The organism is Euzebya sp. (assembly GCF_964222135.1).
Lineage (GTDB): Bacteria > Actinomycetota > Nitriliruptoria > Euzebyales > Euzebyaceae > Euzebya.
The window spans coordinates 1-56665 of sequence record NZ_CAXQBR010000062.1 but is presented as its reverse complement, the minus strand read 5'-3'; the positions used below and the strand labels follow the sequence as shown (position 1 = coordinate 56665).

Here is a 56665-nt window from a genome sequence, read left to right as displayed (position 1 = left end):
CCGGCCCGAGCACCAGGTCGACCTTGTTGCGCTGCAGGCGCCCGACGAAGTGCCAGCGGACGCCGAGGGGCGGGTCGGCGGCGACCCGGGCGGCCAGGGCCTGCGCGCGGCTCTCGCCGAAGTCGGTGAGACCCTCGTCCCGGGCGGCCCGGACCGCGTCGTCGTCGACGGTCTTCGAGACCGCGACCAGGGTGATGCCGCTGGGGCTGCGGCCGCTCCGCTCGATGGCGGCGGCCATGCGACGCCGGACGTCGGCCACGCGGGCGGCGAGCTCGGGGTCAGGCACGGCGGCCCCCCGCGAGGTGGACGACGACGCCGGCGTGGCGTCCGGCCGGACGTCCCTCCGCCAGGGTCGCGCGGTGGGAGAACCAGCGGTCCCGCCCGCCGCAGCGGGTGCAGGCGCCCGCCCGGCGGATCCGGTGGACGCCGAGCACGTCGAGCTGGGCCACGACCGCGCCGGGCAGGTCCACCGACGTGGTCCCCCACGTCGTGGTGGTCCGCACCCGACGGCCGACGGCGCCGCCGATGGCCGCGACGACCTCGTCAGCCACGTCCTCGGAGACCTCGTAGCAGCACGGGCCGATGGCCGGGCCGAGCACGACGTCGCGGTCGGTGACGTCGTCGCCGGTCACCTCGCGCAGCCGCCGCGCCGTGGCGCCGACGACCCCGTTGACGACCCCGGCCCGACCGGCGTGGGCGGCGGCGACGCCGCCCGGGCTCGCCAGGAGCACCGGGACGCAGTCGGCGGCCAGCACCCCCAGCCCCAGACCGGGTTCGGTCGTGACCACGCCGTCGCACGCCGGCGGCGGATCGGCGGGGGCGGTCGCGGTGACGACCACGTCGCCGTGGACCTGGTCCATCCACGCGATCCGATCGGGTGCGACGCCGACCGCGGCGGCGAGCGCCGCGCGGTGGCGGGTGTGGTCGCCGTCCCCGACCGTCGGCGACATCGTGCCGGCCGAGGAGTCGGAGAACGCGTAGCGCGCAGCGGCCACCGACGGCGACAGCACCCCGGTGAGGGGTGCCGCCGGCGTCTCCACCCGCGGGGGTGCGGGAGGAACGGCCTCCGCGCTGATGGCGGGGGACGGTGAGGTGGTCATGGGGAAGCGGAGAGCTGTGGGGTCGGGGCGCCTACCTGCGGAGGAAGGAGGGGATGTCGAGGTCGTCGGCGTCCTCTGCGTCCCGGGACTCGGCGGCCGGACGGGGCTCGGACGGGGAGCGGAACACCTCGTCGTCCTCGTCGTCGTCCTCGAGGATCGACGGCAGCGGCGGCGGGGACTCGACCCGGACGGTCCGGCCGAAGTCGGGGCGCGCCGGCTGCTCACGGCCCGGGCGCAGCGCCGTGACGGTGGCTGCGGCCTGGGACGACATCTGCGTCGGTGCCTCGCGCTGCTTGGTGGTCGGGCTGTCGTTGAACCCGGCGGCGATGACGGTGACCTTGACCTCGTCGCCGAGGGAGTCGTCGATCACGGTGCCGAAGATGATGTTGCCGTCGGGGTCGGCGTGCTCCTGGACCGCGGCGGCGGCCTCGTTGACCTCGTGGAGGCCGAGGTCCGAGCCGCCGGCGATCGTCAGCAGGACGCCGCGGGCGCCGTCCATCGACGCCTCGAGCAGCGGGGAGGAGATCGCCATCTCCGCCGCGGAGCGCGCACGCCCCTCGCCGCGGGCCTTGCCGACGCCCATCGTGGCCGAGCCGGCGTCGCGCATCACGGTGGACACGTCGGCGAAGTCGGTGTTGATCAGACCGGGGGTGGTGATCAGGTCGGTGATGCCCTGCACGCCGTGGAGGAGCACGTCGTCGGCCAGGCGGAACGCCTCCAGCATCGAGGTCTCGGTGTCGGAGATCTCGAGCAGCCGGTCGTTCGGGATCACGATCAGGGTGTCGACGGCGGCGGCGAGCCGCTCGACGCCGTGCTCGGCCTGCATCGCGCGGCGCTTGCCCTCGAAGGAGAACGGCCGGGTGACGACGCCGATGGTCAGCGCGCCGAGGCCCTTGGCGATGTCCGCCACGATCGGCGCGCCGCCGGTGCCGGTGCCGCCGCCCTCGCCAGCGGTGACGAAGACCATGTCGGCGCCCTTCAGCACCTCCTCGATCTCGTCGCGGTGCTCCTCGGCGGCCTTCTCCCCCACCTCGGGGTCGGAGCCGGCGCCCAGGCCGCGGGTGAGCTCACGCCCGACGTCGAGCTTCACGTCAGCGTCGGACATCAGCAGCGCCTGCGCGTCGGTGTTCACCGCGATGAACTCCACGCCCTTCAGGCCTGCTTCGATCATCCGGTTGACGGCGTTCACGCCACCGCCGCCGATGCCCACCACCTTGATGACGGCCAGGTAGTTCTGGGGTGCGGCCACTCGCTTCTCCTTGTCACCCGTGCTCTGCCGGCACGGTCTTCGGACGGTCCATGGGGGAAGCCCGCCGGGGGACCACGGGGGTCTCTGGCGGGGCATGTTCGGGTCCGGGAGAACCCTCACCCTCAAGTAGAGGGTTATAGTTATGTAAACCTCTTGACTGGACAGACCTTACTCAGAGGGTCTGGAGGCGTCAACTCAACCCTGCCCTGCCCGGATGGCCGGGGAACCTGGACGCCCGTCGTCGGGGTTGTGGCGCCGGCACCTGCACGATGCCCCGGAGGGTGCCGGACGATGTGCAGGTCCGAGCTGGCCGAGACCCGACGACGTGCGGATGGAGAGGTGAGGGTCGTGCCCGGCCTCGGTGGGATCCGTGCCCGGGCTGGCCGGACCCGGCGTCGGCGTCGGCGGAACACCTCGACGATGTGCACGTCGACAGCCTGAGCGGCCGAACTGCACCTCAGCCGCGCGCTCCGGTACGGCAGCGCGGCCGTCCGGCGGTGGTCGCGGGTCGCCCGGAGGGCGCGCGACGACGGATCAGGTGCGGACGACGGGGCGGTCGGGGATGCGGACGTCGAAGGCCTGCGGGGTGGTGCCGTTCCCGATGGTCTCGGCGACCAGCGCGGCGATCGTCGCGGCCTTGGCGCTGACGTCCTCGGCGCGGCCCAGGTGGGCGACCAGCTCGACGGTGCCGTCTTCGGTGGGGATGTGGAGGATGGCGTCGACCTGCCCCTCCCCCACGCCGGTGTAGGCGACCACCCAGTCCGCGACGACGGTGGGCATGGCGGCGGCGACGGCGGCGACGGCCTGCAGATCCGGGTCGGCGACGCGTGACCCGACGCTCGGCGGCGTGACCACCTCGACGGTCGGCAGGGCGTCGACGGCGTCGTCCAGGGTCACCGCGCTGCCGGGCGCCGCACCGGCGGGGAGGGACTCGACGACCACGCCGTCGCCGTCCAGCAGGAAGGTGGTCTCGCCGACGGTGGCGCGGACGACCGGTTCGGCGACGGCCACGCGCACCTCGACCGTCGAGGGCAGGCGCCGGTGGGCGGTGGCGCGACGGACCCACGGCAGGTCCTCGACCCGTGAGGCGACCGCGCCCAGGTCCACGTCCAGGACGTTCGTGCCGGCGGCCAGCCCCGCCTGCGCGGCGACGACGTCCTGCTGGGAGCCGTCGAGGCCGACCAGGGCGACCTCGTCGACGGCGAGCAACGGCGAGCGCACCACGCCGATGGTTACCAGGACCAGTCCGAGGAGGATCGCGAGGCTCGCGGTGATCATGTCATCACGGCGACGGCGGGCGCGCAGGTGGGCGATGGCGCGCTCGCGGATCCGGGGGTGGCCCGCGATGGCGACCGGCGCCTGGGCGATCCCGAGCCACACCAGCGGCCGGGCGGGACCCTGCCGCGGCGGCCGGGGCGCGACGCCTCGGGCCGGCCGGGCTGGGCCACGGCGCCGGCCCCGACCCCGGCCGGAGGTGGCACGTCCAGCGGCGGCGCGGCCAGCCCCCGCGGGTGCGGCTGCCGGGCGGGCGGGGCCGACCAGGCCGAGGAAGCGGAGGGCGGTGGTGGCAGGTCCGGTCCTCACTGCGCTACGCCCCCTCTCCGAAGTCGCCGACGATGACCACCTCAGGATGCAGCACCACGCCGTGGATCCGTTCGACCTCCTGCTGCGCGTGGCGGATGACCGCGTGGACGTCGGCCGCGCGGGCACCTGGTTCGACGGTGATGAAGTTGGCGTGCACCGCGGAGATCCGGGCGCCCCCGACCCGGTGGCCCTTCAGGTCCGCGGTGTCGATCAGCCGGCCGGCGGAGTCCCCCGGCGGGTTGGTGAACACGCTCCCGCAGGACGGGGAGTTGATCGGCTGGTGGTCCCGTCGCCACTGGCGCATCTCGGCCATGTCAGCGGCGAGGACGTCGGCATCGGCCTCGGACAGCGAGACCTCGGCGGCGGTCACCACGGCGTCGGGCGGCAGGTCGGTGCGCCGGTAGGCCATGTGCAGGTCGGCCGCCGCGATCCGCTCGACCGCCCCGGTGGTCAGGCGGACGACGTCGACGGCGACAAGCACGTCGGCCATCTCGCCGCCGTGGGCACCGGCGTTCATCCGCACCGCGCCACCGACCGCGCCGGGGATGGCGACGGCGAAGGCCATGCCGCCCAACCCCTCCCGCTCGAGGGCGTTGGCGAGGACCGGCATCGGCTCTGCGCCGCCGAGGGTGACCCGGCGGTCCGCCGGGTCGTCGCCGGGCTGGACCTCGACGCCGCGCAGGCCCTTGCCGAGGGTGATGACGACGCCGTCCCAGCCGGCGTCGGCGATCAGCAGGTTGGAGCCGCGCCCGAGGACCAGCCAGGCCGCGTCGTGGTCGCGGCACACCCCGGCGATGGCCTGCAGGTCGGCGATCGATTCAGCGCGGACCAGGGCACGGGCGGGGCCGCCGACCTTGAGCGTCGTCCGCTCCGAGAGCGGCGCGCCGGCGCGGACCTCCCCCTCCACCGCATCGGTCAGGGCCGCGACGAGCGGGTCGGGCGCGCTCACGTGGCACCGCCGAGGCGCGCGAGCAGCTGCGGGCCGAGCTCGGTGATGTCGCCGGCGCCCATGGTGAGGACGAGGTCGCCGGGTGCGACGAGCTCGAGCACGGCGTCGGGCAGCCCGGACAGCTGGGGCAGGTAGCGCACCTCCGCGCCGGCGGTCGACGCGGCGTCGGCGACCATCGCGCCGGTGACGCCGTCGACGGGCTCCTCACCGGCGGCGTAGACGTCGGTGACGACGACCAGGTCGGCGCTGGCGAGCGCACGGCCCAGGTCGACCCCGATCGCCTGGGTGCGGCTGTAGCGGTGGGGCTGGAAGACCGCCACGACCCGGCCGTCGGGGTTCGCCTGGCGGGCGGCGTCCAGGGTCGCGGCCAGCTCGGTCGGGTGGTGGCCGTAGTCATCGACGACCTCGATCCCGCCGGCGCGGCCGAGCCGCTGGAAGCGCCGCAGCGCCCCGGTGAACTGCGCCATCCCGGCGGTGGCGGCGGCCACGTCCCCACCGACCTCGCGGGCGGCGATCACCGCGGCGGCGGCGTTGAGGACGTTGTGGCGTCCGGGGACCGCGACCACGACCGTGCCGAGCGGGGTGCCGTCCTGGGTGAGCTCGAACCGCGATCCGCCGTCGGCGGTGACCTCGACGCCAGTGATGCGGACGTCGGCGTCGGCGGCGGTGCCGTAGGTCAGGACCGGCGCGCGGACGTCGCCGACCAGCCCTGCGGTGCCCGGGTCGTCCGCGCACAACACCGCGAGACCGCCCGCGGGACGCCGGTCGAGGAACTGCACGAACGCGTCGCGGTAGGCGTCGAGGTCGGCGTAGACGTCGTGGTGGTCCATCTCCAGGTTGGTGATGACCGCCACGTCCGGGGTCAGGCGCAGGAACGAGCGGAACGCCTCGTCGGCCTCGGCGACGAACACCTCCCCGGTGCCGTGGTGGGCGCCCGTCGACCCGGAGATCGCCCCGCCGATCGCGAAGGAGGGATCGAGCCCGCAGGCCTGCAGGGCGACGGTGACCATCGACGTCGTGGTGGTCTTGCCGTGGGTGCCGCTGATGAGCACCCGCCGCCGGCCGGCCATCAGCAGCTCGAGCAGGTCCGCGCGGAGGATGACGGGGATGCCGAGCGCCTCGGCGCGGGCGCGCTCGACGTTGCCCGGGGGGACGGCGTTCGAGACCACCACGAGGTCGGCGCCCTCCACCTGGTCTGCGACGTGGCCGATGTGGATGCGGGCGCCCATGGCCTCGAGGGCCGCGGAGGCCTGCCCACCGCGCAGGTCGCTGCCGCTGACACCCAGGCCGCGCTCGACCAGCACCTGGGCCAGGGCCTGCATCCCCGATCCGCCCACCCCGATGAGGTGGACGTGGGTGTCGGGGGTCAGCTCGAGGTCGCGGGGGTCGGCGTACTGGCTCACGGTCCCTCCGTGGGGGGTCGGTCGTCGGCGACCTCGAGGACCAGCGCCGCCAGGGCGCGGGCGGCGTCGGGCCGCCCGAAGGACGCCGAGCCCTCGCGCATCGCGAGGTGGCGGTCGTCGTCCAGCAGCAGCGGCTCGGCGGCGCGGACCAGCGCCGCGGCGTCGAGGTCGGCGTCGGGCACCACGACCGCCCCGCCGGCACGGGCGACGGCGCGGGCGTTCGCGGTCTGGTGGTCCGCGGTCGCGTGGGGGTAGGGCACCATCACCGCGGGGATGGCGAGGGCGGTCAGCTCGGCGATCGAGGAGGCGCCGGCGCGGCACACCACCACGTCGGCGGCGGCGTAGGCCAGGTCCATCCGGTCGATGAACTCGCGGCACACGACCTTGAGGTCGCCGTCCGCCGTGGCGCCGTCGGGATCGACGCCCGCGGCCTGCCAGGCGGCGCGGGTGTCGGCGTGGGTCCGCGCCCCGGCGGCGTGCAGGACCTGCAGCCGGCCCGGCTCGGTCCACGCCGCGACGCTCTGGGTGATCGCGGTGTTGATGCGGAGGGCGCCCTGGCTGCCGCCGAACACCAGCAGGGTGCGGCGGGCGGGGTCGAGGCCGAAGGTGCGCAGGGCCTCGGGGCGGAGGGCGTCGCGGATGCCGGCGGCCGTCGCGATCGGGTCGTCGTCGTCCTGCCCGCCAGCGCCAGGATCGCGCCGAACCTCGCCGTCAGGCGAGGGAGGCCCCGATCGCGCCGAACCTCGCTCCTGCGCCGACCCGGCGACCGCCGCGAGCAGATCCGGGCGGACCGGGTTGCCGGTCAGGACCGTCCGGGTGCCCCCGAACCCGGTGGCGGCCTCGGGGAAGGACACGGCGACGACGGCGGCCAGTCGCCCCGCGAGCCGGTTCGCCACGCCGGGGACGGCGTTCTGCTCGTGGACGACGAGCGCCGTGCCGGTCACCCGGGCGGCCAGCGCGAGCGGCACCGAGGTGTAACCGCCGAAGCCGACCGCGGCGATCACGTGGCGCTCGCGGATCAGCCGGACGACCCGGCGGACCGCACCGAGGAGCACGCCGGGCAGGCGCACCGTCGCCGGGGACAGCCGGCGGCTCAGGGCCATCGCCGGCACGGTGTGCAACCTGAACCCGGCGTCGGGCACCAACCTGGCCTCGAGCCGGTCGGCTGTGCCGACGAACTCGATGTCGAGGTCGGGCCGCGCGGCGGCCAGGGCGTGCGCCGTCGCGAGGCCCGGGAAGACGTGGCCACCGGTGCCGCCCGCGGCCACCAGGACCACGTCACCCATCGTCGTCGGCCACCTCCACGTCGACCCCCTCGGCCCCGCCCTGGCCGGCCCGCGTCCCGACGGGTGGGCACTGGCGCGCGACCGCGATCAGGATGCCGACCCCCGCCATCGTGATCACCAGCGACGAGCCGCCGAAGGACACCAGCGGCAGGGTGACGCCGGTCACGGGCAGGACGCCGACGACCGAGGAGATGTTGATCGCGGCCTGCAGCGCCAGCCAGGCCGTGATCCCGGCGGCGAGCAGCCGGCCGAAGGTGTCGGGCGCCCGCATGGCGGTGCGGCAGCCGAAGAAGGCGAGCGCGGCGAATGCGGCCATGACGCAGAGCGCGCCGATCAGGCCCAGCTCCTCGCCGATGATGGCGTAGATGAAGTCGGTGTGGGCGTTGGGGACGTAGAGCCACTTGCCCCTCCCCTGCCCGAGCCCGACGCCGAGGACGCCGCCGTTCCCGAGGGCGATGAACCCCTGGGTCGTCTGGTAGCCATAGCCGTCCCGGAACGCCTCGTTGGTCGGGTCGAGCCAGGCGTCGATGCGACCGACGCGGTATGGCGTCGTCGAGATCGCCCAGGCCGCCAGCCCGGCGACGACGGCGCCGCCGATGGCGAGGATCCGCAGCGGGAGCCCCGCGACGAACAGCGGGGTCAGCCCGACCGCGGCGACCAGCACGGCGGACTCGAGGTCGGGGCTGACCGCGACCAGCGCGGCGGCCAGGACGATCGCCGGGCCGGCCGGCAGCCACATCGCGGTCACGTCACCGCGCCGCACCCGCGCCCAGCGCAGCGCCAGGATGTGGGCGGTGTAGGCCGGGAGGGTGAGCTTGACGATCTCGGCCGGCTGGACCGAGAGCGGACCGAGCTGGAACCAGCGGCGGGCGCCGTTGATCTCCTCGCCGACGATGAGCACGAGCACCATCGCGACGAGGGTCACCAGCAGGGCGAGGGCCGTGCCCCGCCGCCAGCGGCGGTAGTCGACGGCGGCGGCGACCAGCGCCACGGGCAGCCCGATCCCGGCCCAGAACGCCTGGCGGGCGAAGACGTCGAAGGCGTCGCCGGTCTGGGCGGCGGACTGGACGAAGGACGCGCTGAACGTCATGACCAGCCCGAGGACCAGCAGGCCGCCGCCGACGACGGCGAGGCCGATCGCGTCGGTCGTCGCCCGACCGGCGAGGACCAGGCGGCGCGAGGGCGCGGTGGTGCTCGTCGCTCGCGTGATCGCCATCAGAGCCCGACCCCCGCGCTGGCGCGCCGGGGTCGCCCCCCGGCCTGTCGCCTGATCGCTCGCGTGCTCGCCATCAGCCGCTCCCCGCCCGTGCGAGGTACTCGGCGTAGAACAGGCCGAGGCCGAAGGCGGTGCACAGCCCGCCGATGATCCAGAACCGGACGATGACCTGGTTCTCGTGCCAGCCGACCTGCTCGAAGTGGTGGTGGAACGGCGCCATCTTGAACAGCCGGCGCCCACCGCCCAGCCGGAAGAACGCGATCTGGAGGATCACGCTGACCGTCTCCGCCACGAACAGCCCGCCGATGATGATGAGGAGCAGCTCGGTCTCGGTCAGCACCGACAGGGCCGCGAGCATCCCGCCGATGGCGAGGGATCCGGTGTCCCCCATGAAGATCTTGGCGGGGTGGGCGTTCCACCACAGGAACCCGAGCGTCGCGCCCATCGCCGACGCCGCAGCGATCGCCAGGGTGTCGGCGTGGATCCACGCCTCGGTCGTGTAGTCGAGCTGGTGGCGGAAGATCCAGAACGCGATGATCGTGTACGCGCCGAACACCATCGCGCTGACACCGGCGGCCAGCCCGTCGAGCCCGTCGGTCAGGTTCACCGCGTTCGACGTCGCCGACAGGATCACGAAGCAGAACACCGGGAACAGCACCGGCCCGAAGTCGAGCGACAGGGGGCCGATGAACGACAGCTGGGTGGACGTCTCGGCGACGTACTGGGCCCCGAACGCGAACGCGATCGCGACCAGGGCCTGCCCGCCGAACTTGGCGGTCTTCGTCAGGCCCAGGTTCCGCTGGTTGCGGAGCTTGATGAGGTCGTCGAGGAACCCGACGGTCCCCATCCCCGCGAAGGTGCCCATCGCGAGCAGCCCGCCGGCGGAGTCGAGCCGACCGGCGACCAGCACCGCGACGGTGTAGGCGATGACCGCGGCGATGATGATCGCCGCGCCGCCCATCGTCGGGGTGCCGCGCTTGGTCTGGTGGCTCTGGGGTCCGTCGTCGCGGATCAGCTGCCCGAGCTCCCGCGCCCGGAAGAACCGGATCACGAGCGGGGTGCCGACCAGGGACAGCACCAGCGACACCGCGAGGGCGATGAGGATCAGCCTCATGCGCCGGGGTCCTCGTCGCGGTGGGCGGCGGTGAGGGCGTCGGCGACCCGCTCGAGCCCGACCGAGCGGCTGGCCTTCACCAGGACGACATCGCCGGCCGTGACCCGCCGCTCGATGGCGTCGCCGGCCTCGCCGACGTCGGGCACGGTCACGATCTCACCGGTGAACCCGGCCTCGCGCGCCCCGTCGGCGATCGCGCCCGCCCGCGCCTCGACCACGATGACGCCGTCGATCCCGGCGTGCGCCAGCTGGGCGCCGACCCGGCGGTGGCCCGGCCCGGTCTCCTCCCCCAGCTCGGCCATGTAGCCGAGCACGGCGAAGCGGCGCCCGTCGGTGCGGACGCGGGCGAGGGTCTCGATCGCGGCGACGGTCGAGTCCGGGTTCGCGTTGTACGCGTCGTTGATGATCGTGACGTCCGCGTCGGTCCGGCTGACGTCCATGCGCCACCGCGACACCCCGGCGGCCGCCAGCCCCGGTGCGGCGACCTCGAGCGGCACTCCGACCTCGATCGCCGCGGCCAGCGCCGCCAGGGCGTTGGTGACCTGGTGCACGCCGGGCCGGGGCAGGCGGACGGAGGTGCCGCGCACGGTCATCGTGGCGGTGGCGGTGTCGTCCCACTCCACCGCGTCGGGGTGCAGGTCGGCGTTCGCGTCGAGGCCGAAGGTGACGACCCGGCCCGGCGCGGCGGCGGCCATCCCGGCCACGGCGGGCACGTCGGCGTTCAGGATCGCGACGCCGTCGTCGACCAGGCCGGTGACCAGCTCGGTCTTCGCCTCGACGATCGCCTCGAGGCTGCCGAACTCGCCGATGTGCGCGCCGCTGACCGTGGTGACGATCGCGACGTCCGGCCGGAGGAGCGGCATGACCGAGGCGATGTGCCCGATCCCGCGGGCGCCGATCTCGCAGACCAGCACCTCGGTCTCGGCGGTCAGCAGGCAGAGGGTGAGGGGCAGGCCGATCTCGTTGTTGAACGAGCCGGGGTTCGCGACGGTGACCTTGTCCGTGCCGATCGCGGCCGCGGCCAGGTCCTTGGTCGTGGTCTTGCCGTTCGACCCGGTCACCGCCACCACGACGGGGTCGACGGTGTCCCGCACCCAGGCCCCCAGCCCGGTGAGCGCGTCGAGGGGGTCGTCCACGACGATGCCGCCGTCGACGTCGGGCACGGGGCGGTCCTCGGCGCAGAGGAACCCGGCCGCGCCCGCCTCGACGGCCGCGGCGATGTGGTCGTGGCCGTCGCTCTGCTCCCCCGCCAGCGGGACGAACAGGTCGCCGGGCCGGGTGGTCCGGCTGTCGATCGAGACGCCGGTCACCCGCCGTCCGCTGTCGGACACCAGCTGGCCGCCGACGACGTCGGCGACCTGGTCGAGGTCGAGGGGGATCATCGCCCGACCCTCCCCGCCAGGGCGGCGCGGGCCACCAGGCGGTCGTCGAAGTCGATGCGGCCGTCGGCGAGCTCCTGGTACGGCTCGTGCCCCTTGCCGGCGATGACGACCACGTCGCCGGGGCGGGCGTCGCCGACCGCCGCGGCGATGGCCTCGGCGCGGTCGGTGATCCGCCGCGCCGCGGAGGGGTCGGCGAGGCCCGCGACCATGTCGTCGAGGATCGCCTCGGGGTCCTCGCTGCGGGGGTTGTCCGAGGTCAGGATCGCCACGTCGGCGCCGGCGACCGCGGCGCGGGCCATCAGCGGCCGCTTGGCGGCGTCGCGGTCCCCGCCGCAGCCGATCACGACGATGACCCGCCCCTCGGCCACACCGCGGGCGGCCGCCAGGACGCCGGCGACGGAGTCGGGGCTGTGGGCGTAGTCCACCAGCACCCCGAAGGGTTGGCCGACGTCGACGCGCTCCATCCGGCCGGGGACGCCGGGCAGGGTCGCCAGGCCCTCCGCGGCCACGTCGAGGGGGACGCCGGCGGCGTGGGCCGTCGCCAGGGCGCCGAGGGCGTTGGTGACGTTGTAGTCGCCGGGGAGGGCGATCCGGACCGCCAGCCGCGACCCGCGCACGTCGGCGGTGAACGTCGCCCCCTCGGCGGTCGTGACCACGTCGGTGGCGGTCACGTCCGCACCGCCGCGACGGGACAGGGTCCACACCTCCACGTCGGCGCGCTCCGCGAGCCGGGCGCCCCACGGGTCGTCGACGGTGACGACGCCGATCGGGGTGAACCCGGGCGTGAACAGCCTGGCCTTCGCCCGGAAGTAGTCCTCCATGTCGGCGTGGAAGTCGAGGTGGTCCTGGCTGAGGTTGGTGAACAGCGCGGCGGCGAAGCGGACGCCGTTGAGGCGCCCGAGAGCGAGGCCGTGGCTCGACACCTCCATCGACGCCGCGGTCACGCCCTCGCGGCGCATCCGGGCGAGCAGGCGCTGGGTGTCCGACGCCTCGGGGGTCGTGCGGATGCCCGGCACGGCGGTGCCGGCGACGCGGGTCTCCACGGTGCCGATCAGACCGGTGACGTGCCCGGCGGCACGCCACACCGCGTCGAGCAGGTACGTGGTGGTGGTCTTGCCGTTCGTGCCGGTGACGCCGAGGACGGCGATGTCGTCGGTCGGGTCGCCGTGCACGACCGCCGCGGCGTGGCCGAGCGCCTCCGCGACGTCGTCGACCACGATCTGGGGCACCGCGACGTCGAGCACGCGCTCGACCAGCACCGCGGGCGACCCCGCCGCGACGGCCGCCGCCGCGAAGTCGTGGCCGTCGCTGACCGCACCGGGACGAGCCGCGAAGAGCACGCCGGGGCCGGCCTGCCGGCTGTCGTGGGTGACATCGGTGATCGCCGCCACCCCATGCCCCACGATGCGGGCGGCGCCGGCGGTCCGCCGGCTGATCGCCGTGGCGATGTCGGCAGGTGTGGAGGGTTCGGGCACGGGGGGGACCGCCAGTCCGTGGCGAGCGTGGACACGGGGTGGGAGGTGGGGGCGCAGGCGCGCCGAGGATACGGCCGGTGCCCTCGGGACCCGGGGAGGCCGACCGCCCGGTCGGACACGGACACCGCGGGCAGCGCCGAGGCTAGTGGGACGTCGGCGGTCAGCCACCCTCCCCACCCACCTCCGCGCCCGCGTCGGGCTCGGTCGCCTCAGGCTCGGTCGCCTCGGGCTCGGTCGCCTCGGGGGCGGTCGGCTCGGGGACGGGGATCCGGTCGACGGCCATCGAGTTGCCGAGGCGGTGGCCGGCGGGCAGCGGCACCCCTCCCCCCGCAGGTGGGATGCGCTGGTCGCGGAGCGCGAACTCCATGATCCGGCTGAACGTCGGGGCCGCCGACAGGCCGCCGTAGTACGGGGTCGGCTCGTCCAGCATGACCGCGACGACCACGCGGGGGTCCTCCACCGGCGCGAACCCGGCGAAGGTCGCGAGGTAGGCGCCCTCCTCGTAGCCGCGGCTGGTCTCGCTGGGCTTCTGCGCGGTGCCGGTCTTGCCGCCGACGCGGTAGCCGTCGACGGCGGCGAGGTTGCCGGTGCCCTCGGGCGCCTCGACGACCTGGACCAGCATGTCGGCGACGGTCCGGGCGGTGTCGGGCGAGACGACCTGTCGCCGCTCGGGCTCCTCGGCGGGCGTGAACACGCCGTCTCCGTCGACGGTGCCCTGCACGAGGCTGGGGGCGCGGTACTCCCCGTCGTTGGCGATCACGGCGAACACCTGCGCGGTCTGGACCAGGGTCGCCGCGACGCCCTGGCCGATGGCGATCGTCGGCAGGCTCGAGGACGTCCACTCCGACACGGGCGCGAGCAGGCCGCGGGACTCCCCGGGGAAGGACAGCCCGGTCGGCTGGCCCAGCCCGAAGTCGGTCACGTAGTCGTACAGCCGCTCCTCGCCCAGCTGCCGGGCGATCTGGATCGTACCGACGTTGGAGGAGCGGGTGATGATGTCGCGGGTCGACCACCAGGCCGTCGGGTGCGGCTCGGAGTCGCTGAACGTCTCGGGCCCGATCGAGATCTGTGCGGGCACGTCGAAGCCCTGGTCGGCGTCGACCACGCCGTCCTCGAGCGCCCCCGCGATGGCGATGACCTTGTTGACGCTGCCGGGCTCGAACACGTCGGTGAGCGCGCGGTTGCGGCGGTCGTAGGGCTCGGCGGCGGCGAACTCGTCCGGGGCGACGGAGGGGACGCTGGCCATCGCCAGGATCTCCCCGGTCTCGGTGTCCATCACCACCGCCGATCCCCCGATCGCCTCGTAGGACTCGACCGCGTCGGCCAGGATCTCCTCGGTGGCGAACTGGACCTCGCGGTCGATCGTCAGCCGGACGTCGACGCCCGGGGTGGCCGGCAGGACCTCGCGGGGCGCGGCGGAGATCTCGACGCCGCCGGGGGCCTCCTCGAGGCGGAGGGTGCCGTCCTCCCCGCCCAGGGCGTCCTCGTACTGCAGCTCGAGCCCCGCCAGCCCCTCCCCGTCCAGGCCCGCCCAGCCGATGACCTGGCTCGCGATGCGGTCGGCGGGGTAGACGCGCGTCGGCTCCTCGAGCACGCCGACGCCGGGCAGCTCGAGGGCCATGACGGCTTCACCGACGTCGCGTGGCAGCTGGCGGCCGAGGTAGACGAACGAGCGGTCGCTGGTCAGCGACTCGACCAGCCGCTCGGGGTCGGCGCCGGGCACGACGGCTGCCAGGCGGTCGGCGATGACGTACGGGTCGATCCCCGCCTCGGCGAGCACCGGCGGGTTGGCGAAGATCGTCGACGCCGCCAGGCTCATCGCCAGCGGGTCGCCCTCGCGGTCCGTCAGCGCCCCCCGGGTCGCGGGCAGGGCGACCTCGCGCTGGGTCTGGGCGTGGGCCCAGCCGGCGTAGACCTCGGCGTCGACGAGCTGCACGCTGACCAGCCGCCACCCCATCACCAGGGTCAGCACGAGGTAGCCGGCCAGCAGGGCCACCAGCCGGCGGCTGGTCCGGGCGCGCTGCTGGGCGCGGGCCAGGGAGTCCCACAGCGCCAGGACCAGCATGCGGCCGATCGACGGCTGCGGGCGGCGGCGCGCGGGTCTGCGCGCGGCCACCGGACCGGCGGCGGGGCGACCGGCGGATCCTCGGCCAGCAGACCCTGGGCCAGCAGACCCTTGGCCGGGTGGTGGCCGGCGGGGGCTGTGCGGGTTGGAGCCGCCGAGGCGGTCGTCCCCGCCCGACCGGCGCGACGAGCGCGGGGGGCGGGTGATCGGGGGCGACGCCACGGCTACCCCTGCGGCGCGGCCGACCCGAGCCCGACGGCGGGCTTCGGGTCCTCGGGCACCAGGTCGGCGGGGTCCAGGGTCAGGAAGCCGGGCTGCTCGGGCTCGATGAGACCGAGCTGGGTCCGGGCGACGTCGCGGACCCGCTCCGGGGCTTCGAGCACCGCGATCTCGGCGACGAGGTCGTCGTGGCGCAGGGTCGCGGCGGAGATGTCGGCCTCCAGCTCCCGCGCCTGGAACGACGCCTCGGCGGCGAGGGCGTTCAGCGCGACGATGCCGATGATCCCGGCCACCAGCACCACGCAGGCGGCCAGGCTGTAGGCCCAGGTCGGGACGACCTGCCGGGCCGGCGCCGGCGGGACGGCGCGGAGGCGCCGGGCGGTCCGCTCAGCCGGTGCGGCGGCCCCACCCGGACGGGCGGGGGCGCTGGCGGACCCGGCTGGTCCGCGGAGGTGGCGCGGGCCGGGTGGGACGCGGGACGGCGCGGTCGCGGTCCTGGCCCCGGCACGGCGCGGGGTCGAGGGGAGGGCGCTCACGGCCGGTCATCCGGGTCCACGTCATCCGGGTCCACGTCGTCCGGGGCCACGTCGCCCGGGGCCACGTCGTCCGGGTTCCGCTCGTCGAGGCGCTCGACCACGCGCAGGCGCGCCGACCGGGAGCGCGGGTTGCGCTCGACCTCGTCGGCGTCGGGGGACTCGGCGCGTCGGGTCACCCCGGTGAGGAGGGGGACGCGGCCGCAGCCGCACACCGGGAGACCCGGAGGGCAGATGCAGCCGTCGGCCGCGTCGGAGAAGAACCGCTTGGCGATGCGGTCCTCCAGGCTGTGGTAGCAGAGCGTGGCGATCCGCCCGCCGCGTGACTCGACGTCGCGCGCGGCGGAGGAGCGCCCGCCCCGGGCCCGTTCGTCTGCTGGGGAAGGCGCAGGCGAGCGGGGGGAAGATCCCGGGGCGGGCGCGACCCCGTCGGGGCGCGCACCCTGGCTCACGGTGCCAGGGCGGGCGAGCAGCTCCAGTGCCTGGGGAAGGGAGGCACCGAAGCGGTCGAGTTCTGCGTTGACGGCGATGCGCAGGCCCTGGAAGGTCCGCGTCGCCGGGTGGATGCCCTTGGCCCGGTCGGCCTTGCGCTGGCCGCGGGGCATCGCCTGGGCGACGAGGTCGGCCAGGGCCACGGTCGAGGTGAACGGCCGGTGCTCGACGATCGCCTTCGCGATGCGGGCGGCGTGGCGCTCCTCGCCGTAGTCGCGCAGGTAGCGCTCGAGCTCGGCCTCGCTGGCGTCGTTGACCAGCCGGGCGGCGGTCAGCGACGACGTCTGGTCCATCCGCATGTCGAGCGGGCCGAAGGAGCGGAAGCTGAACCCGCGTCCGGGGGTGTCGAGCTGCATGGACGACACGCCGAGGTCGTACAGGACGCCCATGAGGGGTCCGTGCTCGGCGACGACGGGCGCCACGTGGGCGGTGAACTCGTCGAAGGGCGCGTGGACCAGGGTCACCCGCGTGCCGTAGGCGGCCAGGCGCCGGCCGGCCAGCTCGAGGGCGTCGGGGTCGCGGTCGAAGCCGACCAGGTGGGTGCCCTCACCGCTCGCGGCGAGCAGCCGCGCGGCGTGGCCGCCCGCACCGAGGGTGCAGTCGACGATGACGGCGGGCCGGTCGTCGGGCACCGCGAGGAGCTCGACGATGCGGTCCACCATGACGGGGTCGTGTGGTGCGGTGGCCATGACTCGGGGGTGGATCCGGGCCCGGACGGGACGCCGCGGGGTGCGGAGGGGCGCCCAGGACGGGGCGGTCAGCTGAACAGCCACAGTGCCACCCCTCCCGACATGAGCACGGACCCGGCCAGCGGCAGCCAGAACGCGGCGCGGCTGGAGGGGATGAGGTGACCGGGTGCGCCGTCACCGTCGACGATGTCGACGAACCCGAGGCGGTGCATGAGCTGCATGGTCAGAAGCTCCCGATCCCAAGGCCGCCCTTGGTGTTGGTGTAGGCGTCGCGGCTGATCCCCGACTCGGCCTCCCACTCCTCGGCGGACCAGAGCTCGATGTGGGTGCCCATCCCGATGACCGCGACGGCGTTGGTCAACTGGACGGCGTCGCGCAGGTTCGGCGGGATCGAGACCCTCCCCTGCTTGTCGAGCTCCTGCTTGGAGGCGTTCGAGAAGATCGCCCGGGCGATGCGCCGCTGGTGCTGGTCACCGCGCTGCATCGAGCGGAGGGAGGAGCTGACCTCCTGCCAGTCCTGCATGGGGTGGATGACCAGGCAGTTGTCGAAGCCGAGCGTCATGACCAGTCGTCCCTCCTCCAGCAGTTGGCGGTGCGGGGCCGGCAACACCAAGCGGCCCTTGGCGTCCATGGCGTGCATGTAGGTGCCAAGGAACTCGTCTGCGGTGTCGAGGTCCTCCACGTTCTTCCCTTCCGCGCCACTTTGCCCCACTTCCCCCCACCACGTCAACCACAGGACCCCCTTCTTCTTGACTTGAGCAACATGAGTGCGCAAAACCGCAGGTCAAAGCGGTGGGACGCGGTGGGAGGAAACCGCGCCAATGTGCCCCCCTGGGTGCTGTTCACCCCCGTGGGACGGCGTCGAGGGCGGCGTCGAGGGCCGTGGTGGGACGTCGTGGGGGACGCGGTGGTGCCCGGGTGGGGCGTGGTGGGGGACGCCCTGGAGCTCAGATCTGAGCGGTGGTCCCGCGGGCGTACCGGATGCCCAGATCTGGGGGTCCGGGGCCCACCCGGGCTACCCGAGCAGGCCGAGGGCGGCCGCTTCCTCCCACAGCTCGTCGCGGACCCGCGGGTGGGCGGCCTGCTCGATCAGGTGGGCGGCCTGGGTGCGCTCGTCGTGGCCGAAGACGTCGGCGACGCCCTGCTCGGTCACGACCGCGGTCGGCTGGAACGACGTGACCGGCTCGTCGACGAGCGGCACGATCGTGGAGACGTCCGCCTTGGGGTGCCAGGACCGCAGCGCCATGATCGCCTGCCCGCCCGGCGAGTGGAGCGCGCCGACGATGAAGTCGGTCTGGCCCCCGAAGCCGGAGAAGATCCGGGAGCCGATGCGCGACGCGTTCGCCTGGGCGAACAGGTCCACCTGCAGGGCGGTGTTCACCGAGACCATCCGGGGGTTGCGCGCGATCCGGGCCGGTTCGTTGACCACCTCGGTCCGCAGCATCTGGACGCGGTCGTTGCCGTCGATCCAGCGGTACAGCTCGGCGGAGCCGAAGGCGAACGACGCGGTGATCGTCGCGTCGGTGTCGAGAGCGCCCTCGGCGTCGAGGGCGAGGACGCCGTCGGAGAACATCTCGCTCCACACCCGCAGCCCGCGGCGGGACCGGAGGCCGTGCAGCACCGCGTCGGGGACCGCCCCGATGCCGAGTTGCACCGTCGCGCCGTCCGGCACCCGCCCGGCCACCGCCGCCCCGATCGCGGCGGCGGTGTCGTCCAGCGGGATCGGGGGCGGGGAGGCGAGCGGCTCGTCCACCTCGACCGCGAGGTCGACGTCGTCCACGTCGAGCACCCCGTCGCCGCGGGTGAAGGGCATCCGCGGGTTCATCTGGGCGATCAGCACGCCGCCGCGCGCCCGCACCGCCTCGATGGCCGACGGCAGGACGTTGACCTCGATGCCGAGCGACACCTGCCCCCCGCGGGGGGTGGAGGTGTGGACCACGACGACGTCCGGTGGCAGGGTCGTCCGCCACAGGTCGGGGACCAGCGACAGCCGGGTCGGCACGTAGGCCAGGCGCGGGCTCCGCCGCATGGCCGCGCCGACGAAGGAGGTCTCCCAGATCACGCCGTCCCGGTCGGGCAGCGGCACCTGGGCGTTGAGCAGGTTCAGCCGGTAGGTCTCGATGCCGGCGTCGAGGGCCGCGAGGGCCGTGCGGGGCGTCGCGAAGTTCCCCGACGTGACGACCCGCGGGCTGGCCGGCAGCCCGGGGAGGGCTGCGGGCAACGCGTCGGGGTCGACGATGCGCACGGCGGGATCCGCGGAGGCGTCAGGTCAGCGCGGCGACGACGTGGTCGATGCTCGCGACCAGCGCCTCGACGTCGGCGTGGTCGACTGCCGGGAAGGTGCCGAGCCGCAGCTGGTTGCGACCGAGCTTGCGGTACGCCTCGGTGTCGACGATCCCGTTGGCCCGCAGGACCGCGGACACCTCACCCGCGTCGATGGCGTCGTCCAGGTCGACGGTGCAGACGACCGGCGAGCGCATGGCCGGGTCGGTGACGAACGGCGTGGCCCACTCGCGGGCTTCCGCCCAGTCGTAGATCACCTGGGACTTGGCGGCGGTCTCCTTCGCGACGGCGGCGAGCCCACCCCGGTCGATGAGCCACTCGACGTTGTCGGCCAGCAGGAACAGCGAGGACACCGCGGGGGTGTTGTAGGTCTGGTCCTTGGTGGAGTTGTCGAGTGCGATCGACAGGTCGAGGGATGGCGGCGTCGGCCGTCCCGACGCGCGGATGGCACCGATCCGGGCTTGGGCGGCGGGCGACAGGAGGGCCACGAAGATGCCGCCCTCGGCGCCGAAGGCCTTCTGGGGGCTGAAGTAGTAGGCGTCGACCTCGGCGGGGTCGAAGTCGATCGCGCCGGCGCCGGAGGTGGCGTCGACCAGCACCAGGCCGTTGCCCGCCGGGCGGGTCAGCGGCATGGCGACGCCGGTGGAGGTCTCGTTGTGGGTGAGAGCGTAGACGTCCACGCCCTCGACCCGGCCGACGGTGGGGTGGGTGCCGGGCTCGGACTCGACCAGGACGGGGTCCTCGAGGTGCGGCGCGATCCGGGCCGACGCGGCGAACTTGCCGCTGAACTCGCCGAACACCGCGTGGGCGGAGCGCCGCTCGATCAGGCCGAAGCAGGCGGCGTCCCAGAACGCCGTGGCCCCGCCGTTGCCGAGGATGACCTCGTAGTCCTCGGGGAGGCCGAAGTGGTCCCGCATGCCCGCGCGGATCCGACCGACCAGGCCCTTGACCGCCGGCTGGCGGTGGGAGGTGCCGAGGTACCTCGTCCCGGACGCGGCCAGCGCCTCGACGGAGGCCTGGCGGACCTTCGACGGACCGCACCCGAAGCGGCCGTCGGCCGGGAGCAGGTCGGGCGGGATCGTGATGTCGGCGGTCATGGGCTCAACTGTGGCACGTCGCCGGACGACCTGCGAACCGGGCGAACGTCAGGAACCCTGCGGGTGGTGCGACCCCGACGGCCCGACCACGGCGAGGGGCTTGGCCGGCGTGCGGCCGGTCCGGCGGTAGCGGGCGTGCAGCAGGTGCACCCCGCCCACCGACGACATGACCACCAGCCCGACGGCGACCCCGACCGGGACGTCGGTCAGGCGCTGCAGGCCGACCCCCACCCCCATGACGAGGACGAGCAGGGCGAGGAACGGCACCGGGTGACGGCGCATGACCGCCCAGTCGTCGGGCCAGGGCTCGCCGGTCCGCGCTGCGTGGGTGCGGACCCGCGCGTCCTGGTGGGCCAGCCACACGCTGATCGCGACACCCAGACCTGCGACGAGCCAGACGGTGACCAGACCGGGTCCGAGGCTCGACAGGACCGCGGAGAGGAACCCGAGCGCCACGCCGGCGGAGGTGGCGACGCGCCGGTGCCGCTCGACCGTCGGCCCGTAGACGGGCATCGGACGGTGACTGCCGTCGTCCGTTGTGATCATGAGAACCCCCGTTCCCCGACTGCGACGGCGTGACGCCGACCGGACGGACGACCCTAGCCACCCCCGCACGACCCCGACCAGCGTCCGTCCGGCCGAGGCGCGGACCCCCTCCCCTCCCCTACTCCCCGCGTTCGGGGATGGGGGCGAAGCCGTCTGCCAGCGGCTGGCCGCACAGCTCCGCGACCGCGTCGAACACCTGGCTGGTCGCCTGCCGGCGGCTGCGGGGGGAGGCGTCGGGCAGCACGACGGGCGCGCCGAAGCGGACCGACAGCACCCCCGGGGCGGGACGGCGGGCGCTCGGGAGGGTCTGCCCGCGCGGCCACACCGTGGCCATGCCCCGCAGCCCGGCCGGGACGATCGGCACCTCGGCGGCCGCAGCCACCCGGGCCATCCCCGAGCGGAAGCGGTGCAGCTCGCCGGGGGCCGACCGGGTGCCCTCGGGGAAGATCCCGACCACCGCGCCGGCGCGGAGCACCTCGGCGAGGACGTCCAGCACGTCGAGGTCGGCGGTGCCCCGCTCCACGGGGATCATCCCCATCGCCATGTTCCAGCGACCCGCCAGGCCCTCGGCCAGCGACGCCTTGCCGAGGAAGCGCATGGGTCGCGGGCTGGCCGAGCCGAGGGTGAAGTGGTCGAGGAACGAGCGGTGGTTGGCCGCGACGATCGCGCCGCCGCTCGACGGCACGTGCTCGCGGCCGGTCACCTCGCAGCGCAACCACCGCATCAGCGGCGGCCCGGCCGCCCGCTTGGTCAGCTGCATCAGCAGCGGCGCGGGCCCCGGACGCACCGGGGGTCGCGCCGCGGTCACGCGAACAGCCCGCCGTCGACCTGCAGGACCGTCCCGTTGACGTACGAGGCCGCGTCGCTGCAGAGGAACGCGATGGCGGCGGCGACCTCCTCGGGCTCGCCGAGCCGGCCGGCGGGGATGCGGTCGACCATCGCGTCGGCGCCGACCTCGGCGGTCATCGCGGTGGTGACGAAGCCGGGTGCGACGGCGTTGACGGTGATGCCGCGCTTGCCGACCTCGCGGGCCAGCGCCTTGGTCAGGCCGACCAGCCCGGCCTTGGACGCCGCGTAGTTGGCCTGGCCGGGGTTGCCGTGCAGCCCGACGACGCTCGAGACGTTGACGATGCGGCCGTGGCGGGCGCGCAGCATGCGGCGCAGGACCGCACGGCTCAGCCGGAACGAGGCGGTGAGGTTGACCGCGAGGGTGCGCTCGAACGCCTCGTCGTCCATGCCGAAGACCAGCCCGTCGGCGGTGACCCCGGCGTTGTTGACGAGGACGGCGACGCCACCCACGTCCTCGACCGCGGCCTCGAGCGGCCCGATGTCGCTGCCCAGGTCCGCGGCGACGGTGCGGGTCTCGACGCCGTGGGCCTCGCAGTCCGCGGCGACCGCCGCCGCGCCGTCGGCGTCCCCGCCGTAGCCGATGATGACTCCGCAGCCGTCGGCGGCCAGCGCCCGGGCCGTCGCGGCCCCGATGCCCTTCGACGCGCCGGTCACCAGCGCCCAGCGGCCCTCCGCCATCAGAGCTCCTCCGGGGTGGTCACGGCCGTGCGGCCGATCGAGCGGTCGATCCGCTTGATCATCGCGGTCAGGACCGGGGTGGCGCCGAGCTCGACGACCTCGTCGACGCCGGCGTCGCGCATGGCGAGGACGCTCTCGCGCCAGCGGACCGGCTTGACGACCTGCTCGCGCAGGAGGGTCGGCCAGTCCCCCGCCGCGGTGTGGGGGCGTGCGTCGACGTTCGCCACCACGGGGACGGCGGCGTCGGCGAACGGGGCGGCGTCCAGCGCCTCCCCCAGCGGCTCGACGGCTGCCGCCATGTGCGGCGAGTGGTAGGCCGCCCCGACCGGGATGTCGCGGACCTTGCCACGCCCCTCCGCCAGCAGGTCCTTCACGGCGGCGAGCTGCGCGGGGGTGCCGCTGACCGTGATCTGGCCGTCCGCGTTGTCGTTCGCGACGTGCGCGCCGGCCTCGGCGCAGGCGCTCGTGACCTCGGCCACGTCGAAGCCGAGCGCCGCGATCATCGTGCCGGGCATCGCCTCCGCCGCGGCCTGGGTCGCCCGTGCCCGGACGTCGACCAGCCGCAGGGCGTCGGCGAAGCCGAGCGCGCCCGCGGCGACCAGGGCGTCGTACTCGCCGAGGGAGTGGCCGGCGGCCATCGCGACCTCGACGTCGGGGTGGGCGTCGCGCCAGGCCTCGAGCAGCACGACGTGGTGGACGAACAGCGCGACCTGGCAGTTGAGGGGCTCGCGGAGCTCGTCGGCGTCCGCGTCGACGCCGAGGCGGGTGACGTCCCAGCCGAGCACGTCGTCGGCCTCGGCCCACCGGGCGGCCGAGGGGTGGTCGCGCCACGGGACGGCCATCTGGGGCTGCTGGCTGCCCTGGCCGGGGAAGACGACGGCGATCATCGGCGGGTCGCTCCGCGGTGTGGCGGCGGCCAGGCGGCCTCGGCGGGTGCGGTGCTCATCGGCGGATCACGACTCCTCGGCGGTGGGGTGCTGCGGCAGGCTATCGGCCCCCGCAGGGCCGGGTGCACCGGCTGCGGGCGCACCGGCTGCGGGGTACCCGATCGGGTCGTCGACGAGGACGGCGGTGCCACCGACGAGGGCGATCGCCGTCACCTGGGTCACCAGCACGTCGATGCCGGCGAGCGCGCCGGGGATGCGGGTCCGGGCGTGCACGTCCTGCGCCGCGGCGGCCACGTGCGCGGCGGCCGCCCGGACCACGGCGCCGCTCGCGACCGCATAAAGCCCGCCGGCCGGGGTCGGGACGAGCAGGACGTCAGCGGTCCCCTCCCCCACCGCGAAGTCCACGTCGACGTGGCCCTCGAGCGCCCACGCCAGGTCGGCGTGGATGACGAGGTGGTGGTCCGCCTCCCCTGCCGCGGTGGCGGCCGCGAGGTGCGCGCGGTCCGCGACGACGGCGACCGGGTCGGCCGCCCGCAGCAGTCGGGTCCACGTCGACGGGGCGGCGGCCGGCGGGAGCGGCAGGACCCGGATGCCGGCGCGGCTGGCGACGAACGGCGCGATGAACAGGTCGAGGTCGTGGCCCAGCGCGACGGCGACGACGTCCCCCTCCTCCGCCACCCGTCGGATGGACGCGGCGGCCCGGGTGACCGCGTCGTCGAGCTCGGCCCACGTGAGGCTGCCGGAGGGCGCCTCCACGGCCGTCCGGTCGCCCCAGCGGGCGGCGGCGCGGCGCAGCAGCTGATCGTGTGACGCAGGGTGGTCGGCGACCGCCTGAGGGGTCGTCGTGGCGTCTGCATCGGGAGGCACTGACATACTGGTCGCCCGCAGATGGTAGCCACCGATCCACACCCGACGGCCGCGCCGCCGGACACGACCGCGTTGGCGATCGACGTCCGCGGGCTGGTCAAGGCCTACGACGGCCGACGTGTCGTCGACGAGGTCGACCTGGTCGTGCCCGCGGGGCAGGTCGTGGCCCTCCTCGGCCCGAACGGCGCCGGCAAGACCACGACCGTCGAGTGCATCGAGGGGTTCCGCCGCCCCGACGAGGGGGCTGTCCGGGTGCTCGGGCTCGACCCGGTCGCCGACCGCCCGGCGCTCGCCCCCCATCTCGGGGTGATGCTGCAGGAGGGCGGTGTGTGGCAGGCCGCGACCCCGCGTGAGGTCCTGCGGCTGTACGCCCGCCTGCACCCCGCCCGCTGGGACCCCGAGGAGCTGCTGGAGGCCCTCGGCCTGACCGGGGTCGCGCGGTCGCGGTACCGGTCGCTCAGCGGTGGGGAGAAGCAGCGGCTCAACCTCGCCCTCGCGCTGGTCGGCCGCCCACGCGTGCTGATCCTCGACGAGCCGACGACCGGGATGGACCCCGAGGCGCGGACGACGACGTGGGAGCTGATCCGCCGCCTCCGCGGCGACGGGGTCTCGGTGCTGCTGACGACCCACTTCATGCGCGAGGCCGAGCACCTCGCCGACCAGGTCGCGGTCATGGGTGAGGGGCGGGTCCTCGCCGTCGACAGCCCGGCCGGGTTGGTCGCCCGCTACGCGCCGTCGGGCATCACGATCACCACCCCGGACGACATCGACGCCGACGCGCTGTCCGCGGCGCTCGGCGGCGTGCCGGTGGTGGCGGAGGCGGCGGACCGCTGGCTGGTCGAGGCGGATGCGGAGACCGCGCAGGGCCTCCTCGGCCGCATCACCGGCTGGTTCACCGGCACCGGGCACCACCTGACCGGGGTGACCACGGGCGGTGAGGGGCTCGAGACCGCCTACCTCGAGCTGACACGCCAGGCCTTCGGCAGCCCCGCCCGCCTGCCCGAGGGCGCCGAGGAGGTGCGCACCCCGTGACCGCGACCCCGGTGGAGGGGCACGCTGACGGCGTGGGCCGTCGTGCCGCCCGGCTCGTCGCGCAGACGGGGATGGAGCTGCGCCTGCTCCTCCGCAACGCGGAGAACCTGACCGTCACCTTCGGCATCCCGACCGGGCTGTTGGTCTTCTTCAGCCTCGTCCGGGTCCTGCCCGTGCCGGACGACACCGAGCCGGTCGCGTTCCTCGCCCCGGGGATCCTGGCCCTGAGCGTGATCGGCGCGGCGATGGTCTCCCTCGGCATCCAGACGGGGTTCGAGCGGTTCTACCTGGTGCTCAAGCGCCTGGGCGCCACCCCGCTCCGGCGGGGCGAGCTGATCGCGTCGAAGGCTCTCGCGATCCTCGCCGTCGAGGTCGTCCAGGTCGTCGTGATCGTCGGCGTGGCGCTGGCGCTCGGCTGGCGGCCCGAGGGCGACCGGCTGGCGCTGGTCGTCCCGGCGATGCTGCTCGGGACCGCGGCCTTCGCCGGGATCGGCATGGGCCTGGCGGGACGGCTGAAGGCGCTCGCGACCCTCGCGCTGGTGAACGCGCTGTTCCTGCTGCTGCTGATCTCGAGCGGGATCATGTTCCCGCTGGACCGGCTGCCCGAGGCGATGCAGGTCGCCGCTAGGATCCTGCCGGCCGCGCCGCTGGCCGACTGGCTGCGCGCGGCGTTCGAGGGTGACGCGATCCCGGTGACGTCGCTGATCGCCCTGCCGGTCTGGGCCGTCGCCGCACCGGCGCTGGCAGCCCGCGCGTTCCGCTGGGACTAGCCGGGGGTCCACCCCGGGGCCCGCACTCCATCCCGGGGGCCGCTGTCCCCGCAGGGTCCCGTCGTCCACCCCAGGGGTCGCTGTCCACCCAGGGGGTCTGTCGGCTTCGTTGCGCCTGCCGCAACAGACCTGACAGACCTGCACCGGGGCGGGCGCCCCCTCCCCCAGGCCTGTCGTGTTCGTTGCGCGTGCCGCAACAGACCTGACAGACCCCCCTCGTGCAGGTCCCCCGCCCGCTGCAGGTGCCCGTCCCGCGGACCCCTTCGGTCCTAGATCGCGACGCCGGCGGCCAGGGCGAACAGGAGCAGGCCGAGGTAGCCGATCGAGAACCGGAAGACCTTCATCGCCGGCGCGTGGACGGCCTCGTCGTCCGGGTCCGGGTGGGCCAGACCGACCCGGTGCAGCCGCAGGGCCAGCTGGGCGAAGCGGGCCCCCAGCAGCACGGCGGCGACCAGGTACAGCACGCCGGCCTGGGCGACCAGGCCGAGGGCCAGGCTGAAGCCGACCATGATGAACGTGTAGCCGACGATCTGGCGGGTGGTCTCCACCGTCCCGGCGACGACGGGCAGCATCGGGATCGACGCGGCGGCGTAGTCGTGGCGGTAGCGGATCGCCAGCGCCCAGAAGTGCGGCGGGGTCCACAGGAACACGATGGCGAACATCAGCCACGCGGTCAGGGACAGCTCGCCGGTGACCGCCGACCAGCCGGCCAGCACCGGGACGCAGCCCGCCGCCCCGCCGATCACGATGTTCTGCACCGTCCGCGGCTTCAGGTACGCGGTGTAGACGATGACGTAGAAGGCGTTGGCGGCCAGGATCAGCACCGCGGTCAGCAGGTTCACCACCACGGCGGTCAGCGCGAACGACACGACGGCGAGCAGGCCGGCGAACACCACCGCGGCCGTCGTGCCGATCGCGTGGCGCGGCAGCGGCCGGCGGCGGGTCCGCGCCATCAACGCATCGGAGTCCCGCTCGATGATCGAGTTGAAGGCGTTCGCGCTGCCCGCCCCGAGCGTGCCGCCGACCAGGGTGGCGACGACCAGGCCGACGTCGGGGATGCCCCGCTCGGCGACGACCATCGCCGGCAGGGTGGTGACGAGGAGCAGCTCGACGATCCGGGGCTTGGTCAGCGCGACGTACGCGCGGACGACATCGCCCGTGGACGTGGGCTGGGGGCTGGTGAGGGTCGAGGCGCTCACAGGGCCGGCACCGCCGTCTCGGCCGTCGAGGTGTCGTCGACGTCGGAGCTGGACCCGTCGCCGTCGGACCCCGACAGCGACAGGGGCACCAGCACCATCGCCGCCAGCATCCACGACGCGACGGCCAGGTGGGGGATCACGGTCAGGAACGACAGGTTGCTCCACAGGTTCGCGACGCCGAGCAGGATCTGGACGACCACCAGCACAGCGGCCACGCGGGCCCACGTCAACGGGGCGCCGCGGACCCCGGCGCGTCGCAGCCGGGCGGCGACGGACATGATCAGGGCCGCCACGACGAGGGCGAGGTAGCGGTGGGCCACGTTGGTGGCGTCGGCCTCGACGGTGATCGGGCCGATGGAGAACAGCCCCATCGCCGGGTCGGAGACGAACGCCAGCCCGCCGGCGATCCCGGTCAGGTGCCCGCCGATCAGGATCTGCAGCCACAGGACGCCGGTGACGACCAGGCTGGTGCGCCACAGGCGGGCCCGCACCGGATCCGCCGGCGCGCGCACCGGCCCGCGCGCCCGCACGGCCAGGTAGATCATCAGGGCCATCGTGGCGGTGCCGAGCCCCAGGTGGGCGGTGACCAGCTCGACCTGCACGAGGTTCCAGACCACGAACGCGCCCAGCAGGGCCTGGATGTTCACGGCCACCGCGGCGCCGACGGTCGGCCACAGCAGCCCCGGCTGGCGGCGGTACCGCACCAGGGCCCAGATCAGCAGCGCGGCGATCTGCAGCCCGAGCGCCCCGGCGAGCAGCCGGTGGGAGTGCTCGAGCCAGATGTTGACCCCCGTGACCGTGCGGCCCAGGCCGTCCACGAACTCCCCCGACAGCGGCGGCAGGAAGTCGCCGCCGGTGAAGCACCCCGGCCAGGTGGGGCAGGCGAGCCCCGAGTCCGTGGCGCGGGTCGCGCCGCCGACGGCGATGACGACCAGCGACGTGACGGCGGCGGCGATGGCCAGCCGGCGGAACGCCGGGCTGGTGGGGGCGACCGACGCGGCGGCAGGCGGGGACGCGAGGTCTGAGGAGGCAGTGGGTGAGGACACGATGAGCGGGGCCTATCGGTGCGACGTCGGGCGGCAGGGACGGCCTCTCGGATGCATCGACGCCACGTCGAGCGCTGCCGACCGGGTGGCCGGAGTCTACGCGCTCCGCCCCGGACGGCCCCAACTCCGAGCCCGACCGACACCCCCACCCGAGGCGCCACGGCGGTGCGCCAACCGCTAGCCTGCAGCGGCGTGAACGCCTCCTCTGCGACCGACGCCGACCAGCTCGCCATCAGCGCCATCCGCGCGCTCTCCATCGACGCGGTCGAACGAGCCGACTCGGGCCACCCGGGCGCGCCGATGGGACTGGCGCCGCTCGCCTACGTGCTCTTCACCCGGCACCTGAAGCACAACCCGGCGAACCCCGGCTGGATCGACCGCGACCGCTTCGTCCTGTCGGCCGGGCACGCGTCGATGCTGCTGTACTCCCTCCTCCACCTGACGGGGTACGAGCTCTCGATCGAGGACCTGAAGGACTTCCGCCAGCTGGAGTCCCGCACACCCGGCCACCCCGAGAGCTTCGCGACCCCGGGTGTGGAGACGACCACCGGCCCGCTCGGCCAGGGCGTCGCCAACGCCGTCGGGTTCGCCCTCGCCGAGAAGCTGGTCGCGGCCCGCTTCAACCAGCCGGACGAGGACCCGGTCATCGACCACCGCACGTGGGTGATCGCGAGCGACGGCGACCTGATGGAGGGCGTGGCGTCCGAGGCCTGCTCGATCGCGGGGCAGCTGGCGCTCGACAACCTGGTCGTGATCTGGGACGACAACTCGGTGACGCTCGACGGGCCGGCCAACTGGTCCTTCGACGTCGAGGACGTCGTCAAGCGCTTCGACGCCTACGGCTGGCGGACCCTCGAGATCGCCGACGGCAACGACGTCGCGGAGATCGACCGGGTCCTCGGCGAGGCGGCGCAGTCCGACGGACGGCCGACGTTCGTCCGGCTCGTGACCACGATCGGGTTCGGCGCGCCGACCAAGGCCGGCACCAACAAGGCGCACGGGTCGCCGCTGGGTGCGGAGGAGGCCGCGGCCGCGAAGGAGGCGTACGGCTGGACCCACGAGCCGTTCGTCGTGCCCGACGAGGTCTACGAGGCCGCCGACCAGCGCGAGCGGGGCGCCGCGGCCGAGTCGGCGTGGGACGAGCGGTACCAGGCCTTCGAGTCGACCCACCCCGACCTGGCCGAGGAGCTCGAGCGCGCCATGGCCGGCGAGCTGGCCGAGGACTGGGACGAGGGGCTGCCCGAGTTCGAGGACGGTCACACCGAGGCGACGCGGCAGTCGAGCGGGGCGGTCATCCAGCGGCTGGCCGCCGCGGTCCCGGAGCTCATCGGGGGCTCCGCCGACCTGGCCGGGTCCAACAAGACCACGATCGAGAACTCCGCCGCCGTCACCCGCGAGCTCTTCGCCGCGCGGAACATCAACTTCGGCGTGCGCGAGCACGCGATGGCCGGGATGGCCAACGGGATGCTGCTCCACGGTGGCCTGCGGCCCTTCGTCGGGACCTTCCTGACCTTCAGCGACTACATGCGGGGCTCCATCCGCCTGGCCGCCCTGTCGGGGCTCGGCGTCATCTTCGTGTTCACCCACGACTCGATCGGCCTCGGCGAGGACGGGCCGACCCACCAGTCCGTGGAGCACCTCGCCGCGCTGCGCGCCATCCCGAACCTGCGGGTGATCCGCCCCGCGGACGCCCGGGAGACGGTCGGCGCCTGGATCGAGGCGATCCAGCGGACCGACGGCCCGACCGCGCTGGCCCTCAGCCGGCAGGGCGTGCCGGTGCTGCCGGGCAGCGACGCGAGCCAGGTGGCGCTCGGCGGCTACGCGCTGAACGCCGTCGACGACCCGGACCTGGTGCTGGTCGGCACCGGCTCGGAGGTCCAGCACTGCGTCGAGGCCGCGCGGATCCTCGCGGAGGAGGACGACCTGGCGGTCCGGGTCGTCTCCCTCCCCTGCATGGAGGCGCTGTCCGACGGCGACGAGGACTACGCCGACGAGCTGCTCGGCGCCGGCGACGTGCCGGTCCTGAGCGTCGAGGCGGGCGTCAGCTTCGGGTGGGAGCGCTGGGCCGACGACCACGTGGCGATGGACGACTTCGGGGCCTCCGCACCCGGGGAGGTCCTGATGGAGGAGTTCGGGTTCACCGGCCAGGCGGTGGCCGAGGCCGCCCGCGAGCTGCTCGACGACTGGGAGGACGAGGACTGATGGGGACGATCGCCGACATCGAACGGGCGGGCCAGGCGATCTGGCTCGATTCCATCAAGCGGTCCTACCTGGGCGACGGCGCCTACCTGCAGGGCCTGATCGACGCCGGGGAGGTGTACGGGCTGACGTCGAACCCGTCGATCTTCGCCGCCGCGGTCGCCGACGACACGATGTACGACGACCAGGTCGGCCAGCTGGCGGCTGAGGGCGCGGAGCCCCGCGACATCCTCTGGGCGGTCATGATCGCCGACATCACGACGGCCTGCGACCAGTTCGCCGAGCTGTACCGCTCGAGCGACCGGCGCCACGGCTACGTCTCGATCGAGGTCGATCCCTCCCACGCCTTCGACACCGACGCGACGATCGCGCAGGCCCGCCGGCTGTGGGGCGAGGTCGACCGGCCGAACCTGATGGTGAAGGTCCCGGGGACCGAGGCCGGCCTGGCCGCCATCACCGCGCTGATCGCCGACGGGATCAACGTCAACGTCACGCTGCTGTTCAGCGTCGAGCGCCACCGCGCCGTGATGGACGCCCACGCGACCGGCCTCGAGCGCCGGCGCGAGGCGGGTCAGCCCCTCGACCACGTCGCCAGCGTCGCCTCCTTCTTCGTGTCCCGCGTCGACGGCAAGGTCGACCCGCTGCTGCCGGAGGGCCACGAGCTGCGGCACCGCATCGCGATCGCCAACGCGCGGGCGGCCTACGACGCCTTCACGACGCACCTCGCGAGCGAGCGCTGGCAGTCCCTCGCCGGCCACGGGGCGCAGCCCCAGCGGCCGCTGTGGGCCTCGACCTCCACGAAGGACCCGTCGCTGCCCGACACCCTGTACGTCGACGAGCTCGTCGGCCCGGACACCGTCAACACGGTGCCCGAGCAGACCCTCGACGCGGTCCGGGACCACGGCGCGGCGCCGACGGACAAGCTGAGCGGCGCCGGTCCCCAGGCCGCGTCGACCCTGGCGATGCTGGCTGACGTCGGCATCGACCTCGGGCAGGTCACCAAGGAGCTCGAGACCGAGGGGGTCGAGAAGTTCATCGCGAGCTTCGACGAGGCGGTCGAGACGGTCGCGCGCAACCTGTAGCCGCTGATCCCCGACCAGATCGTCCTCAGGTCCGACCGCGATCGGCCGATCCTCACGCTGATGTGGATCGCGCACGGTGATCCGATGACCTCGAGGATCAGCACATGAAGAAGTTCTCCTGCGGCGACGTCGTCCCCGGCTGCGACGCGCAGTTCACCGGCGACTCGGTCGAGTCGATCCTCGGCCAGGTGGCCGCCCACGCCGGGGCCGACCACGGCCTGGCGACCGTCCCGCCGGAGCTGGCCGACGAGGTCGTCGCCCGCATCCGCTGACCTGACGGGTCCACCCGACCGGGTGGCGTCGTGAGGGCCGACCGATGATCCACACGAGCACCGCGCCGTCGCGGGCGGACCTTCTCGCGGTCCTGGCCGACCCCACCCAGCCGTCGCTGGTGGCCCAGCCGATCGTCGACCTGGTCCGCGGCAGCGTCGTCGGGTACGAGGTGCTGTCGCGCTTCGGCGGTCCCCCGCCGGACGCCTGGTTCGCCGCCGCGCTGTCCGAGGGCCTCTCGGGCGCGCTCCAGGCCCACGTCGTCGCACAGGCCCTGCGGCTGCGTGCGCTGCTGCCGCCGAACACGTTCCTGACCGTCAACGTCGACCCCAACGACCTGATGGGCGACGAGGTCGCCGCGGTCCTCGCCGCGGCGCCCGCCCGGCTCGACCGGATCGTCCTCGAGCTGACCGAGCACACCCGCATCGGCGACCTGCCCGCACTGCGCGCGGTCCTCGAGGGGTTGCGCCGTCGCGGGGCGATGGTGGCCGTCGACGACGTGGGGTCCGGCTACTCCGGCCTGCAGGCTCTGCTGGCACTGCGACCGCAGATCGTCAAGGCGGACCGGTCGCTGGTCGACCGCCTCGACGCAGAGCCCGCCCAGCAGGCCGTCCTCTCGATGCTGGGGCAGCTGGCGGGGCGGATGGATGCCTGGCTCCTGGCGGAGGGGATCGAACGGCCCGAGGAGCTCGTCGAGCTGATCCGCCTCGACGTCCCCCTCGGGCAGGGCTACCTGCTGGCCCGACCGGCCGCGGACCTGGTCCGCGAGATCCCGGCGGCGCTCTGCGACGTGGTCCGCGACACGGCCACGCGCCTGCACCTCGGCGACGTCGTCGTCAGCCTGGTCGACACCGTCCCGCTGGTGCACGCCGAGGACGAGGTGCCGCCGGGCGTGGAGGTCGCGGTCCGGGTCGATCCGCTCGGCCGGCCCCGCGCGGTCCGCTGGCACGGCTACTGGACCGACGGGCCGCTGCTGGTCAAGGGGTCCGAGGCGCTGCGCGACGTCGGTCTGCGGATGGCGGACCGGACCGGCCACGACGCGCTCACCCCGGCGGTGGTGGTCGACGGGCGCGGGTGCGCCACCGGGGTGCTGCGCGCCGAGCGGCTGCTGCGGCGCCTGGCGCTCGGCCACTGACCGCCCTGGTCAGCGGTCGGGGCGGTGCACGACCTCGTCGAGGCTCCGCCGCGGTCGGCGTCGCGCGGACCCGACCGCGGTGTCGTCTGCGGCGTGGCCGATCGTGACCAGTCCCAGCGGCGTCCAGTGATCGGGGACGTCCGCGGCCCGGCGGAGGTCCGCGGCGGGGACGTCGAGGAACCCGGCGGCCAGGCCCTCGTCGATGGTGGCGAGCAGCAGCATCATCAGCGCGGCGCCACCGTCCACCCACCAGTACGGCACGTCCCAGCCGGACGGGCCTCGCGAGGCCTCCTTGTCGGGCGCGGCGTAGCGGGCCTCGTAGTCGGCGATGGCGACGCAGGGCACGACGTGCACCGGCGCGACCGACAGCCAGGGCGCCAGCCCTCGCGCGAGGGCGGCGGGCTCGCCGCACGCGTCCGCGACCCGTCGGCGGGCGGCGGCATCGGTCACGACGACGAAGCGGTGGGGTTGGGCGAACCCGGCGCTCGGCGCCCGACGGGCGGTGTCGAGGATGCGGTCGACCACCTCGTCGGCGACCGGGTCGGGGCGGTACGACCGGACCATCCGCCGTCGGCTGACGACCTCGGAGAAATCCACGGTCGCCTCAGTCGTCGTCGGGATCGTCCTCGCCGACCGGGCGTCCGGTCACCGGCGCCACGGCCTCGGCGGGACCGCGCGAGCGGGACATCGGGGTGAGCGTCGCCGGGTGGAGGGTCGTCCACCCGTCCTCGGTCGGGACGTGCAGCGCGCGGCAGGCGCCGGCCCAGGCCAGGTCGGCGGTGCCGGTCAGCACGCCCTTGCCGCCGCGGCCCTGGGTGGGGAACTCGCTCGCGTCGACGATCTTCGCGCGACCGTCCACGTCGAGGACGATCACGTCCACGGCGTCGGCGACCACGGACGCGGAGACGACGCGCTGGCCCTTCGGGACCTTCAGGCCGGCCACGCCGGCGGCGCGGCGGCCCATGGCGCTCACGTCGGCCAGGCGGAAGCGGATGGCGAGGCCGCCGGAGTGGGCGACCAGCAGCTCGTCGTCCTCCTCGGCGCCGAGCACGGCCACGATCTCGTCGCCGTCCCGGATGCCCGCGGCGATCGTCTGGCGCAGCCGGCCCTCGTACTCCGCCCGCTCGGTCCGCTTGACGAGCCCGTTGGCGGACACGGTGACGACGAACGGGCTGCGGCCGAGGTCGACCGCCCCGGCGAGCGGGGCCTCGAGCGAGGTGTCGAGCACGCCGCCGAGGTGGCTGCCGCGCTGCCGCATGGACGACACGGTCACGTCGCCGCCGTCGACCCGGTAGCCGTTCCCGGCGGTGTCGACGGCCAGCAGCACGTCGTCCGCCATCGCCCGCACCACCGCGACGACCGGGTCGTGCGGGGCGTTGTGCGGTGCGGTCACGCGCTTGCGGGCGACGGGCTTCACGTAGCCGCCGGCGGTGACGTAGGTGGTGACCTCCTGCGCGGCGAGGAGCGGGGCGGCGGCCTGCTGGTCGTCGTCCGCGGCGGGGGCGGACATGCCGATCCGACTGCGGCGGGGGGTGCCGTGGGTCTCGGCGATCTCGCCCAGCTCGCCGGCCAGCACCCGGTCCAGGCGGGCGGGGTCGGCCAGGATGGCCTCGAGGTCGGCGATCCGGACGACCAGCTCGTCGTGCTCGGCCTGGATCTTGTCGCGCTCCAGGCGGGCCAGCCGGCGCAGCTGCATCTCGAGGACGGCGGTCGCCTGCACCTCGGTCATGGCGAAGCGGTCCATCAGGCCGGTCCGCGCGTCGGCGGGCGAGTCGCTGGCCCGGATCAGCGCGATGACCTCGTCGAGGTTGTCGAGCGCGATGAGGTACCCGAGGAGCACGTGGAGGCGCTCCTGCGCCTTGGCCAGCCGGTGCCGGGTGCGGCGGGTCAGTACGACCCGCTGGTGGGCCAGGTAGCCGTGCAGGACGTCGAGCAGGCCGAGGGTGCGGGGGCGGCCGTGGTCGAGCGCGACGACGTTGCAGTTGAAGTTGGTCCGCAGGTCGGTCAGGTCGTAGAGCCGCTCGAGGGTGGCGGCGGCGTCCTCCCCCCTCTTCAGCTCGATGACCACCCGCGTGCCGTCGCGGGACGACTCGTCGCGGAGGTCCCGGATGCCGTCGAGCTTCCGGCCCTTCACCAGGTCGGCGATCTTGGTGAGGAGCGCCGCCTTGTTGACCTGGTAGGGGATCTCGGTGATCACGATCCGCGGGAGGCCGCCGGAGCGCGTCTCGGCGGCGGCGATCGCCTGGATGGTGACCGCGCCCTTGCCGCTCTCGTAGGCGTCGCGGATGCCGTCGCCGGCGACGATCTGCGCGCCGGTCGGGAAGTCCGGACCCGGCAGGACCTCCATGACCTCGTCGAGGGTCGCCTCGGGCCGCCGGATCAGGAGGAGGCAGGCGTCGATCGTCTCGACCAGGTTGTGCGGCGGGATGTTCGTCGCCATGCCGACGGCGATGCCGGTCGATCCGTTGACCAGCAGGTTCGGGAAGCGGCCGGGCAGCACGACCGGCTCGACCTCGTGGCCGTCGTAGTTGGTCTGGAAGTCGACGGTGTCCTCGTCGATGCCCGCCAGCACCTCCATCGCCAGCGGGGAGAGCCGGCACTCGGTGTAGCGCATCGCCGCGGGCGGGTCGCCGTCGACGGACCCGAAGTTGCCACGACCGTCGACCAGCGGGTCGCGGATGGCGAAGTCCTGGGCCATGCGCACCAGCGCGTCGTAGATCGAGGAGTCGCCGTGGGGGTGGTACTTCTTCATCACGTCGCCGACGACGGACGCGCACTTGCGGTACGGCTGGTCCGCGCGCAGCCCCGCCTCGTGCATCGCGTGGAGGATGCGCCGCTGCACCGGCTTCAGCCCGTCGCGCAGGTCCGGCAGCGCGCGGCCGACGATCACCGACATCGAGTAGTCCAGGAAGGACTGCTCCATGCGCTCGGCGATGTCGACGTCGACGATGTTCCCGTCGTCCAACAGAGATCCCTGGGCGCTCATGGCCCCAGTGTGACAAGCGCGTGCGACATGGCCGGGGAGGCGGTGCGAGACGCCTGTCGACATCCCGCTCGGGAGCGGACGGGTGGACGGTGAGTGGATGGAATCGACAACGCCAGCGGGGTCGCAGGGATGGAATCGACATCCCCGGCGTGCACACGCGCCTCATCCACCCTCATGACCGCCCAGGAGCCACAGATCAGCGGCGCAGGACCGGATCGCGGTGTCGAATCCATCCGGGGTGTCCAGTGGAGGGTGTCGAATCCATCCGCTGAGCGGGACCGACGCCGCTGCGACCCCGCGCCGTCAGGTGCCGGTCCGGCGGTAGTCGGTCAGGCTGGCCCCGACGCTCTGGGCCAGGACCGCGAGGCGGCCGAGGGGCAGGCCGATCACGCTGGTCTCGGAGCCCTCGAGGTGCTCGACGAAGATGCCGGCGATCCCCTGGATGCCGTAGGCGCCCGCCTTGTCGAGGGGCTCGCCGGTGTCGACGTACCACTGGATCTCCGACGGGCTGAGGCGGCGGAACCGCACCTTGGTGCGGTCGACGCCGGAGGCGCCCTTCGGCCCCAGCTTGACCGCGACGCCGGTCAGGACCGAGTGCTCCCGGCCGCTGAGGGCCTGCAGCATCAACCGGGCCTTGTCCGGCGTCCCCGGCTTGCCGAGCACCTCGCCGTCCACGATCACGACGGTGTCGGCGGCGACGACCAGGTCCTCCATCTCCGCCTCGACCGCCGAGACCTTGCGTCGGGCGAGGCGCTGCACCATCGCGGCGGGTGCCTCGCCGTGGCGTGGCGACTCGTCGACGTCGGCGGGGCTGACGACGACGTCGAGGCCGAGGCGGTCGACGAGCAGCTCCCGACGGCGCGGGGAGCCGGAGGCCAGGATCAGGCGGCTCACGCGGTCAGCCGCCCGAGACCACGTCGGCGGCGGCAGCGGCCAGCGGCGCGGGATCGTCGCGGGAGTCGAGCCAGCCGTGGGGCAGGCTGACGGGCTTGGGTCCGTGGGAGTGGCCGCGGTGCATCTCGAGGGCACTCTCGGGCATCTCGACGTCGAGGTCCACGACCGCCAGCAGCTCGTCGAGCTGGTCGAGCCGCTCGACCTGGCGGAGGGCCAGGCGCAGCGGCCGGCCGAGGTCGATGCCCTGGAGGTACCAGCCGGTGTGCTTGCGGATGTCGCGCATGCCGGCGTCCTCGCCCAGGTGGTCGACCAGCAGCCGGGCGTGCTCGCGGAGCATGTCGGCGATCTCGCGCAGCGTCGGGGGCGGCGGGACGGGACGCCCGGCCAGCGCGGCCTCGAGATCGCGGAACAGCCACGGCCGGCCCAGGCACCCGCGGCCGATCACCACGCCGGCGCAGCCGGTGCGGGCGATCATCGCGACCGCGTCGGAGGCCTGCCAGATGTCGCCGTTGCCGAGGACCGGCACGTCGTCGCCGATCGCGTCGACCAGCCGGCCGATCGCGTCCCAGTCGGCGTGGCCGGCGTAGGCGTCCTCCGCGGTCCGGCCGTGGAGGGTCACCGCTGCCGCGCCGGCGTCCCGAGCCGCCCGGCCGGCGTCGAGGTAGGTCAGGTGGGCCGCGTCGATCCCCATGCGCATCTTCACGGTGACCGGGCGGCCGTCGGCGGCGCGGACGGCGGCGTCGACCAGCCGGGCGAACAGGCCGGTGCGCCACGGCAGCGCCGCCCCGCCGCCGTGGCGGGTGACCTTCTTCGCCGGGCAGCCGACGTTCAGGTCGACGTGGTCGACCAGGTCCCGCTCGGCGAGGAGCGCCACGGCCGCGTGCAGCTCGTCGGGGTCGGTGGCGTAGAGCTGGAGGGAGCGGGGGTCCTCGTCGGGGCTGAACGCCGCGCGGAGGACGGTCCGCTGGCGGCTGTCTGGCGCGTCGTCGGCCCAGCGGTCGGCATCGCCGGCGTCGCGGGCGAGGTCCAGGTGCCCCTGACGGGCGGCCTCGACCAGGGCGCGGGCCCCGACCATCTCGCTGACGTACAGCCCGCCCCCGTACCGGCGGCACAGGGTGCGGAACGGCGCGTTCGTGACCCCGGCCATCGGGGCCAGCACGATCGGCGGGTCGGCGACGACGGGCCGGCGACCGGCGTCCAGGACGAGGGGCTGCATCCCCTCCGATGCTGCCAGCCCTCGCCGCGCCCGTGGCCGTGTCCGGCCAGGGTCACACGTCGATGTTGTCCGCGTACTCGGCGTTCTCCTCGATCCAGGTCCGCCGGTCGGCTGCGCTGTTGCCCATGAGCAGCCCGAAGGTCCGCTCCGCCCGGGCGGCGTCCTCGATGCCGACGCGCAGGAGGGTGCGGGTCTGGGGGTCCATCGTGGTCCGCCACAGCTCCTCGGGGTTCATCTCACCGAGGCCCTTGAACCGCGACACCTCGACGCCCTTCGGCGCCTTCGGGTCGACCTTGAAGACCTTGCGGAGGATCTGGTCGCGCTCCTTGTCGGTCATCGCGTACTCGATCGTGGTCTTGCGCCGCAGCTCGTAGAGCGGCGGCTGGGCCAGGAACACGTGTCCCTTGTCGAGCAGGTCGGGCATCAGCCGGTAGAAGAACGTCAGCAGCAACGTGGTGATGTGGCCGCCGTCGACGTCGGCATCGCTCATCAGGATCACCTTGTGGTACCGGAGGTTCGTGATGTCGAACTCCGGCTCCACCCCGGTCCCGATCGCCTTGATCAGGTTGGCGATCTCCTCGTTCGCGAGGACCTTCCGCAGCTGGGCCTTCTCGACGTTCAGCACCTTCCCCCGCAGGGGCAGGATGGCCTGGCGGTCCCGGTCGCGGCCCTGCTTCGACGACCCGCCCGCCGAGTCGCCCTCGACGATGTACAGCTCGGAGTCCTCGGGGTTCCGCGAGGAGCAGTCGGCCAGCTTCCCGGGCAGCCCGGCCGACGTCGAGTCGAGGATCCCCTTGCGACGGGTCAGGTCCCGGGCGGCCTTCGCGGCCTGCCGGGCCTGCGCGGCCACGAGCGCCTTCTGCACGATCTTGCGGCCCTCGGAGGTGTTGGCCTCGAGCCACTCCGACAGCACCTCCCGCACGGCCTTCTCGACGAACGTCCGCATGACCGCAGATCCCAGCCGGCCCTTGGTCTGCCCCTCGAACTGCGGGTCGGGCATCTTGACGCTGACGACCGCGACCATGCCCTCCTTCAGGTCGTCGCCGGTGACCTTGTCGGGCCCCTTCGCGACGAACAGCCGCGCCTGGTCCTGCCCCCAGGAGTTCAGGGTGCGGGTCAGCGCGGTCCGGAACCCCTCCTCGTGGGCGCCGCCGTCCGGCGTCCGGATGATGTTGACGTAGCTGCGCGTCGTCTCGCTGTGGCCCTTCTCGAGCCACGTCACCGCGATGTCGCACGCCATCGCCCGCCCGTCGACGGTCTCCTCGCGCGTCACGACCAGCGGCTTGGACAGCAGCGCCCCCCGGCCGCCGAGGAGGTCGTCGACGAAGTCCGCCAGCCCGTGGGCGTACCGGAACGTCTCCGTGGACCCGTCGCGCCGGTCGGCGAAGTCGATCCGCAGGCCGGGGTTGAGGAGCGCGGTCTCCTTCAGCCGGGTGCGGATCGTGTCCGCGTCGAAGTCGAGGGTGTCGAAGATCTCCGGATCCGGCCAGAAGCGGACCAGCGTGCCGGTCTTCTTGGTCGTCTTGACCGCCTCGAGCTTCTTGGTCCGCTTGCCCTGCTTGAACTGCATGGCGTGGACGGCCCCGTCGCGGCTGACCTCCACCTGGGTCTTGATGGCGAGCGCGTTGACGACCGACACGCCGACGCCGTGCAGGCCGCCGGACACCGCGTAGGCCTGCTGGTCGAACTTCCCGCCGGCGTGGAGCTTGGTCAGGACGACCTCGACCGCGGGCTTCTTCTCCTTCTCGTGGGTCTCGACGGGGATGCCGCGCCCGTCGTCGGCGACCTCGATGCCGCCGTCGGCGAGGACGGTCACGGTGATCACCCGGCAGTGGCCGGCGAGGTGCTCGTCGACGGCGTTGTCGACCACCTCCCAGACGAGGTGGTGCAGACCCCGGCGGTCCGTCGACCCGATGTACATGCCGGGTCGCTTGCGGACCGCCTCGAGGCCCTCGAGGACGCTGATGGACTTCGCGGAGTACTCAGCCATGGGTGTGGCCATGATGCCAAGGACCTGCGACACCACCGGGCAGGCGGCGCAGGCCTGCCCGGTTCCGCTGGTCAGACCCGCCGTCTGGCGCGCCGTCGGGCGCGCGGTCTGGCGCGACGCCAGATCGCGACCCCGCAGGCGAGCGCCACCCCGACCCCGGTCGTGCACAACGCCACGGCGCCCCCGCGCATGCCGGCGGCGATCGCCACGCCGGCACCCGAGGCGACCACCAGCGCGACGCCGGCGATGACGGTCAGCGCGCGGATCTGGCCCTCCACCGCCGCCGTCGGCGCGCGCTCGAGCGCCCGCCGGTTCGACGCGGACACCCCGAGGACCAGCCCGAGCAGCACCGCGGACATGCCGAGCCCGCCGGCGACGGTCGCGACGAAGCGCACCGGGGAGGGGTCCTCGGTCACGGCGACCCCGATCGCCCCGACCAGCAGCGCCCAGAACGGGATCGAGCACAGCCGGACCCACCGCGTGCGGTCCTCGCCCTCCATCTCCGAGACCCTACTGCGTCACCACCAGTACTTCGGGTAGTGGCGTGCCGGGTTCCGGCTGAGGTTGTTGACCACGATCCCGATCGCCAACATGGCCACCGCGGAGACCCCGACCGGCGCCACGACGTAGGTGTAGCCGAGGTCGGTGATGCCCATCCCGCCGATCACCGCGATCAGGGCCGTCGCCCCGCCCGGCGGGTGGATGGTGCGGGTGACGTGCATCGCCGCGATCGCCGTCGCCACGGCGATCGCGCTGGCGAGGGCGAGGTCGCCGACGAGGTGCTGGACGGTCACCCCGACCGCTGCGGACACCACGTGCCCCCCGAGGACGTTCCGGGGCTGGGCCAGGTCGGCGAACGGGACGCCGTAGACCAGCACCGCGCTCGCGCCGAACGAGCCGATCAGGAAGACCGACTCGGTGCCCGGCAGCATCTGGGTGCTCGGCCAGACGATGGCGTAGATGCCGAGCGCCGCGCCGAGCCACGACCACACCACCTCGCTGACCGGACGACGGGCCGGCCCCTCACCCCTCCCCCCTCGCGCGCGGGCCAGCAGCCCGACCGGGACCTCTGGGATCTCGGGCGGCGGCCCCGGGAACCCCAGTCCCGGTGGGGGCGGGTGGCGGTGCACCTGCGCGTACCCGAGGGGCGGTGGCGGCATGTCCCGCTCGTCGGAGATGGCCATCGGTCGTCGTCCTCTCGTCCCGGCCGCACCGGCTGCTGCGCCGGCGGAGGGTAGCGCACCCGGCGCACTGCGGCCGCTCCCGCCCCGGCGTGGGTTGGCCACGGCGGGCGGCGGGCAGCACTGGCGCATCGACACCTCCGGACCGATCGCCGACGCCGAGGAGCTGCGCGCCCTCCTCGGGCGCGCCGAGCTGGTCCCGGGTGCCGCTGACGACCGGGCCGCCGGGACCCTCCGCGACGCCGTCCGCGGGGTCGCCCGCCAGCTCGACGACTACGTCATCCCGCGCCTGCGCGACCTCGACGCGCCGGCGCTGGTGGTGGTCGGGGGGTCGACCGGGTCGGGGAAGTCGACGATCGTGAACAGCCTCGTCGGGGCGGAGGTGACCCGCCCGGGTGTGCTGCGGCCGACCACCCGTGCCCCGGTCCTGGTCCACCACCCAGACGCCGCGCGGTGGTTCACCGACGACCGCGTGCTCGGGTCGTTCGCCCGGGTGCAGGGCGGCGACGCGTCGGGCCCCCAGCAGCTGCGCCTGGTCGCCTCCGATGCCGTCGGCGAGGCCCTCGCCCTCCTCGACGCGCCGGACATCGACTCGGTCGAGGAGCTGAACAGGGCGGCGGCCGGCCACCTCCTCGACGCCGCGGACCTGTGGGTGTTCGTGACCACCGCCGCCCGCTACGCCGACGCGGTGCCCTGGGACGTGCTCGCCACCGCCCGGGCCCGCGGTGTCGGCGTGGCCCTCGTGCTGAACCGGGTCCCGCCCGGCGCGGGCGGGCAGGTCGCGGCCCACCTCCGCGAGATGCTCACCGCGGCGGGCCTGGGCGAGGCGCCCCTGCTGGTGCTCGACGAGCAGCCGCTGGTCCAGGGGCGGCTGCCCGCGGCGCAGGTGGCCCCGCTCCGGGACTGGCTCGCGGGCATCGCGGCAGACCACGACGTCCGCGCCGAGCTCGTGCGGCAGGGGCTGCGCGGGACCCTCGCCGACGTCGCCGACCGGACCGACGCGGTCGTCGAGGCCCTCGAGCGCCGCGCGGACGCCGCGGACCGCCTGCGCGACCAGGCCGCCAGCACGTTCGCGCGGACCCGCGCCCAGCTGGCCCGCGACGTCCGCGACGGCACGGTGATGCGGGGAGAGGTGCTGGCCCGCTGGCAGGACCTGGTCGGCACCGGCGAGCTGCTCCGCCAGCTGCAGAGCCGCATCGGCCGGTGGCGCGACCGCGTCGTGTCCGCCGTGACCGGTCGCACGCCCGCGGTCGAGGGGTTCCAGGGGGCCGTCGAGAGCGGTGTCGAGCTGCTCGTCCGCGAGCGCGTGGCCGCGGCGGTCGACGAGGTCGGCGCGCTGTGGCGGACCACCCCGGACGGCGAGGCGGTCCTCGCAGGCGGGCTGGCCGAGGACGGTCTGCCGCCCGCCGACGACCTGTCCCGCCCCTCGGTCGACCTGCCCGCCCGCACCGAGCGGCTGGTCCGCGACTGGCAGGCGGCCCTGCTGGACCTGCTCCGCGCCGAGGGGTCGGGCCGGCGCATGACGGCGAAGGTGCTGTCCTACGGCGTCAACGGCGTCGCGCTGGTGCTGATGGTCGGCGTGTTCGCCCAGACCGGCGGGCTGACCGGCGGCGAGGTGGCGATCGCGGGTGGCTCGACCGCGGTCGGGTCGACGCTGCTCGAGGCGCTCCTCGGCGACCAGGCGGTCCGGCGGCTGACCGAGCGGGCCCGCGCCGACCTCGACGCCCGGCTGGCCGCGCTCCTCAACGCAGAGGCGGCCAGGTTCACCCGCGCGGTCGACGCACGCGCACCTGACCCGACCCTGGCGGTCTCGTTGCGGGACGCCGCCCGCGCCCTCCGCAGGGGGCTGTCGTGAGCCGGGGCGCACGGGCCGCCCGGGCGGCCGACCGGCGGCTCGCGGAGCGCCTCGACGTGCTCGCCGCCGTGGCCGACCGCACCCGGGAGGCTCCCGGTCGCCTCCCCGACGAGGTGGTCGACCGGCTCGACGGCGCCCTGGCGCGGGCGCGCGGCCGGGTGACGCACGGCCCGTCCCACACCGTCGTGGCCCTCGCCGGCGCCACCGGCAGCGGCAAGTCGTCGCTGTTCAACGCGCTGGCGGGTGAGGGGCTCGCCGACGTCGGCGTCCGCCGGCCCACCACGTCGACCGCCCAGGCGGCGGTGTTCGACGCGACGGGGGTGCTGGACCCCGGCGCCGCGGACCTGCTGGACTGGCTGGCCGTGCCCCGGCGGCACGTGGTCACGGGGTCGGCGGACCTCGACGGGCTGGTGCTGGTGGACCTGCCGGACCACGACTCCACCGCCGCGGACCACCGCGCGGAGGTGGACCGCCTGGTGGAGGTCGTGGACGCCTTCGCGTGGGTCGTCGACCCCCAGAAGTACGCCGACGCGGCGCTGCATGACGCCTACCTGCGCCGCTTCGCCGGCCACGACGCGGTCACGCTGGTGGTGCTGAACCAGGTCGACCGGGTGCCGGCTGACGACCGCCGTGCGGTGCTCGACGACCTCCGCCGCCTGCTCGTCGCCGACGGCCTAGCCGACGCGCGGGTGATGGCGACCTCCGCCACCGGGGGCGAGGGGATCGCCGAGCTCCGCCGCGAGCTGGCCGCCCGCCTCGCCGAGCGGCGGGCGATGGTCGCGCGGCTGCACGCCGACGTCGACCGGCTGGCGGAGGACCTGGACGCCCACCTGGGCACCCGCCCCCCGGGACCGGTGCCGACGTCCGCTCGCCGCCGGCTGACCGTCGCGGTCGCCGAGGTCGCCGGCGCCGAGGCCGTGGCTGACGCGGTCGGGGCGGCCCACCGCGCCCGCGCCGCCCAGCACGTCGGGTGGCCGCCGACGCGGTGGGTGCGCCGCCTGCGCCCGGACCCGCTCAGGCGACTCGGGCTCGACCGGACCGCACCGGCCGAGGGGACCGCCACCGGCGGGCGGACGTCGCGGCCCGCGCCGGCCGCGGTCTCCCAGGCCGGCGCGGCCGCCGCCGTCCGGACGCTGGTCGACGACGTGACCACCGACCTGCCCGACGCCTGGACCCGCCGGGTCGCCGCCGTCGCCGACGCCCGCCGGGAGGACCTGGCCGACGCGCTGGACCGCGCCGTCGGGGCCGCTGAGCTGCCCACGCGCCGTCCGGCCTGGTGGTCGGCGGCGTCGTCGTTGCAGTGGGTGCTGGCCGGCGTGATGGCGGTCGGGCTCGTGTGGCTGGCCGTGATCGCGGCGGTGGCGTGGTTCGGTCTGCCCGACCTCCCCACCCCGCGGATCGGCGAGGTGCCCTGGCCGACGGCGATGGCGCTCGGCGGGGCGCTGGCCGGCCTGCTCGTCAGCGCGCTGGGCCGGCTCGCCGCCGCGGTGGGCGCCCGACGACGGCGGACGACCGCGCGTCGGATCCTCGTCGCCGCGGCGTCCGCGGCCGCCGACGAGCTGGTCGTCGACCCCGTCGACCGCGAGCTGGCTGCCCTCGCCGAGCTCCACCAGCTCACCGACCGGCTGCGCTGACGCGCGGGCCCGGCCAGGCCCCGTTCAGCCCGCCAGGAACCGGCCCAGCACCTCGCGGGCCGGGGCGAGGTTGGCGATCGGGACGTGCTCGCCGCGCTGGTGGGACTGGGAGGTGATGCCGGGGCCGAAGTTGAGGGCGGGGACCCCGACCTCGGCGAAGCGGGCCACGTCGGTCCAGGACTGCTGCGGAGCGATGCTCGACTGCGCGCCTCCCGGCGCGACGCTCGACTGCGCGTCCGCAGCCGCGACGAACGCCTCCACCGCCGGGGCGTGGCGGGACGGCGGGCATGCCGGCGCGCGGTCGACGACCTCGATGGTGCCGACGTCGCCGATGGTCTCGGCCAGCCACGCCTCGGCCTGGGCGACGGTCTTGTCCGGCGCGAAGCGGTAGTTGATGCTGACCGTGAACTCGCCGGGGATGACGTTGCGGGCGCTGGTGGTCCACGCCTGGGTGGGGCTGGCCACCTCCCGGTAGGTGAGGCCGTCGACCTCGACGTCCACCGGTGGCCGGTCGTGCCAGGACGCGAGCCACGCCCCCGCCTTGCTGAGCGCGTTGTCGCCCTGCCACGGCCGCGCGGAGTGCGCCTGCTGCCCGTGGATCGTCACCTGGGCGTGGAGTGCCCCCATGCACCCGAGCTGGACCCGCAGGTCCGTCGGCTCGAGGACGACGGCCAGCTCGGCCGCCGCCAGGCCGGGCACGGCCTCCAGCACGTCGCGGAGCTCGTTGGCCTCGTGCGGCCCCTCCTCCCCCGCGTAGGCGACCAGGACCAGCCGGTACCGGCCGCCGCGGAGCGCCCCGTCCTCGAAGGCGTCCATGCCGACGGCCAGGCCGGACTTCATGTCGCTGGCGCCTCGCCCGACCACGCGATCCCCCTCGACCCGCGGGGTGATGTCGTCCTCGGTCGGCGGCACCACGTCGGTGTGCCCGACCAGCAGGACGGTGGGGCGGTCGTCGCCCTCGACCTCCGGCGGGGCCACCACCACGGAGTTGCCCACCCGGATCACCACGTCCCCGCGGCTCGCGTACCGGTCGGCGAGCCAATCGGCGATCGGCCCCTCCTCCCCCGTCACGCAGGGCATGGCGAGGAGCTCGACGAGCAGATCGGTCAGGTGGTCCACGGCCCGGTCCCTCAGTTGTCGTGCAGCTCGGTGTTGAGGCCCTGCCAGGACCCGCCGGAGCGGACGATCGCCTCGACCGCGCCCGTGACGGAGTTGCGGCGGAACAGCAGCCCGTCGGCGCCCGACAGCTCGCGGGCCTTCACGACCGCCCCGTCGGGCATCGTCACCCGGGTGCCGGCGGTCAGGTACAGGCCGGCCTCCACCACGCAGTCGTCGCCGAGCGAGATGCCGAGCCCCGCGTTCGCGCCGAGCAGGCAGCCCCGCCCGACCCGGATCGTCTCCGACCCGCCGCCGGACAGCGTCCCCATGATCGAAGCCCCTCCCCCGATGTCAGAGCCGTCGCCGACGACGACCCCGGCCGAGATCCGTCCCTCCACCATGGACGCGCCGAGCGTGCCCGCGTTGTAGTTGCAGAACCCCTCGTGCATCACGGTCGTGCCGGGGGCGAGGTGCGCGCCGAGGCGGACCCGGTTCCCGTCGGCGATCCGGACGCCGGAGGGGACGACGTAGTCGAGCATCGGCGGGAACTTGTCGACCAACCGGACGCTGACGTGGTGGCCCGCCGCCCGCAGCGCCGTCCGGGCGATCTCGAAGGACTCCACCTCGAAGGGTCCGTGGTCGGTCCACACGCAGTTCGTCAGGACCCCGAAGAACCCTGTGGTGCTGAGGCCGTGCGGGGGGACCAGCCGGTGGCTGAGGAGGTGGAGGCGCAGGTACGCGTCGACCGCGTCGGCCGGGTCGTCCGCCAGGTCGCCGATGAACGCGGCGACGAGATGGCGGGTGCCGCCGGGCGTGGGGACCTCGACGAGCTCGAGCAGCTGGCGCCACGCGGCCAGGTTCGGGTGGGGGACGTCGACGGGCTCGGCGGGGGCGACATGCTGGATGGCGTCGGCGAGCTGGGGCGGGGCGAGGTAGTAGGTCGCCGACCCGGCCACGTGCCCCACCGCGCCGGCCAGCGCCACCGCTGCGAAGGGCGCGGCGTCGGTGTTCACGACCGGGTAGGCGACGTCCAGCACGGCACCCGACGGGCCGATCGTGGCCACCCCGACGCCCCACGCGGCGGGGGCGACGTAGCCGTCGATGGCGGCCTCCATCGCCTCGCGGGCGCGGTGGATGTCGTCGATGGTGGTCATCTCGTCGGGCATCGGGCGGGCTCCGGAGTGGGGGTGGGGTCGGGCACGGTGGGGTCGGGCCCGGTGGGGTCGGGCACGGGGGGGTCGGGCACCGAGACGGTAGCCGACGCCGGTGCGGCGTCAGCCACCTGGCAGGGCACCCTCGGCGATCGCGGTGCGCCACACGTCGACGGCGGCGGCGCACCCCTCCGCGTCGGGCACCAGGGCCAGGCGGAGCCAGCCGGTGCCGGCGGGGCCGAACGCCGATCCGGGCGACGCGATGATCCGTCGGGCGAGCAGCGCCTGGGCGTAGGCGACGTCGTCCCCGCCGGGAGCGGCCACCCACAGGTAGAAGGTCGCCTCGGACCCGCCGGTGCGCAGCCCGACCTCGTCGAGGAAGGCCAGGACGATCCGCCGCTTCTCCTCGAACACCTCCCGCCGCTCGGCGACGTGGTCGTCGTCGGACCAGGCGGCGACCGCGGCGCGCTGGACGAACTCCGGCGAGCCCGTCCCGATGTTGGGCCGCATGATCCGCTGCGCGGCGATGAGGGCGGGGTCGCCGACGACGGCGCCGCAGCGGTAGCCGGTCATGCCGCTGCGCTTGGAGAGGCTGAAGTAGACCAGCACCCCGGACAGGTCGCCGTCGGCGGCCTGCAGCAGCGACGGGGGCCGGGGGCCCGAGGGCGGGTGGATCTCCACGTAGCACTCGTCGGACCCGAGCACCACGCCGTGGGCGCGAGCCGTGGCCAGCTGGGCGCGCAGGTACGCCTCGTCGACGACCGCCCCGGTCGGGTTGTGCGGGTAGTTCAGCCAGGCGATGAACGCCCGGTCGAGCCGCGCCTCGCCGAGCGCGTCGAGCTCGAGGCGCCATCCCCGCTCGGGCGACAGGTCGACGGCGTCGGACTCGCCGCCGGCGAACAGCGCACCCCGCTCGTAGGGCTGGTAGCCGGGGGCGCCCCAGATCGCGTGGCGGCGCGAGGAGCCGGCGTCGAGGAGGGCGAGCGGGGTGTGGAAGATCGCCTCCTTCGAGCCCGACGACGGCAGCACCTGGGTGTCGGGGTCGACCGCCACGCCGAAGCGGCGCCCGACCCACCCGGCGATCGCCTGGCGGAGCTCGGGGATCCCGGCGGCGGTCGGGTACTGGCTGACCGGGTCGAGCGCGTCGATCAACGCCCGGCGGATGAACGGCGGCGTCGGCTCGACCGGGTCGCCGATCGAGAAGTCGTAGGTCGGCTCGGGCTGGGCGCGCATCTCGCGGGCCAGGTCCTGGAAGGCGGCGAGGGGGTAGCCGCCGAGGCGGGTCAGCACGGGGTTCACCCCGCCAGCGTCGCACAGCCGGCTCCTCACGAAACGATGACGGCCCGACCAGCCGGAACGCCCGCCGGCGTCGAACAGGTTGTGTGACGTCCCAGAGAGGGAGCGACGTGCTTTACCAACCCTTTGCGAGACGAGAGGAACCCCATGGGGGGCCTGGGCCGTCTACTCGTACACAGCCCGCCCAGCGGTCGGCCACCCCTGCTTCCCCATCCCGCTGGACGGCGTAGAGGAGGATCCCAGGTGCCAAACCCCCGTGACGCCCGCAGCCGGCGACTCCACAGCTCCGTCCCGGAGGACCTGCTGGACCTGTACTTCGGTGAGCTCGGGAAGGTCGAGCTGCTGACCGCCGCCGACGAGGTCCGCCTCGCCCAGGCGATCGCGGCGGGTGTCGAGGCCCAGGCGCGCCTGGAGGCCGACGAGCCGCTCGACGCCGACGAGCAGGAGGCCCTCGAGCTGGTCGCCGCCGCCGGCGAGGCCGCCTTCGACCACTTCGTCGCCGCCAACCTCCGGCTGGTGGTGTCGGTGGCGTCGAAGTTCTCCCGCCGCAGCCAGCTGGGCCTCGACGAGCTGATCCAGGAGGGCAACCTCGGCCTGATCCGCGCGGTCGAGAAGTTCGACTGGCGCAAGGGCTTCAAGTTCTCCACCTACGCCACCTGGTGGATCCGCCAGGCCATCCAGCGCGGTGTGGCGGCCAGCGAGCGGACCATCCGCCTGCCCGTCGCCCTGCACGACGCGCTCGTGAAGGTGCGCGCCGCCCGCGCCCGCCTCGAGGCCGTCAACGGCGAGGAGCCGTCCATCGCCGAGCTGGCCGAGGCCACCCGCCTGACCGAGCACCGGGTCCGTCGCGCGCTCGACGCCGACAAGTCCGTCACGTCGCTCGACCGGAAGGTCGGGCACGACTCGGACGCGAGCGAGATGGCCGACTTCGTCGCCGTCGCCGAGGACGCGCCGGCCGAGGAGGTCGTGGAGGCCGAGTTCAACCGCTCGGTCCTCGCGATGGCCGAGACCCGGCTGGACCCGCGGTCGTGGTACGTGATCACCCGCCGCTACGGCCTGGACGGCCGGACGGTGCTGACCCTCGACGCGCTGGGCAAGGAGCTCGGGCTGTCTCGCGAGAGCGTCCGCAAGATCGAGACCCAGGCGCTGATCCGGCTGCAGAAGGAGATCCGCGCCGCGTAGCCGGCGGCGGCCGCGGGGCGCGAGCGTCCCGCGGCGTGGGTGCGTACCGGACCGCGCGGGTGGAGGGGTCGGACCGCGCGTGGCGGGTCTGGGTCCGCGCTGGCGGCCCCGACGGCGGGTGGACCTGCGCCCGGCCGTACCCGTCGGTCGTCGCCGAGGTCACCGACGCCGGCGTCATCGTCACCCTCCGCCCGCCGGGGGTGCTGTCGCGGTCCGCGTCGCCGGTCCCGGCCGTCGGCGTGGACCTGCACCCGTGGCTCGTCACGGCGGCCGCCGGGGCCGATCTGGCCACCCAGGTCGCTGCGCGGTTCGCGGATCGGGTGGCGATCGGCCCACGGATCGACCACCGCGCACGGATCGACCACGATCGTGGTCCGTGGACCCCGCCGGCGTGCCACACAGGCCACGGCGGTGCACACGACCCCTCTCCTCCCACGCCCCTGTGGTCGATCCGTGGGACGGGGGAGGGGTCGGACGGCGATCTCCTCCGGGCGGTCCTGGCCGCGGTCGCGGCCGCGGACCTCCCCGCGCCGGACCCGGCCGTCCGGGTCGCGGTCACCGCGGCGGTCCGGTCCGGCCGGCGCCAGGACCTCTCCCGCGTCGGCCTGGAGGCGGGGTGGTCGCCGCGGACCCTCCGACGGCGGGTGCACCGGGCGGTCGGGTTGTCCCCCGACGCGCTGCGGCGACTGGGGCGACTCGAGTCGGCCCGGACCGCCCTGGCCACCGGGGGCCGAGGTCCGGCGCAGGTGGCGGCCGCCGGCGGCTGGACCGACCAGGCGCACATGACCCGGGACTTCACCGCCCTGGCCGGGTACACACCCGCCGCGTGGCAGCGCCACGTCGCCGGGTGGATCCCGGGCCGCTCCCTCGGCGGGGGCTGAGCCTGGCCGCGACGTACAAGACCGCCGCCCCGCCGGGCCCGATCGTCGGGTCATGCGTCCCTCCCACACCCCCGCCGACCCCGACTTCGACCGCCGCGTCCGCACCAGCTACGCCGCCCAACCCATGATGGCCACCCTCCGGGCCGAGATCACCGCGCTCGGGCCGGGGTGGATCGACATCGGGTTCCCCTCCCAGCCCGCCTTCACCCAGCAGCACGGGTTCCTGCACGCGGGCGCGGTGACGACGGTCCTCGACAGCGCCTGCGGGTACGCCGCGTTCAGCCTGATGCCGGCCGACGCCGGCGTGCTGACGGTCGAGCTCAAGGTCAACCTCCTGCGCCCCATGGCCGCCGACGCCTTCACCGCCTCCGCCCGGGTGGTCAAGGCAGGCCGGACCCTGACGGTCTGCCAGGCCGAGGCCGTCCCCGCGGGCGGCACCGACCCCGTGGCGATCATGACCGCGACGGTGATGACGCTGCTCGGCTCGTCGATCACGGGGTGACGGCGGCCGCATGCCCCGTCACCTCGCCCTGTCCGCACGGATCGACCACCGCGCTGCGACGAGGGTCGATTCGTGTGCACTCCTGTGGCGCCTGTGGCACCTCGGCGGGCGCTCCGACCCTCGTCGGTGGTCGATCCGTGGGACCCGGGGGTCGGGGCGTGCCGGCCCGTGACGTCGACGGCGCCGGTGGTAGACCGGGTGCGATGCCCGTGACGTCCACGCCGACGCTGGCCCTGCTCGCGGAGGACGCCGTGACCCGCCGTCCCCTGGCGGGGACCATGTGGCTGGGCGCCGGACGGCGTCGCGGCAGCACGGTCGACCGGTTGCCCGCGGGCGGCTGGCGAAGGGCGGAGCAGGGGTCGGCCGGTCCGCTCGTGCTCGAGGTCCGCACCGCCACCGACCGGCTGGTCCTGCAGGTCTGGGGGCCGGCGGCCACCCCGGCCGACGAGGTGGCGCAGGCGCTCCGGGCCACCCGCGCCTGGGCCGGCCTCGAGGACGACCCGACGGGCTTCGGCGAGCTGGTCGGCGCCCACCCGCTCCTGCGCCGCGCCCACCTGCAGCTCGGCACGCCGATCCTCGGCCGGCTTCCGCGGGCCGCGGAGTCCTTCGGTCGCGCGGTGCTCGGCCAGCTCGTCCAGGGCCTGGAGGCGGCGAAGAGCACCGCGGAGCTCGTCCGGATGCTCGGGACCCCCACCGCCCACGGGATCTACGCCTACCCGACCCGGGCGGCGCTCGGCGCGGCCCCGGCCCACCAGCTGCGCCGGTGCGGGATCGCGCTGCGCTCAGCGGGCGCCCTGCACCGCTTCGCCGTCGACGAGGCCACCGTCGAAGCCCTGCACGATCGGCGCGACCACGAGGCGATCGACGCGCGCCTCCGGCGGATCCCCGGAGTGGGGGTGTGGACGTCGGCGGAGACCCGGCTGTACCTGGGGGATGCCGACGCGGTGAGCTACGGCGACTACCACATCCCCGCACTGGTCGGCTGGGCGCTCGGGGACCGGACCGAGACCGACGAGGCCATGGCCGAGCTCCTCGCCCCCTACGCGCCGCAGCGGGGGCGCGTGATCCGCCTGATCGAGCGGGCGGCCCGACACGGGCTGGTGCCGACCAAGCCGCGACGCGGCCCGCGGGCCGCCGTGTCGGTCCACCGGTACTGGTGAGGGTCGGTGTGACCGCCGGGGACGGTCTACCCTCGCCAGGTGCCCGCGCCGCTCCCCGACCACTACGCCACCCTGGGCGTGGACCCCGGGTCGTCGCACGAGGACATCCGCGCTGCCTACCGGCGGCTCATGCGCCAGGTCCACCCCGACGTCACCGGGGGCGACGCGACGCTGACCCAGCGGGCGCATGCCGTGACGCTCGCCTGGTCGGCGCTGAAGGACCCCGTGGCGCGGGCGGACTACGACCGGCGCCGCAGCGCGGCGCGGAGCCCCGCGGCCCGTCCAGACACCGCCTCGACATCTGCTCCCGGGTCCCCGGACGTCCCCGCGTGGGGACCCGGCGGACCTCGGCCGGTGACCGTGCAGCAGCTGCGGGAGGCCGCCCGCCGACAGGCCGCCTACTCCGACCTCGGCCGGGTCCACGCCGCGGCGTTCTCCGCCGCGAGCCGCCGGCTGGGCATCGGGCTGGTCCTGCTCGGCACCCTCGTCCTCGGGCTGCTCATCGCCCTCTGACCCCGACGGCCCGGCCAGCACCTGGGGGCATCGCACCCCGAACGTGGATGGAATTGACACCCTGAGGTGCCGTCACGGGATGGAATCGACATCCAGGACGGGGGTCAAGGCCCTCAGGATCGCTCAGGAGTGGACCCTGAGCACAGAAGTGCACCTCCGCGGACCTGGAGGTGTCGATTCCATCCGCGGTGGATGTCGATTCCATCCGCAGTCGGCCGTCACGCCGGGCTGAGGCGCTCCTCCGGTCCGTCGTCTCGGCGCGGGACCGGTCCGTCGACGACCGAGGGGGCGGTGTGGCCGGGGTCGACGGTCGCCGCGCCCTCCCGGGCGAGCTCGGCGTGAATGCCGGTCGATCGCAGCTCGACGTCCGGGAGGAACCAGGCGACCAGCACCGACACGACGACCACCGGCACGGCGACGGCGAAGACGCCGGTCAGCGCCTCGGCCACGCCGGCGACGTAGGCGGTCTGCAGCTCCTCGGGCAGGGCGGCGAGGGCCGCGGTGGTGCTGCCCGAGGCGTCGCCCAGCCGCGCGGCGACGTCCGCCGGCAGCCGCTCGGCGAGCTGGCCGCCCAGGTTCGCGTTGAACAACGCCCCGAACACCGCGACGCCGAAGGACCCGCCGACCGACCGGAAGAAGTTCACGTTCGCCGTCGCCACACCCATGTCGCGGGCCGGTACGGCGGACTGGACCGCCAGGACGACGACCTGCATCACGAGGCCGAGCCCGACGCCGACGACGGCCATGTACACCGACACCGTCACCGCGGACGTGGCCGGCCCCATCGTGGACAGGAGGTACATGCCCACCGACGCGATCGCGGTGCCCGCCAGCGGGAACCGGCGGTACCGGCCGGTGCGGGCGATCACCTGCCCTGAGGCGACGGAGGACACGACCATCCCGCCCATCAGCGGCAGCAGCTGCAGCCCGGAGCTGGTCGCCGACGCGCCGTTGACGACCTGCATGAACAGCGGCAGGAAGCTGATCACCCCGAACATGCCGATGCCGACGACGAACCCGACGCCGCTCGCCACGTCGAAGGTGCGGTTGCGGAACAGCCGCAGCGGGAGGACCGGTTCGGGGACGCGGCTCTCGACGACGAGCAGCGCCGCGATCAGCAGCACCGCGGCGACGCCGAGGCCGACGATCGTCGGCGAGCCCCACGCGTACTCGCTGCCGCCCCACGTCGTCAGCAGGACGATGCAGGTGACGGCCGACCCGAGCAGGGCGAAGCCGAGGTAGTCGATCCGCGGTGAGATCCGGCTCCGGACCGACGGCAGGGTCATGGCCGACACGACCAGCGCGACGATGCCGAGGGGCAGGTTCACGTAGAAGACCCACCGCCACGACAAGTTGTCGGTGAAGAACCCGCCGATCAGCGGGCCGGCGACCGAGGCGCCGCCGAACATCGCGCCGAAGTAGCCCTGGTAGCGGGCTCGCTCCCGCGGGCTGACGACGTCGGCGATGATCGCCTGTGCGAGGACCATGAGCCCGCCGCCGCCGACGCCCTGCACGGCCCGCCAGGCGATGAGGGATCCCATGGAGCCGGCGGTGCCGCTCAGCAGCGAGCCGATCAGGAACACGACGATCGCGCCGAGGAAGATGCGCTTGCGGCCGAACTGGTCGCCCAGCTTCCCGTACAGCGGCGTCGAGACCGTCGAGCCCAGCAGGTAGGCGGTGACGACCCACGACAGGTGGTTGAGGCCGCCGAGGTCGTCGACGATCGTGGGCAGCGCCGTGGCGACGATCGTCTGGTCGAGGACGGCCAGCAGCATGGCCAGGATCAGGCCGGTGAAGATCAGCCCGACGCGGGGGGAGTCGTCGTCGGTCGCCGCGGTGGCAGCGGGGGTGGCGGGCGGTGTGGCGGTCACGGGGGAGGGACCTCAGGCAGTCGTGGGGAGGGGGGCGGGCAGGCCGGCGGCGACCTGGTCGAGGGCGTGTGCGACGGCCAGCTCGACGGGGTCGTCGGCGTCCTCCTCGATCCAGCGGCGCACGGCGACGCGGGCGGCGGCGATCGCGGTGGCGACGACGAGGCGCGGGTGCAGGTCGTCGGCCCGCGTGCCGGTCCGGCGGGCGACCTCTCCCACCAGGAGCTCCTCGGCGGCCTCGTACTCGTCGCGCTGGCGGCTGAGGAGGTTGGCGGACTGCCGGACCATCGCCAGGGTGGCGAGCAGGGTGCGCTCCTGCGCCTCCCCCGCGTAGATCGCGCGGAAGGTGTGGCCGAGGGCGGTCCAGATGTCCTCGTCGTCCGGCCGGTCGGCCAGCAGCCGGGGCGCCCGGGCCCAGCGCGCGGTGTTGCGCGCGAGGATCGCCTGCTCCTTCGACTCGAAGTGGTTGAAGAACGTCCGCGGCGACACGTCGGCGGCGGCGGCGATGTCCTCGACCGTGACGGCGTCCGGTCCGCGCTCGACGCTCAGCTCGAACGCCGCATCCGCGAGCGCCTGGTACGTCGCCCGCTTCTTCCGCTCGCGGAGACCCAGCCCCGCCACGTCCTCGTCCATCCGCTACAGCCTATGCAAGATTGCAGTGACTGCAGCTACATGGTCAGCCGGACGTGATCGGCAGCCCTCCGGTGCCGCCCTCGGAGGGGGGCGTCGCGGTGTCGGCGGCGTGCTGGAGGGGGCGGAGGAAGGGCATCGCGGTGGGCTCGAGCGGCTCCGCCGGCAGGAAGTCGCCGAGGCCGTCGTCGTCGACCAGCGCCGCGGTCACGTGGCCGCCGCGCTGGCGGGCGCCGTAGACCGCGACGAGGAGGTCCTCCCCACCCGGCCCGGTGGCCTCGGAGATGAAGCCGAAGCAGCTGGCGTTGGCGGGCACCATCTCCCTTGCGGCCAGCACGCTGAGGGCGTCGTGCCGGGCCTCGTCGTCGTCGGGGAACCCGTCGAGGGAGATGACCTTCGTCGCGCCCTCGAGCGGCAGCACGACCGTGACCGGGTGCGGCCGGTCGGTGCGCTCGACCAGGTCGGCGGCGGCCGCCTCGACGAGCGCGCGCAGCTGGTCGACGGTCATCCGCCGTCCTCCACGAGCTCCTCGGCCAGCCGGTCGGCCGCGACGCGGAACACCTCGTCCCAGTCGTTCTCGGCGGCGATCGGCGGGACGAGGCCCTCGGCGATCTCCTCGCGCAGCCCGCCGGGCACCGCGAAGTCGTCGACGGGGCGGACGCCGACGCAGCGCTCGCGCTGGTCGTCGGTGGAGGAGAAGTCACCGTCGCGGGCGACCGCGACGATGGCCACGTCGGCCTCCCAGGCCGTCGCGAACTCGAGGCCGGCGCGGAACGCCTCGCCGCAGTTCGCCTGCGGGGTGGTGTAGGTCAGCGCGACGACGTCGAGGCCACCCGCCTCGATCGCCGCGAGCTGGTCGTCGAGCTGCTCGGCGTCGAGGATCCCGGCGAGGTCGGCGACGTGCCGGCCGTCGTCGCGGGCGGGGATGTCGACGTCGGTCTCGGGCTCGCCGCATCCGGCCACGCCGAGCGCGAGGGCCACGACGAGCAGGGCCGCGAGGGCCCGAGTCGGCCGGGCGCGGACCGGGCTCACGACGCCACCCCCGCGCGGCGCTCGCGCCAGCGGTCGACGGGGCTCTCGATCGCGTGGCGGACCGCGAGCTCGGCGACGACGTCGTCGTCGGCGTCGGGACCGATCTCGGTCAGGTCCAGCCCGGTCTGCACCGGGACCACCTGCAGCATCGCGTCGACGTAGTCACCGGATGCCGCGAGCGTCCGGCCGAGCGCCGGCGTCTGCGCGTCCGCGTCGGCCACCAGCGCACCGAGCGACTCGTAGCGGCCGATCAGCTGGCGGGCGGTCTTCTCCCCCACCCCCTTGATGCCGGGCAGCCCGTCGGAGGGGTCGCCGCGCAGGATCGCGAAGTCCGCGTAGCGGTCGGGCGGGACGCCGTAGGCGTCGACGACCCCGGCCGCGTCGTAGCGCCGCAGCTGCTTGGTGCCGCTGACGGTGAACCAGACCTGGACGACCGGGTCGCGGACGAGCTGGATCAGGTCCCGGTCGCCGGTCAGCACCACCACGCGATCGCTGTCCCCAGCGGCCGCGCACAGGGTGCCGATCGCGTCGTCGGCCTCCCACCCCTCTGCCTCGACGATCACCTCGCCGAGGGCCGGCAGCAGCCGGCGGAGCAGGTCGAACTGCCAGGTGATCTCCGCCGGCGGCTCGGTCCGCTGGGACTTGTAGGCCGGGTAGGCGGCCAGGCGCCCCTCGGGGATCTCCGCGTCGTCCCAGCAGTGGCGCACGGTGTCGGGGGCGAGCTCGGCGATGACGGTCGACACCATGTCGAGGTAGCCCCGGACCGCGTTGACCGCGTGCCCCTCGTCGTCGGTGATGGACGTCGGCAGCGCGTGGAACGCCCGGTAGGTCAGGCTGGACGTGTCGATCAGCAGGCTCGTGGACATGCGCGGCCGAGGCTACCCAGTCACCCCCCTGTGT

Annotated in this window: 53 protein-coding genes (1 of these 53 cut by a window edge); 13 read left to right on the top strand and 40 right to left on the bottom strand. The window is 74.6% G+C overall.

All coding sequences use genetic code 11. The annotated features are described in order from the left end of the window. The 23 genes from ACEQ2X_RS13120 to ACEQ2X_RS13010 form a co-directional block, all read right to left on the bottom strand. On the bottom strand, positions 1–286 hold the 5' end (the start) of the coding sequence (locus tag ACEQ2X_RS13120; protein WP_370326264.1) for a YggS family pyridoxal phosphate-dependent enzyme. It extends 413 nt beyond the left edge of the window; only the first 286 of its 699 coding nucleotides appear in the window; its start codon is at positions 284–286; its stop codon lies off the left edge, out of view. Further along, complete coding sequence (locus tag ACEQ2X_RS13115) at positions 279–1100, bottom strand: laccase domain-containing protein (protein WP_370326263.1); 822 nt, start codon at positions 1098–1100, stop codon at positions 279–281. The genes ACEQ2X_RS13120 and ACEQ2X_RS13115 overlap by 8 nt, the downstream gene beginning before the upstream one ends. Positions 1101–1131: 31 nt before the next feature. Further along, entirely contained in the window at positions 1132–2349 is a 1218-nt protein-coding gene (ftsZ, locus tag ACEQ2X_RS13110; RefSeq protein WP_370326262.1) for a cell division protein FtsZ, read from the bottom strand. A gap of 534 nt (positions 2350–2883) precedes the next feature. Next, positions 2884–3933: a cell division protein FtsQ/DivIB gene (locus ACEQ2X_RS13105; protein ID WP_370326261.1), complete on the bottom strand. Its 1050-nt coding sequence runs from the start codon at positions 3931–3933 to the stop codon at positions 2884–2886. Positions 3934–3937: 4 nt separating this feature from the next. Then, the gene (gene murB, locus ACEQ2X_RS13100; protein ID WP_370326260.1) at positions 3938–4882 is read right to left on the bottom strand and encodes a UDP-N-acetylmuramate dehydrogenase; all 945 of its coding nucleotides are present in this window, start codon (positions 4880–4882) and stop codon (positions 3938–3940) included. Continuing rightward, the gene (gene murC, locus ACEQ2X_RS13095; RefSeq protein ID WP_370326259.1) at positions 4879–6285 is read right to left on the bottom strand and encodes a UDP-N-acetylmuramate--L-alanine ligase; all 1407 of its coding nucleotides are present in this window, start codon (positions 6283–6285) and stop codon (positions 4879–4881) included. The genes murB and murC overlap by 4 nt, the downstream gene beginning before the upstream one ends. Then, a complete protein-coding gene (locus tag ACEQ2X_RS13090) occupies positions 6282–7571 on the bottom strand; it encodes a glycosyltransferase (RefSeq protein WP_370326258.1) in 1290 nt (429 codons plus the stop codon). Before ACEQ2X_RS13090 ends, murC begins: the two co-directional genes overlap by 4 nt. Continuing rightward, a complete protein-coding gene (gene ftsW / locus ACEQ2X_RS13085; protein ID WP_370326257.1) occupies positions 7564–8787 on the bottom strand; it encodes a putative lipid II flippase FtsW in 1224 nt (407 codons plus the stop codon). The genes ACEQ2X_RS13090 and ftsW overlap by 8 nt, the downstream gene beginning before the upstream one ends. A 73-nt stretch (positions 8788–8860) precedes the next feature. Beyond that, positions 8861–9901 (bottom strand): phospho-N-acetylmuramoyl-pentapeptide-transferase, encoded by a 1041-nt coding sequence (gene mraY / locus ACEQ2X_RS13080; RefSeq protein WP_370326256.1) that lies wholly within the window; start codon positions 9899–9901, stop codon positions 8861–8863. Then, complete coding sequence (gene murF / locus ACEQ2X_RS13075; protein ID WP_370326255.1) at positions 9898–11283, bottom strand: UDP-N-acetylmuramoyl-tripeptide--D-alanyl-D-alanine ligase; 1386 nt, start codon at positions 11281–11283, stop codon at positions 9898–9900. Before murF ends, mraY begins: the two co-directional genes overlap by 4 nt. Next, positions 11280–12758 carry a UDP-N-acetylmuramoyl-L-alanyl-D-glutamate--2,6-diaminopimelate ligase gene (locus tag ACEQ2X_RS13070; protein ID WP_370326254.1) on the bottom strand — a complete coding sequence of 493 codons (1479 nt, stop codon included), beginning with the start codon at positions 12756–12758 and terminating at the stop codon, positions 11280–11282. The genes murF and ACEQ2X_RS13070 overlap by 4 nt, the downstream gene beginning before the upstream one ends. Positions 12759–12918: 160 nt before the next feature. Beyond that, positions 12919–14823: a peptidoglycan D,D-transpeptidase FtsI family protein gene (locus tag ACEQ2X_RS13065; protein ID WP_370326253.1), complete on the bottom strand. Its 1905-nt coding sequence runs from the start codon at positions 14821–14823 to the stop codon at positions 12919–12921. 224 nt (positions 14824–15047) lie between these two features. Then, positions 15048–15578, bottom strand: coding sequence for a hypothetical protein (locus ACEQ2X_RS13060; RefSeq protein ID WP_370326252.1), 531 nt, complete (start codon positions 15576–15578; stop codon positions 15048–15050). Next, positions 15575–16756 carry a 16S rRNA (cytosine(1402)-N(4))-methyltransferase RsmH gene (gene rsmH / locus ACEQ2X_RS13055; protein ID WP_370326251.1) on the bottom strand — a complete coding sequence of 394 codons (1182 nt, stop codon included), beginning with the start codon at positions 16754–16756 and terminating at the stop codon, positions 15575–15577. Before rsmH ends, ACEQ2X_RS13060 begins: the two co-directional genes overlap by 4 nt. A gap of 68 nt (positions 16757–16824) precedes the next feature. Continuing rightward, on the bottom strand, positions 16825–16977 hold the full coding sequence (locus ACEQ2X_RS13050; RefSeq protein ID WP_370326250.1) for a hypothetical protein: 153 nt from the start codon (positions 16975–16977) through the stop codon (positions 16825–16827). A gap of 2 nt (positions 16978–16979) precedes the next feature. Then, complete coding sequence (gene mraZ / locus ACEQ2X_RS13045; protein ID WP_370326249.1) at positions 16980–17438, bottom strand: division/cell wall cluster transcriptional repressor MraZ; 459 nt, start codon at positions 17436–17438, stop codon at positions 16980–16982. 333 nt (positions 17439–17771) lie between these two features. Beyond that, positions 17772–19001 (bottom strand): acetyl-CoA hydrolase/transferase C-terminal domain-containing protein, encoded by a 1230-nt coding sequence (locus tag ACEQ2X_RS13040; protein WP_370326248.1) that lies wholly within the window; start codon positions 18999–19001, stop codon positions 17772–17774. A gap of 19 nt (positions 19002–19020) precedes the next feature. Next, entirely contained in the window at positions 19021–20136 is a 1116-nt protein-coding gene (gene serC / locus ACEQ2X_RS13035) for a phosphoserine transaminase (protein ID WP_370326247.1), read from the bottom strand. A gap of 48 nt (positions 20137–20184) precedes the next feature. Then, entirely contained in the window at positions 20185–20649 is a 465-nt protein-coding gene (locus tag ACEQ2X_RS13030) for a hypothetical protein (RefSeq protein ID WP_370326246.1), read from the bottom strand. Positions 20650–20800: 151 nt separating this feature from the next. Beyond that, positions 20801–21469: a lysophospholipid acyltransferase family protein gene (locus tag ACEQ2X_RS13025; protein WP_370326245.1), complete on the bottom strand. Its 669-nt coding sequence runs from the start codon at positions 21467–21469 to the stop codon at positions 20801–20803. Positions 21470–21486: 17 nt separating this feature from the next. Next, positions 21487–22209, bottom strand: coding sequence for a 3-oxoacyl-ACP reductase FabG (fabG, locus tag ACEQ2X_RS13020; RefSeq protein ID WP_370326244.1), 723 nt, complete (start codon positions 22207–22209; stop codon positions 21487–21489). Next, positions 22209–23096, bottom strand: coding sequence for an ACP S-malonyltransferase (locus ACEQ2X_RS13015; protein WP_370326243.1), 888 nt, complete (start codon positions 23094–23096; stop codon positions 22209–22211). The genes fabG and ACEQ2X_RS13015 overlap by 1 nt, the downstream gene beginning before the upstream one ends. Before the next feature lie 66 nt (positions 23097–23162). Beyond that, complete coding sequence (locus ACEQ2X_RS13010; protein ID WP_370326242.1) at positions 23163–23963, bottom strand: AMP-binding protein; 801 nt, start codon at positions 23961–23963, stop codon at positions 23163–23165. Positions 23964–23984: 21 nt separating this feature from the next. Here ACEQ2X_RS13010 and ACEQ2X_RS13005 point away from each other — a divergent pair, with 21 nt between their 5' ends. Next, on the top strand, positions 23985–24995 hold the full coding sequence (locus ACEQ2X_RS13005) for an ABC transporter ATP-binding protein (RefSeq protein WP_370326241.1): 1011 nt from the start codon (positions 23985–23987) through the stop codon (positions 24993–24995). After that, complete coding sequence (locus ACEQ2X_RS13000) at positions 24992–25765, top strand: ABC transporter permease (protein ID WP_370326240.1); 774 nt, start codon at positions 24992–24994, stop codon at positions 25763–25765. Before ACEQ2X_RS13005 ends, ACEQ2X_RS13000 begins: the two co-directional genes overlap by 4 nt. A 269-nt stretch (positions 25766–26034) precedes the next feature. On the opposite strand, the gene ACEQ2X_RS12995 is transcribed toward ACEQ2X_RS13000, so the two are convergent. Beyond that, the gene (locus tag ACEQ2X_RS12995) at positions 26035–26964 is read right to left on the bottom strand and encodes a heme o synthase (RefSeq protein ID WP_370326239.1); all 930 of its coding nucleotides are present in this window, start codon (positions 26962–26964) and stop codon (positions 26035–26037) included. Further along, positions 26961–28010, bottom strand: a complete 1050-nt coding sequence (locus tag ACEQ2X_RS12990) for a heme A synthase (RefSeq protein ID WP_370326238.1) — start codon at positions 28008–28010, stop codon at positions 26961–26963. Before ACEQ2X_RS12990 ends, ACEQ2X_RS12995 begins: the two co-directional genes overlap by 4 nt. Before the next feature lie 192 nt (positions 28011–28202). Here ACEQ2X_RS12990 and tkt point away from each other — a divergent pair, with 192 nt between their 5' ends. The 4 genes from tkt (at position 28203) to ACEQ2X_RS12970 (ending at position 32696) form a co-directional block, all read left to right on the top strand. Further along, on the top strand, positions 28203–30212 hold the full coding sequence (tkt, locus tag ACEQ2X_RS12985; protein WP_370326237.1) for a transketolase: 2010 nt from the start codon (positions 28203–28205) through the stop codon (positions 30210–30212). Beyond that, positions 30212–31291, top strand: a complete 1080-nt coding sequence (tal, locus tag ACEQ2X_RS12980) for a transaldolase (RefSeq protein ID WP_370326236.1) — start codon at positions 30212–30214, stop codon at positions 31289–31291. Before tkt ends, tal begins: the two co-directional genes overlap by 1 nt. A 104-nt stretch (positions 31292–31395) precedes the next feature. Beyond that, positions 31396–31563, top strand: coding sequence for a DUF1059 domain-containing protein (locus ACEQ2X_RS12975; RefSeq protein ID WP_370326235.1), 168 nt, complete (start codon positions 31396–31398; stop codon positions 31561–31563). A 44-nt stretch (positions 31564–31607) separates the two neighbouring features. After that, entirely contained in the window at positions 31608–32696 is a 1089-nt protein-coding gene (locus tag ACEQ2X_RS12970; RefSeq protein WP_370326234.1) for an EAL domain-containing protein, read from the top strand. A 9-nt stretch (positions 32697–32705) separates the two neighbouring features. Here ACEQ2X_RS12970 and ACEQ2X_RS12965 read toward each other — a convergent pair whose 3' ends face one another. The 7 genes from ACEQ2X_RS12965 to ACEQ2X_RS12935 all read right to left on the bottom strand — a co-directional run bounded on the left by ACEQ2X_RS12965 (position 32706) and on the right by ACEQ2X_RS12935 (position 40966). Continuing rightward, on the bottom strand, positions 32706–33293 hold the full coding sequence (locus ACEQ2X_RS12965) for a nitroreductase family protein (RefSeq protein ID WP_370326233.1): 588 nt from the start codon (positions 33291–33293) through the stop codon (positions 32706–32708). 7 nt (positions 33294–33300) lie between these two features. Beyond that, on the bottom strand, positions 33301–35682 hold the full coding sequence (locus tag ACEQ2X_RS12960) for a DNA topoisomerase (ATP-hydrolyzing) subunit A (RefSeq protein WP_370326232.1): 2382 nt from the start codon (positions 35680–35682) through the stop codon (positions 33301–33303). 303 nt (positions 35683–35985) lie between these two features. Next, entirely contained in the window at positions 35986–36576 is a 591-nt protein-coding gene (locus tag ACEQ2X_RS12955; RefSeq protein WP_370326231.1) for a nucleoside triphosphate pyrophosphatase, read from the bottom strand. Positions 36577–36580: 4 nt separating this feature from the next. Continuing rightward, positions 36581–37792: a tRNA dihydrouridine synthase gene (locus ACEQ2X_RS12950; RefSeq protein ID WP_370326230.1), complete on the bottom strand. Its 1212-nt coding sequence runs from the start codon at positions 37790–37792 to the stop codon at positions 36581–36583. 52 nt (positions 37793–37844) lie between these two features. Further along, on the bottom strand, positions 37845–39782 hold the full coding sequence (locus ACEQ2X_RS12945) for a type IIA DNA topoisomerase subunit B (protein WP_370326229.1): 1938 nt from the start codon (positions 39780–39782) through the stop codon (positions 37845–37847). A 71-nt stretch (positions 39783–39853) separates the two neighbouring features. Further along, positions 39854–40282: a hypothetical protein gene (locus ACEQ2X_RS12940; RefSeq protein ID WP_370326228.1), complete on the bottom strand. Its 429-nt coding sequence runs from the start codon at positions 40280–40282 to the stop codon at positions 39854–39856. An 18-nt stretch (positions 40283–40300) separates the two neighbouring features. Then, positions 40301–40966 (bottom strand): HPP family protein, encoded by a 666-nt coding sequence (locus ACEQ2X_RS12935; RefSeq protein WP_370326227.1) that lies wholly within the window; start codon positions 40964–40966, stop codon positions 40301–40303. A 94-nt stretch (positions 40967–41060) separates the two neighbouring features. On the opposite strand from ACEQ2X_RS12935, the gene ACEQ2X_RS12930 reads away from it, so the two are divergent. Together ACEQ2X_RS12930 and ACEQ2X_RS12925 are read left to right on the top strand one after the other, a co-directional pair. Then, the gene (locus ACEQ2X_RS12930) at positions 41061–42818 is read left to right on the top strand and encodes an ABC transporter (protein WP_370326226.1); all 1758 of its coding nucleotides are present in this window, start codon (positions 41061–41063) and stop codon (positions 42816–42818) included. Then, positions 42815–44452 carry a GTPase gene (locus tag ACEQ2X_RS12925; protein ID WP_370326225.1) on the top strand — a complete coding sequence of 546 codons (1638 nt, stop codon included), beginning with the start codon at positions 42815–42817 and terminating at the stop codon, positions 44450–44452. Before ACEQ2X_RS12930 ends, ACEQ2X_RS12925 begins: the two co-directional genes overlap by 4 nt. 24 nt (positions 44453–44476) lie before the next feature. Here the strand turns inward: ACEQ2X_RS12925 and dapE are convergent, their stop codons facing one another. From dapE to ACEQ2X_RS12910, 3 genes are all read right to left on the bottom strand, one after another. Then, on the bottom strand, positions 44477–45571 hold the full coding sequence (gene dapE / locus ACEQ2X_RS12920) for a succinyl-diaminopimelate desuccinylase (protein ID WP_370326224.1): 1095 nt from the start codon (positions 45569–45571) through the stop codon (positions 44477–44479). A gap of 11 nt (positions 45572–45582) precedes the next feature. Then, on the bottom strand, positions 45583–46665 hold the full coding sequence (locus ACEQ2X_RS12915) for a DapH/DapD/GlmU-related protein (protein WP_370326269.1): 1083 nt from the start codon (positions 46663–46665) through the stop codon (positions 45583–45585). A 159-nt stretch (positions 46666–46824) separates the two neighbouring features. After that, a complete protein-coding gene (locus tag ACEQ2X_RS12910) occupies positions 46825–48000 on the bottom strand; it encodes an aminotransferase class I/II-fold pyridoxal phosphate-dependent enzyme (protein WP_370326223.1) in 1176 nt (391 codons plus the stop codon). A 240-nt stretch (positions 48001–48240) separates the two neighbouring features. Here ACEQ2X_RS12910 and ACEQ2X_RS12905 point away from each other — a divergent pair, with 240 nt between their 5' ends. The 5 genes from ACEQ2X_RS12905 to ACEQ2X_RS12885 all read left to right on the top strand — a co-directional run bounded on the left by ACEQ2X_RS12905 (position 48241) and on the right by ACEQ2X_RS12885 (position 52235). Further along, a complete protein-coding gene (locus ACEQ2X_RS12905; RefSeq protein ID WP_370326222.1) occupies positions 48241–49179 on the top strand; it encodes an RNA polymerase sigma factor RpoD/SigA in 939 nt (312 codons plus the stop codon). Between the two features lie 35 nt (positions 49180–49214). After that, the gene (locus ACEQ2X_RS12900) at positions 49215–50060 is read left to right on the top strand and encodes a helix-turn-helix domain-containing protein (RefSeq protein WP_370326221.1); all 846 of its coding nucleotides are present in this window, start codon (positions 49215–49217) and stop codon (positions 50058–50060) included. A 52-nt stretch (positions 50061–50112) separates the two neighbouring features. Continuing rightward, positions 50113–50562 (top strand): PaaI family thioesterase, encoded by a 450-nt coding sequence (locus tag ACEQ2X_RS12895; RefSeq protein ID WP_370326220.1) that lies wholly within the window; start codon positions 50113–50115, stop codon positions 50560–50562. Positions 50563–50765: 203 nt separating this feature from the next. Then, positions 50766–51722: a DNA-3-methyladenine glycosylase gene (locus tag ACEQ2X_RS12890; protein ID WP_370326219.1), complete on the top strand. Its 957-nt coding sequence runs from the start codon at positions 50766–50768 to the stop codon at positions 51720–51722. Between the two features lie 39 nt (positions 51723–51761). Then, on the top strand, positions 51762–52235 hold the full coding sequence (locus tag ACEQ2X_RS12885) for a J domain-containing protein (protein ID WP_370326218.1): 474 nt from the start codon (positions 51762–51764) through the stop codon (positions 52233–52235). Between the two features lie 218 nt (positions 52236–52453). Here ACEQ2X_RS12885 and ACEQ2X_RS12880 read toward each other — a convergent pair whose 3' ends face one another. From ACEQ2X_RS12880 to ACEQ2X_RS12860, 5 genes are read right to left on the bottom strand one after another with little or no spacing between them, the layout of a single operon-like run. Further along, positions 52454–54106 carry an MDR family MFS transporter gene (locus ACEQ2X_RS12880; RefSeq protein WP_370326217.1) on the bottom strand — a complete coding sequence of 551 codons (1653 nt, stop codon included), beginning with the start codon at positions 54104–54106 and terminating at the stop codon, positions 52454–52456. Positions 54107–54118: 12 nt separating this feature from the next. Further along, positions 54119–54736, bottom strand: a complete 618-nt coding sequence (locus tag ACEQ2X_RS12875; protein ID WP_370326216.1) for a TetR/AcrR family transcriptional regulator — start codon at positions 54734–54736, stop codon at positions 54119–54121. A gap of 43 nt (positions 54737–54779) precedes the next feature. Continuing rightward, the gene (locus ACEQ2X_RS12870) at positions 54780–55241 is read right to left on the bottom strand and encodes a hypothetical protein (RefSeq protein WP_370326215.1); all 462 of its coding nucleotides are present in this window, start codon (positions 55239–55241) and stop codon (positions 54780–54782) included. Next, positions 55238–55765, bottom strand: a complete 528-nt coding sequence (locus tag ACEQ2X_RS12865) for a hypothetical protein (protein ID WP_370326214.1) — start codon at positions 55763–55765, stop codon at positions 55238–55240. Before ACEQ2X_RS12865 ends, ACEQ2X_RS12870 begins: the two co-directional genes overlap by 4 nt. Continuing rightward, positions 55762–56631, bottom strand: a complete 870-nt coding sequence (locus ACEQ2X_RS12860) for a 5'-3' exonuclease H3TH domain-containing protein (RefSeq protein ID WP_370326213.1) — start codon at positions 56629–56631, stop codon at positions 55762–55764. The genes ACEQ2X_RS12865 and ACEQ2X_RS12860 overlap by 4 nt, the downstream gene beginning before the upstream one ends. Positions 56632–56665: the final 34 nt, after the last annotated feature.

What these genes read in the sequence shown, in the direction of transcription:
- ACEQ2X_RS13115 (WP_370326263.1), bottom strand. Translation starts at nt 1,100, where the DNA reads ATGACCACCTCACCGTCCCCCGCCATCAGCGCGGAGGCCGTTCCTCCC.
- ACEQ2X_RS13090 (WP_370326258.1), bottom strand. Translation starts at nt 7,571, where the DNA reads ATGGGTGACGTGGTCCTGGTGGCCGCGGGCGGCACCGGTGGCCACGTC.
- ftsW (WP_370326257.1), bottom strand. Translation starts at nt 8,787, where the DNA reads ATGGCGATCACGCGAGCGACGAGCACCACCGCGCCCTCGCGCCGCCTG.
- mraY (WP_370326256.1), bottom strand. Translation starts at nt 9,901, where the DNA reads ATGAGGCTGATCCTCATCGCCCTCGCGGTGTCGCTGGTGCTGTCCCTG.
- murF (WP_370326255.1), bottom strand. Translation starts at nt 11,283, where the DNA reads ATGATCCCCCTCGACCTCGACCAGGTCGCCGACGTCGTCGGCGGCCAG.
- ACEQ2X_RS13065 (WP_370326253.1), bottom strand. Translation starts at nt 14,823, where the DNA reads ATGCTGGTCCTGGCGCTGTGGGACTCCCTGGCCCGCGCCCAGCAGCGC.
- rsmH (WP_370326251.1), bottom strand. Translation starts at nt 16,756, where the DNA reads ATGGCCACCGCACCACACGACCCCGTCATGGTGGACCGCATCGTCGAG.
- ACEQ2X_RS13050 (WP_370326250.1), bottom strand. Translation starts at nt 16,977, where the DNA reads ATGCAGCTCATGCACCGCCTCGGGTTCGTCGACATCGTCGACGGTGAC.
- serC (WP_370326247.1), bottom strand. Translation starts at nt 20,136, where the DNA reads ATGACCGCCGACATCACGATCCCGCCCGACCTGCTCCCGGCCGACGGC.
- ACEQ2X_RS13030 (WP_370326246.1), bottom strand. Translation starts at nt 20,649, where the DNA reads ATGCCCGTCTACGGGCCGACGGTCGAGCGGCACCGGCGCGTCGCCACC.
- fabG (WP_370326244.1), bottom strand. Translation starts at nt 22,209, where the DNA reads ATGGCGGAGGGCCGCTGGGCGCTGGTGACCGGCGCGTCGAAGGGCATC.
- ACEQ2X_RS13015 (WP_370326243.1), bottom strand. Translation starts at nt 23,096, where the DNA reads ATGATCGCCGTCGTCTTCCCCGGCCAGGGCAGCCAGCAGCCCCAGATG.
- ACEQ2X_RS13005 (WP_370326241.1), top strand. Translation starts at nt 23,985, where the DNA reads ATGGTAGCCACCGATCCACACCCGACGGCCGCGCCGCCGGACACGACC.
- tal (WP_370326236.1), top strand. Translation starts at nt 30,212, where the DNA reads ATGGGGACGATCGCCGACATCGAACGGGCGGGCCAGGCGATCTGGCTC.
- ACEQ2X_RS12975 (WP_370326235.1), top strand. Translation starts at nt 31,396, where the DNA reads ATGAAGAAGTTCTCCTGCGGCGACGTCGTCCCCGGCTGCGACGCGCAG.
- ACEQ2X_RS12970 (WP_370326234.1), top strand. Translation starts at nt 31,608, where the DNA reads ATGATCCACACGAGCACCGCGCCGTCGCGGGCGGACCTTCTCGCGGTC.
- ACEQ2X_RS12960 (WP_370326232.1), bottom strand. Translation starts at nt 35,682, where the DNA reads ATGAGCGCCCAGGGATCTCTGTTGGACGACGGGAACATCGTCGACGTC.
- ACEQ2X_RS12950 (WP_370326230.1), bottom strand. Translation starts at nt 37,792, where the DNA reads ATGCAGCCCCTCGTCCTGGACGCCGGTCGCCGGCCCGTCGTCGCCGAC.
- ACEQ2X_RS12945 (WP_370326229.1), bottom strand. Translation starts at nt 39,782, where the DNA reads ATGGCTGAGTACTCCGCGAAGTCCATCAGCGTCCTCGAGGGCCTCGAG.
- ACEQ2X_RS12940 (WP_370326228.1), bottom strand. Translation starts at nt 40,282, where the DNA reads ATGGAGGGCGAGGACCGCACGCGGTGGGTCCGGCTGTGCTCGATCCCG.
- ACEQ2X_RS12935 (WP_370326227.1), bottom strand. Translation starts at nt 40,966, where the DNA reads ATGGCCATCTCCGACGAGCGGGACATGCCGCCACCGCCCCTCGGGTAC.
- ACEQ2X_RS12915 (WP_370326269.1), bottom strand. Translation starts at nt 46,665, where the DNA reads ATGGAGGCCGCCATCGACGGCTACGTCGCCCCCGCCGCGTGGGGCGTC.
- ACEQ2X_RS12895 (WP_370326220.1), top strand. Translation starts at nt 50,113, where the DNA reads ATGCGTCCCTCCCACACCCCCGCCGACCCCGACTTCGACCGCCGCGTC.
- ACEQ2X_RS12890 (WP_370326219.1), top strand. Translation starts at nt 50,766, where the DNA reads ATGCCCGTGACGTCCACGCCGACGCTGGCCCTGCTCGCGGAGGACGCC.
- ACEQ2X_RS12875 (WP_370326216.1), bottom strand. Translation starts at nt 54,736, where the DNA reads ATGGACGAGGACGTGGCGGGGCTGGGTCTCCGCGAGCGGAAGAAGCGG.
- ACEQ2X_RS12870 (WP_370326215.1), bottom strand. Translation starts at nt 55,241, where the DNA reads ATGACCGTCGACCAGCTGCGCGCGCTCGTCGAGGCGGCCGCCGCCGAC.
- ACEQ2X_RS12860 (WP_370326213.1), bottom strand. Translation starts at nt 56,631, where the DNA reads ATGTCCACGAGCCTGCTGATCGACACGTCCAGCCTGACCTACCGGGCG.